57 protein-coding genes (1 of these 57 running past the window's edge) are annotated in these 54,815 nt (G+C 69.5%); 16 read left to right on the top strand and 41 right to left on the bottom strand.

Features of this window, described 5'->3' with window-relative positions:
* The 4 genes from JMV16_RS11575 to JMV16_RS11590 all read left to right on the top strand — a co-directional run.
* On the top strand, positions 1 to 212 hold a 212-nt coding region (locus tag JMV16_RS11575), incomplete at its 5' end, for a hypothetical protein (RefSeq protein ID WP_201494431.1).
* Positions 213 to 280: 68 nt separating this feature from the next.
* A complete protein-coding gene (locus JMV16_RS11580) occupies positions 281 to 1,822 on the top strand; it encodes a nitrous oxide reductase family maturation protein NosD (protein ID WP_201494432.1) in 1,542 nt (513 codons plus the stop codon).
* The gene (locus JMV16_RS11585) at positions 1,819 to 3,594 is read left to right on the top strand and encodes a type I secretion system permease/ATPase (RefSeq protein ID WP_201494433.1); all 1,776 of its coding nucleotides are present in this window, start codon (positions 1,819 to 1,821) and stop codon (positions 3,592 to 3,594) included. The genes JMV16_RS11580 and JMV16_RS11585 overlap by 4 nt, the downstream gene beginning before the upstream one ends.
* On the top strand, positions 3,591 to 4,937 hold the full coding sequence (locus JMV16_RS11590) for an HlyD family type I secretion periplasmic adaptor subunit (RefSeq protein ID WP_201494434.1): 1,347 nt from the start codon (positions 3,591 to 3,593) through the stop codon (positions 4,935 to 4,937). The genes JMV16_RS11585 and JMV16_RS11590 overlap by 4 nt, the downstream gene beginning before the upstream one ends.
* Before the next feature lie 55 nt (positions 4,938 to 4,992).
* Here the strand turns inward: JMV16_RS11590 and JMV16_RS11595 are convergent, their stop codons facing one another.
* Complete coding sequence (locus tag JMV16_RS11595) at positions 4,993 to 6,207, bottom strand: nucleotidyltransferase family protein (RefSeq protein ID WP_201494435.1); 1,215 nt, start codon at positions 6,205 to 6,207, stop codon at positions 4,993 to 4,995.
* Between the two features lie 163 nt (positions 6,208 to 6,370).
* On the opposite strand from JMV16_RS11595, the gene JMV16_RS11600 reads away from it, so the two are divergent.
* The 4 genes from JMV16_RS11600 to JMV16_RS11615 all read left to right on the top strand — a co-directional run bounded on the left by JMV16_RS11600 (position 6,371) and on the right by JMV16_RS11615 (position 9,896).
* Entirely contained in the window at positions 6,371 to 6,652 is a 282-nt protein-coding gene (locus JMV16_RS11600; RefSeq protein ID WP_201494436.1) for a PqqD family protein, read from the top strand.
* 61 nt (positions 6,653 to 6,713) lie between these two features.
* Positions 6,714 to 7,637 carry a hypothetical protein gene (locus JMV16_RS11605; protein WP_201494437.1) on the top strand — a complete coding sequence of 308 codons (924 nt, stop codon included), beginning with the start codon at positions 6,714 to 6,716 and terminating at the stop codon, positions 7,635 to 7,637.
* A 16-nt stretch (positions 7,638 to 7,653) separates the two neighbouring features.
* On the top strand, positions 7,654 to 8,154 hold the full coding sequence (locus tag JMV16_RS11610; protein WP_201494438.1) for a lasso peptide biosynthesis B2 protein: 501 nt from the start codon (positions 7,654 to 7,656) through the stop codon (positions 8,152 to 8,154).
* Positions 8,151 to 9,896, top strand: a complete 1,746-nt coding sequence (locus JMV16_RS11615) for an ABC transporter ATP-binding protein (protein WP_201494439.1) — start codon at positions 8,151 to 8,153, stop codon at positions 9,894 to 9,896. Before JMV16_RS11610 ends, JMV16_RS11615 begins: the two co-directional genes overlap by 4 nt.
* Here the strand turns inward: JMV16_RS11615 and JMV16_RS11620 are convergent.
* From JMV16_RS11620 to JMV16_RS11690, 15 genes are all read right to left on the bottom strand, one after another.
* A complete protein-coding gene (locus JMV16_RS11620; protein WP_201494440.1) occupies positions 9,842 to 11,782 on the bottom strand; it encodes a polysaccharide biosynthesis protein in 1,941 nt (646 codons plus the stop codon). The two genes, JMV16_RS11615 and JMV16_RS11620, sit on opposite strands and share 55 nt — an antisense overlap.
* Entirely contained in the window at positions 11,782 to 12,375 is a 594-nt protein-coding gene (locus JMV16_RS11625; protein ID WP_201494441.1) for a sugar transferase, read from the bottom strand. The genes JMV16_RS11620 and JMV16_RS11625 overlap by 1 nt, the downstream gene beginning before the upstream one ends.
* 8 nt (positions 12,376 to 12,383) lie before the next feature.
* Positions 12,384 to 12,956 (bottom strand): Uma2 family endonuclease, encoded by a 573-nt coding sequence (locus tag JMV16_RS11630; protein WP_201494442.1) that lies wholly within the window; start codon positions 12,954 to 12,956, stop codon positions 12,384 to 12,386.
* 25 nt (positions 12,957 to 12,981) lie between these two features.
* Entirely contained in the window at positions 12,982 to 14,154 is a 1,173-nt protein-coding gene (locus JMV16_RS11635; protein ID WP_201494443.1) for a DegT/DnrJ/EryC1/StrS family aminotransferase, read from the bottom strand.
* 7 nt (positions 14,155 to 14,161) lie between these two features.
* Complete coding sequence (locus JMV16_RS11640) at positions 14,162 to 14,863, bottom strand: class I SAM-dependent methyltransferase (protein WP_201494444.1); 702 nt, start codon at positions 14,861 to 14,863, stop codon at positions 14,162 to 14,164.
* Positions 14,860 to 15,879, bottom strand: coding sequence for a glycosyltransferase family 2 protein (locus JMV16_RS11645; RefSeq protein WP_201494445.1), 1,020 nt, complete (start codon positions 15,877 to 15,879; stop codon positions 14,860 to 14,862). Before JMV16_RS11645 ends, JMV16_RS11640 begins: the two co-directional genes overlap by 4 nt.
* A complete protein-coding gene (locus JMV16_RS11650; RefSeq protein ID WP_201494446.1) occupies positions 15,879 to 16,652 on the bottom strand; it encodes a class I SAM-dependent DNA methyltransferase in 774 nt (257 codons plus the stop codon). The genes JMV16_RS11645 and JMV16_RS11650 overlap by 1 nt, the downstream gene beginning before the upstream one ends.
* Complete coding sequence (locus JMV16_RS11655) at positions 16,649 to 17,758, bottom strand: DegT/DnrJ/EryC1/StrS family aminotransferase (protein ID WP_201494447.1); 1,110 nt, start codon at positions 17,756 to 17,758, stop codon at positions 16,649 to 16,651. Before JMV16_RS11655 ends, JMV16_RS11650 begins: the two co-directional genes overlap by 4 nt.
* Positions 17,755 to 18,201, bottom strand: coding sequence for a hypothetical protein (locus JMV16_RS24235; RefSeq protein WP_236580476.1), 447 nt, complete (start codon positions 18,199 to 18,201; stop codon positions 17,755 to 17,757). The genes JMV16_RS11655 and JMV16_RS24235 overlap by 4 nt, the downstream gene beginning before the upstream one ends.
* A gap of 87 nt (positions 18,202 to 18,288) precedes the next feature.
* Positions 18,289 to 19,200 (bottom strand): glycosyltransferase, encoded by a 912-nt coding sequence (locus tag JMV16_RS11665; RefSeq protein WP_201494448.1) that lies wholly within the window; start codon positions 19,198 to 19,200, stop codon positions 18,289 to 18,291.
* An 18-nt stretch (positions 19,201 to 19,218) separates the two neighbouring features.
* Positions 19,219 to 19,947, bottom strand: a complete 729-nt coding sequence (locus tag JMV16_RS11670; protein WP_201494449.1) for a class I SAM-dependent methyltransferase — start codon at positions 19,945 to 19,947, stop codon at positions 19,219 to 19,221.
* Positions 19,944 to 21,200, bottom strand: coding sequence for a flippase (locus JMV16_RS11675; protein WP_201494450.1), 1,257 nt, complete (start codon positions 21,198 to 21,200; stop codon positions 19,944 to 19,946). Before JMV16_RS11675 ends, JMV16_RS11670 begins: the two co-directional genes overlap by 4 nt.
* Before the next feature lie 301 nt (positions 21,201 to 21,501).
* Positions 21,502 to 21,705, bottom strand: a complete 204-nt coding sequence (locus JMV16_RS11680) for a hypothetical protein (protein ID WP_201494451.1) — start codon at positions 21,703 to 21,705, stop codon at positions 21,502 to 21,504.
* Positions 21,706 to 21,818: 113 nt separating this feature from the next.
* Positions 21,819 to 23,021, bottom strand: a complete 1,203-nt coding sequence (locus JMV16_RS11685; RefSeq protein WP_201494452.1) for a glycosyltransferase — start codon at positions 23,019 to 23,021, stop codon at positions 21,819 to 21,821.
* Positions 23,018 to 23,770, bottom strand: a complete 753-nt coding sequence (locus tag JMV16_RS11690; protein WP_201494453.1) for an FkbM family methyltransferase — start codon at positions 23,768 to 23,770, stop codon at positions 23,018 to 23,020. Before JMV16_RS11690 ends, JMV16_RS11685 begins: the two co-directional genes overlap by 4 nt.
* Before the next feature lie 47 nt (positions 23,771 to 23,817).
* Here JMV16_RS11690 and JMV16_RS11695 point away from each other — a divergent pair, with 47 nt between their 5' ends.
* The gene (locus JMV16_RS11695; RefSeq protein ID WP_201494454.1) at positions 23,818 to 24,585 is read left to right on the top strand and encodes a glycosyltransferase family 2 protein; all 768 of its coding nucleotides are present in this window, start codon (positions 23,818 to 23,820) and stop codon (positions 24,583 to 24,585) included.
* Here the strand turns inward: JMV16_RS11695 and JMV16_RS11700 are convergent.
* The 3 genes from JMV16_RS11700 to JMV16_RS11710 are packed head-to-tail and all read right to left on the bottom strand — an operon-like array spanning position 24,582 to position 27,390.
* Positions 24,582 to 25,658 (bottom strand): glycosyltransferase, encoded by a 1,077-nt coding sequence (locus tag JMV16_RS11700; RefSeq protein ID WP_201494455.1) that lies wholly within the window; start codon positions 25,656 to 25,658, stop codon positions 24,582 to 24,584. The genes JMV16_RS11695 and JMV16_RS11700 overlap by 4 nt on opposite strands.
* Positions 25,658 to 26,647 carry a glycosyltransferase gene (locus JMV16_RS11705; protein WP_201494456.1) on the bottom strand — a complete coding sequence of 330 codons (990 nt, stop codon included), beginning with the start codon at positions 26,645 to 26,647 and terminating at the stop codon, positions 25,658 to 25,660. The genes JMV16_RS11700 and JMV16_RS11705 overlap by 1 nt, the downstream gene beginning before the upstream one ends.
* Positions 26,644 to 27,390, bottom strand: coding sequence for a methyltransferase domain-containing protein (locus JMV16_RS11710; protein WP_201494457.1), 747 nt, complete (start codon positions 27,388 to 27,390; stop codon positions 26,644 to 26,646). Before JMV16_RS11710 ends, JMV16_RS11705 begins: the two co-directional genes overlap by 4 nt.
* Before the next feature lie 85 nt (positions 27,391 to 27,475).
* Here JMV16_RS11710 and lysS point away from each other — a divergent pair, with 85 nt between their 5' ends.
* Both lysS and JMV16_RS11720 read left to right on the top strand, forming a co-directional pair.
* A complete protein-coding gene (gene lysS / locus JMV16_RS11715) occupies positions 27,476 to 28,978 on the top strand; it encodes a lysine--tRNA ligase (RefSeq protein WP_201494458.1) in 1,503 nt (500 codons plus the stop codon).
* A gap of 31 nt (positions 28,979 to 29,009) precedes the next feature.
* A complete protein-coding gene (locus JMV16_RS11720; protein ID WP_201494459.1) occupies positions 29,010 to 29,558 on the top strand; it encodes a pyridoxamine 5'-phosphate oxidase family protein in 549 nt (182 codons plus the stop codon).
* Positions 29,559 to 29,594: 36 nt separating this feature from the next.
* Here JMV16_RS11720 and JMV16_RS11725 read toward each other — a convergent pair whose 3' ends face one another.
* From JMV16_RS11725 to JMV16_RS11745, 5 genes are all read right to left on the bottom strand, one after another.
* Complete coding sequence (locus tag JMV16_RS11725) at positions 29,595 to 30,383, bottom strand: enoyl-CoA hydratase (RefSeq protein ID WP_201494460.1); 789 nt, start codon at positions 30,381 to 30,383, stop codon at positions 29,595 to 29,597.
* A 62-nt stretch (positions 30,384 to 30,445) separates the two neighbouring features.
* Positions 30,446 to 31,567 (bottom strand): DUF3108 domain-containing protein, encoded by a 1,122-nt coding sequence (locus tag JMV16_RS11730; RefSeq protein ID WP_201494461.1) that lies wholly within the window; start codon positions 31,565 to 31,567, stop codon positions 30,446 to 30,448.
* The gene (locus JMV16_RS11735; RefSeq protein WP_201494462.1) at positions 31,551 to 32,012 is read right to left on the bottom strand and encodes a DUF3429 domain-containing protein; all 462 of its coding nucleotides are present in this window, start codon (positions 32,010 to 32,012) and stop codon (positions 31,551 to 31,553) included. Before JMV16_RS11735 ends, JMV16_RS11730 begins: the two co-directional genes overlap by 17 nt.
* Positions 32,013 to 32,055: 43 nt before the next feature.
* Entirely contained in the window at positions 32,056 to 32,784 is a 729-nt protein-coding gene (locus tag JMV16_RS11740) for a DsbC family protein (protein ID WP_201494463.1), read from the bottom strand.
* A gap of 24 nt (positions 32,785 to 32,808) precedes the next feature.
* Entirely contained in the window at positions 32,809 to 33,915 is a 1,107-nt protein-coding gene (locus JMV16_RS11745) for an FAD-dependent monooxygenase (RefSeq protein ID WP_201494464.1), read from the bottom strand.
* A gap of 66 nt (positions 33,916 to 33,981) precedes the next feature.
* Between JMV16_RS11745 and JMV16_RS11750 the strand changes: the two genes are divergently transcribed.
* A complete protein-coding gene (locus JMV16_RS11750; RefSeq protein ID WP_201494465.1) occupies positions 33,982 to 34,848 on the top strand; it encodes an MOSC domain-containing protein in 867 nt (288 codons plus the stop codon).
* A 237-nt stretch (positions 34,849 to 35,085) separates the two neighbouring features.
* The gene (locus JMV16_RS11755; RefSeq protein ID WP_201494466.1) at positions 35,086 to 36,027 is read left to right on the top strand and encodes a PEP-CTERM sorting domain-containing protein; all 942 of its coding nucleotides are present in this window, start codon (positions 35,086 to 35,088) and stop codon (positions 36,025 to 36,027) included.
* 18 nt (positions 36,028 to 36,045) lie between these two features.
* Here the strand turns inward: JMV16_RS11755 and JMV16_RS11760 are convergent, their stop codons facing one another.
* Positions 36,046 to 36,921, bottom strand: coding sequence for a pirin family protein (locus JMV16_RS11760; protein ID WP_201494467.1), 876 nt, complete (start codon positions 36,919 to 36,921; stop codon positions 36,046 to 36,048).
* Between the two features lie 52 nt (positions 36,922 to 36,973).
* Here JMV16_RS11760 and ychF point away from each other — a divergent pair, with 52 nt between their 5' ends.
* Entirely contained in the window at positions 36,974 to 38,068 is a 1,095-nt protein-coding gene (ychF, locus tag JMV16_RS11765; protein WP_201494468.1) for a redox-regulated ATPase YchF, read from the top strand.
* Positions 38,069 to 38,107: 39 nt separating this feature from the next.
* Here the strand turns inward: ychF and JMV16_RS11770 are convergent, their stop codons facing one another.
* The 4 genes from JMV16_RS11770 to JMV16_RS11785 all read right to left on the bottom strand — a co-directional run bounded on the left by JMV16_RS11770 (position 38,108) and on the right by JMV16_RS11785 (position 43,570).
* A complete protein-coding gene (locus JMV16_RS11770; RefSeq protein WP_201494469.1) occupies positions 38,108 to 38,827 on the bottom strand; it encodes a discoidin domain-containing protein in 720 nt (239 codons plus the stop codon).
* Between the two features lie 171 nt (positions 38,828 to 38,998).
* Entirely contained in the window at positions 38,999 to 39,142 is a 144-nt protein-coding gene (locus JMV16_RS11775; RefSeq protein ID WP_201494470.1) for a hypothetical protein, read from the bottom strand.
* Between the two features lie 39 nt (positions 39,143 to 39,181).
* Complete coding sequence (locus tag JMV16_RS11780; protein WP_201494471.1) at positions 39,182 to 42,844, bottom strand: PAS domain-containing hybrid sensor histidine kinase/response regulator; 3,663 nt, start codon at positions 42,842 to 42,844, stop codon at positions 39,182 to 39,184.
* Between the two features lie 183 nt (positions 42,845 to 43,027).
* On the bottom strand, positions 43,028 to 43,570 hold the full coding sequence (locus JMV16_RS11785; protein ID WP_201494472.1) for a VOC family protein: 543 nt from the start codon (positions 43,568 to 43,570) through the stop codon (positions 43,028 to 43,030).
* A gap of 169 nt (positions 43,571 to 43,739) precedes the next feature.
* Here JMV16_RS11785 and rpoH point away from each other — a divergent pair, with 169 nt between their 5' ends.
* A complete protein-coding gene (gene rpoH, locus JMV16_RS11790) occupies positions 43,740 to 44,669 on the top strand; it encodes an RNA polymerase sigma factor RpoH (protein WP_201494473.1) in 930 nt (309 codons plus the stop codon).
* Between the two features lie 15 nt (positions 44,670 to 44,684).
* On the opposite strand, the gene JMV16_RS11795 is transcribed toward rpoH, so the two are convergent.
* From JMV16_RS11795 to JMV16_RS11815, 5 genes are read right to left on the bottom strand one after another with little or no spacing between them, the layout of a single operon-like run.
* Positions 44,685 to 45,293 (bottom strand): SCO family protein, encoded by a 609-nt coding sequence (locus JMV16_RS11795; RefSeq protein WP_201494474.1) that lies wholly within the window; start codon positions 45,291 to 45,293, stop codon positions 44,685 to 44,687.
* Positions 45,269 to 46,186, bottom strand: coding sequence for a heme o synthase (gene cyoE, locus JMV16_RS11800; protein WP_201494475.1), 918 nt, complete (start codon positions 46,184 to 46,186; stop codon positions 45,269 to 45,271). Before cyoE ends, JMV16_RS11795 begins: the two co-directional genes overlap by 25 nt.
* 13 nt (positions 46,187 to 46,199) lie before the next feature.
* The gene (locus JMV16_RS11805; protein ID WP_201494476.1) at positions 46,200 to 47,333 is read right to left on the bottom strand and encodes a COX15/CtaA family protein; all 1,134 of its coding nucleotides are present in this window, start codon (positions 47,331 to 47,333) and stop codon (positions 46,200 to 46,202) included.
* On the bottom strand, positions 47,330 to 48,046 hold the full coding sequence (locus JMV16_RS11810) for an SCO family protein (RefSeq protein ID WP_201494477.1): 717 nt from the start codon (positions 48,044 to 48,046) through the stop codon (positions 47,330 to 47,332). Before JMV16_RS11810 ends, JMV16_RS11805 begins: the two co-directional genes overlap by 4 nt.
* Positions 47,997 to 48,707: an SURF1 family protein gene (locus JMV16_RS11815; RefSeq protein ID WP_236580477.1), complete on the bottom strand. Its 711-nt coding sequence runs from the start codon at positions 48,705 to 48,707 to the stop codon at positions 47,997 to 47,999. Before JMV16_RS11815 ends, JMV16_RS11810 begins: the two co-directional genes overlap by 50 nt.
* Before the next feature lie 45 nt (positions 48,708 to 48,752).
* Here JMV16_RS11815 and JMV16_RS11820 point away from each other — a divergent pair, with 45 nt between their 5' ends.
* Positions 48,753 to 48,974, top strand: a complete 222-nt coding sequence (locus JMV16_RS11820; protein WP_201494479.1) for a twin transmembrane helix small protein — start codon at positions 48,753 to 48,755, stop codon at positions 48,972 to 48,974.
* Positions 48,975 to 49,022: 48 nt separating this feature from the next.
* Here the strand turns inward: JMV16_RS11820 and JMV16_RS11825 are convergent, their stop codons facing one another.
* The 7 genes from JMV16_RS11825 to JMV16_RS11855 all read right to left on the bottom strand — a co-directional run.
* Positions 49,023 to 49,907: a cytochrome c oxidase subunit 3 gene (locus tag JMV16_RS11825; protein WP_201494480.1), complete on the bottom strand. Its 885-nt coding sequence runs from the start codon at positions 49,905 to 49,907 to the stop codon at positions 49,023 to 49,025.
* A gap of 46 nt (positions 49,908 to 49,953) precedes the next feature.
* Positions 49,954 to 50,181 carry a DUF2970 domain-containing protein gene (locus tag JMV16_RS11830; RefSeq protein ID WP_201494481.1) on the bottom strand — a complete coding sequence of 76 codons (228 nt, stop codon included), beginning with the start codon at positions 50,179 to 50,181 and terminating at the stop codon, positions 49,954 to 49,956.
* Positions 50,178 to 50,777 (bottom strand): cytochrome c oxidase assembly protein, encoded by a 600-nt coding sequence (locus tag JMV16_RS11835; protein ID WP_201494482.1) that lies wholly within the window; start codon positions 50,775 to 50,777, stop codon positions 50,178 to 50,180. The genes JMV16_RS11830 and JMV16_RS11835 overlap by 4 nt, the downstream gene beginning before the upstream one ends.
* 5 nt (positions 50,778 to 50,782) lie before the next feature.
* Positions 50,783 to 50,920 carry a hypothetical protein gene (locus JMV16_RS11840; protein ID WP_201494507.1) on the bottom strand — a complete coding sequence of 46 codons (138 nt, stop codon included), beginning with the start codon at positions 50,918 to 50,920 and terminating at the stop codon, positions 50,783 to 50,785.
* Positions 50,917 to 52,551 (bottom strand): cytochrome c oxidase subunit I, encoded by a 1,635-nt coding sequence (gene ctaD / locus JMV16_RS11845; RefSeq protein WP_201494483.1) that lies wholly within the window; start codon positions 52,549 to 52,551, stop codon positions 50,917 to 50,919. The genes JMV16_RS11840 and ctaD overlap by 4 nt, the downstream gene beginning before the upstream one ends.
* Before the next feature lie 30 nt (positions 52,552 to 52,581).
* Positions 52,582 to 53,763 carry a cytochrome c oxidase subunit II gene (coxB, locus tag JMV16_RS11850; RefSeq protein WP_201494504.1) on the bottom strand — a complete coding sequence of 394 codons (1,182 nt, stop codon included), beginning with the start codon at positions 53,761 to 53,763 and terminating at the stop codon, positions 52,582 to 52,584.
* Between the two features lie 309 nt (positions 53,764 to 54,072).
* Positions 54,073 to 54,815 carry the 3' portion of a biotin synthase gene (locus JMV16_RS11855; RefSeq protein ID WP_201494484.1) on the bottom strand. The gene runs 196 nt beyond the window's last position, so the window shows 743 of its 939 coding nt (coding positions 197-939); its start codon lies beyond the right edge, outside the window; its stop codon occupies positions 54,073 to 54,075.

The following is a 54,815-nucleotide window of genomic DNA, read 5'->3' on the forward strand; positions in this document are numbered from 1 at the left end:
TTGACATTACCGCCGGCTCCGACTTCGACCGCGCCTCGCTGCCCGACCTGGGCCTGGCCGGAACCGGCAACACGCTGTTCCTCGATCTCGGTGACGCCTCCAACACCATCGACCTGTCGGGCTGGACCGCGCTGGGTCATGTGGGGGCGAGCTACGTCGCATTCGGCCAGGGCGACGCCCTGCTGGTGGTAGCCGGGCTGGCGCAACCGTGATGCCGCCGAAGCGGCGTCCGCGCACAGGGCCCCTTGCGCGTACCATCGATGGCCACCCCCAGCCCACCATGACCGGCTCCGCCGACTGCCCCCTGCCGACGCGGCGCCGTTTGGGCACAGCCCTGGGGGCGATGATCCTGACCCGCAGCGGCCCTTCGAGGGCCGGAACGCTGACCCCCGCCGACGTCGGCGCACACGGCGACGGTGTCACCAACGACACCGAAGCGCTGCAGCGCCTGTTCGACCGCGCCCAGGCCGGCGGCCTGGAGGTTCGGCTGACGCCCGGCACCTATCTCGTTTCGCGCTACCTGCTGGTGCGTCGCGGGCTGCGCAGCATCGTGGGCGGTGGCGGTGTCATCCGGTGCGCGCCGGGGGGCCTGAATACGGGGCTGCTGCTCGCCGGGCCCTCGTTCGGCGACTTCGCCCCGGTCGAGAACTGCCGCATCGAGGGCGTCGAGATCGATGCCAGCGGGCGCGAGGGCGTCGTCAATGCAATCTTCGCGGCCAATGCGCGGCGCTGCCGCTTCATCGCCAACCGAATAACCGGCATGCGCAATGGCACCGGCATCCTGGTGCATGGCTATACCGCCGGCGGTTCGCCCGTCGAGGACGTGACTGTCGAAGACAACGAAATCGAGGGCATCACCGGCGAACACGGCGTTGCCTGGTGGGGCATCCGCGCCACCGCCGAACTGGCGCTGCCCGAAGGCATCGACAACCAGGACGTCATGTGGCGTCGCAACTTCCGCGCCGCCGATGTAGCGCTGCCTACGCAACGCTGCACCATCGCCCGCAACAAGGTGCGCGGGGGCTATTACGGCATCTGCCTGCTGGGCGCGCGCAACTGCAGCGTGACCGGCAACCTGCTGCGCGACAACGTCCGCAACATCACGCTGCAGGACCACAGTCGCAGCAACACGGTCAGACTCAACCAGTGTCTGGAATCGCAGAGCAGCAGCATCCACCTGGCTTTCGGCGCAAGCGACAACCTGGTGCAGGACAACCGCATCGAGACGGCGCGCGCCCAGGGCGAGGCGCTCCTTCAGGCCTATCTCGGCGTCGAGCGCAACCGCTTCGTCGGCAACAAGGTGCGCTCCTCGGGCATGCCCAAGTACCTGGCCTATTGCGCCATCCACGCCATCGACAACAGCTTCGAAGGCAATCACCTGCGCGGTCGGGCATCGCGCGCCATTGCAGGCCTGGAGTCGGCCTGGGACTCGTCCTTCGACCACCCCGCACACCATGCGCGCGCCGCCGGCGTGGTCATCCGCGACATCGCCCGTCGCGACAGCGCGGGCAATGCCTTCAGCGGACAGGTGATCGAAGCCGAGAGCGCGGTGCCGGCGCTGTACCTGGGGCAGATCGGCCCGCCGGCCACGGCGCTGCGCGGCACGCGGCTGCTGAACAACCAGGTTCGCCCCAGCGCGAAGGAGCGCTACTTGGAACTGGTGGAGCAGAGCCCGTCGGCGCTCACGGGCATCGAGGCCGCGGGCAATGGGTTTCCGCCTTCGGCCGGTCCGGCGCAGTTCGCGCTGGCCCGGGGCTCGGCGCACTTCGCGCGCCACAGCGGCAATGGCGCACTCGACGACCTGATCGGCAGCCGGCCATGACGCAAGCAGCCGGCCCACAGCCCCGCAGGGGCGCAAACGGCACAACCGCCGCGCTGGCCCATCTGCTGCGGCGGCCGCTTGCCTGGGTGGCGCTGCTCTCCGTGGCGCTGAACGTGCTGTTGCTGGCGCCCACGCTGTACATGCTGCAGGTGTTCGACCGCGTGATCCCGGCGGCATCCGGCAGCACGCTGGCGGCGCTGCTCGTCGGCGCTTCGATGGCGCTGCTTCTGGGCCTTGCACTCGACGTGCTGCGGGCGCGACTGCTGGGCGTGAGCGGCAGGCTGGCCGGCGCGGTGCTGGCGCCCGCCGTCACGCGCCGGCTGGTGGTGCAGGTGGCGCGCCCGGGCGGGCAGGCCGATGGGCAGACATTGCGCGACGTGGCCGCCGTCCAAACCCTGTTCGGCACGGGGGGCGTCGCTGCCCTCTTCGACACCCCGTGGGTGCTCATCTACGTGGGACTGATCGCGGCCATCGATGCCCGCATGGGCGTCGCTGCGGCGGTCTTCGCGCTGCTGATGCTGGCGCTGGCCGGGCTCAGCCATGGCCTGCTGCGCCGCGGTGCCCAGGATGTGCAGTCGCGCGCGGGCGCGGCAACCCAGCACCTGCAGGGCGCGATGAGGGTGGCCGAGTCGCTGGTGGCCATGGGCATGGTCGACGCCATGCTGGCACGCTGGCGGGGGCTGTCCGATGCCGCGCTGCAGCCGCAGCGCGCGCTCGAGCGACGCGCCGCCCTGCTGGCCGCGCTGGCCCGGCTGCTGCGCCAACTGGTGCAGGTCGGCATGCTGGCGGTGGGCGCCTGGCTGGTGATCTCCGGTTCCGGCAGCGCCGGCCTGATGATTGGCGCCACCGTCCTGCTCGGCCGCGCGCTGGCGCCGCTGGAGCAGGTTGTGAGTGGCTGGCGCACGCTCTCGGAAGGCGCGGCTTCATGGCAGCGCCTCGGGCAACTGCTGGACGGGGAAGCCGCACCGGCCGCCGCCCTCTCGCTACCCCGCCCCGCTGGCCGTCTGAGCGCAGTCGGCCTGAGCCTGCGCGCGCCCACGGGCGCTCGAATGATCCTCGACGAGGTTTCGCTCGAACTCGCCGCCGGTGAATGCCTGGCAATCGTTGGCCCCAGCGGCGCGGGCAAGTCCAGCCTGCTGCGCGTGCTGGCCGGCATCTGGGCGCCCGACGGTGGCCAGGTGCAACTCGACGGAGCGTCACTGACACAGTGGCCGGAGGGCGAGCTCGGGCGCTGGCTGGGCTACCTGGCCCAGGACATCCAGCTGTTCGACGGCAGCGTTGCCGACAACATCGCGCGGTTGCAGGTGCCCGAAGCCGCATCGGTCATCCAGGCGGCGCGCCGCGCGGGCGCCCATGAGGCGGTGCTGGCGCTTCCCGAGGGCTACGACACCCGGGTCGGCAACGGCGCGGTCTCGCCCGGGCAACGCCAGCGCATCGGCCTTGCCCGTGCGCTGTACGGCGATCCGTGTCTGGTGCTGCTCGACGAGCCCAATGCCAATCTCGACGGCAGCGGCGAAGTCTCGCTGGGCGAGGCGCTGCAGGCGCTGCGGGGCCAGGTCACCGTGGTGGTCGTCACCCACCGCAAGAACCTGCTGCGACTGGCCGACAAGATCCTGGTGCTTGAAGGCGGCCGCGTCCAGCACTTCGGCGCCCGCGACACCGTGCTGCAGGCTCTCATCGTGCCACCGCCGGCGGCCGACGCCGGCTCGGCCCGTGTCACCTCGCTGCGGCGACCGGCCACCAGCCCCGCGCCGGGAGCGCGGCCCCGATGAGCGGCGCGGCCACCTCGGCGCTGCAGCGCGATCCGGCGGTCGCCGCGGGATTGCAGGAGGCGCGGGCGATCACGCGCGCAAGCGCGCTGCTGGTGCTGCTGGCCCTGGTGCCGGCCTTGCTGTGGTTGATGCTGGCGCCGCTCACCGCGGCCGTTGTGGCACCCGGCCTGGTCAAGGTGGACACCAGTCGCCAGCCGATCCAGCACCTGCAGGGTGGCGTGGCGACGCAGGTAAGGGTACGAGAAGGCCAGGCGGTGCGCGCCGGCGAGACCCTCATCGTATTGGGCGACGTCGGCGTGGACGCCGAGCGCGCAAGGCTGCTGGCGCGCCTGAACGGGGTCAGCGCCAGCCTGGCCCGGCTGGACGCCGAGCGGCGCAGCGTCGCCACGCTCGACTTCCCGGCCGAACTGATCGATGCGGCGCGGGCCTCGGCCGAGCTCAGGGCGCGGCTGGCTGACGAGCGCGCCCTGTTCGCCAGCCACCGGCGCTCGCTTGACGAGCAGGTGGTGCTGCTGCGCACGCAGCAGGACCGGCTGGCCCAGGAAATCGCCGCGCTCAAGGCTCAGATCGCCAGCAGCGAGCAGGCACTGGCCGCGCAGCGCGCCGAGCTCGAATCCAACCGCAACATGCAGCGCGACGGCTTTGTATCCGGCAACCGCATCGTCCAGCTCGAATCCGGCGTGGCCGAATACGCTGCCGGGCTGGAAGCCCGCCGCGGCGAACTGGCGCGGGCGCAACAGCGTTCGATCGAGAACGAGCTGCGCCAGCGCGTGCTGCTCGACGAATTCCAGCAGCGCGCAGGCGACCAGCATGCGAGCCTGGGTCTGCAATTGCAGGAACTGCAGCAGGAGTACCGCAAGGCGCTGGACGCGTCCGAGCGCCAGAGCATCACGGCACCGGTGGCGGGCGTGCTGATGGGCCTGCGCATACAGACGCCCGGGAGCCTGGTGCCGGCGCGCGAACTGATTGCCGAGATTGTTCCGGATACGCCCCGCCTGGTCGTCGAAGTCAGCGTGGGCGCGCAGGACATCGGTCGCGTGGCCGTGGGCCAGCCGGCCGAAGTGCATTTCACCGCCTTCCGTTCGCCCGGCACGCCGCCGCTGCGCGCGCAGGTGATCTACGTCGCGCCCGACAGGCTGCCCGATGCACCCAACCGCGGCGCAGCCTATACCGTGCATGTCGCCGCCGATTCCGAGGCCCTGGCAGCAGCCCGCCGCGATGGGGTCGACCCCAAGGCCGGCATGGCGGCGCAAGTGTTCCTGCGCGGCGAGACACGCAGCCCGCTGGCCTACCTGGTGGAGCCGGTACTCGACATCCTGCGGCGATCAGCCCGCGAACGTTGAGGCCCCCGCGCAGGCAGTCGGGCCCGCGGCGCCCAAGACGCCGGGAGCCGCCGCATCAGCCGGGGCGCAAGCGCCTTTTCATGAACAGCAGGGGCCGCAGCAGGTAGTACAGCGCAAACCACCGGTCGGGCACCGGACAGGCCAGCATGTCGTGCGGCGACAGCGCCCGACGCCAGACCTGCGTGGCCAGCGCTGCCGGCGAACCCGACAGCAGCAGCGAACGCGTGAAGTCGCGAACCAGCCAGGCCAGCGAAACGCGGGCGCCTGACTCGTGATAGCCAATGGGCACCTGTAGCGTCTGTTGCACGAGGCCCGCCAGCAGTGGCAGCGATCCTGCTCTACGCAGGCGGGCCCGGACCGCCGGGTCCGGCGCCCACGCGAAGAGCGCCTCGCAGAGCGCACAGCCCAGCAGCAACTGGCGTTCGCAGCGAAGCTCGCGAGCCCGCGCCAGAACCTGCGCCCAATCCCAAGGCTGCGCCAGCAGGCGCGGCAGATCGGCCAACCACTTCAGCCGGCACCAGCCATGGCGGCCACCGTGTTCGCAAAGGTAGAGCAGTTGGTCGGTGTCGTCCAACACACCAAGCCGGTGCCCGTCGCGCCCGACGTGGCTGGCCCGGGTCAGCATGTCCTGCGGGCCTAGCGCGAAACGGTCCGGCGTGTCGGTCAGGCGCCAGTGCAGTTCGAGCACGCCCAGATCCGCGCTGACCAGACGCTCCTCATGAAAGTAGTCCATCAGGAAGCGCAGGTGGCGCGGTCCGCGTTGCGCCATGCGCCAGTGGCCGTCGCCCGGCTCGGCGCAGAAGCCGCGCGACAGCAATAGTTGGCGTGCGCGCCCCAGGTCGGCGGCAGGCACCCAGACATCGAGGTCGTTGACATGGCGCTGCGCAGGATCGGCGTAGCAGCGCTCGGCCAGGCTCAGACCCTTGAGCGGCATCCAGGCGATGCCAGCCTGGTCGAACCAACGGGCCAGCAGGATGTGGGCGCGACGCGCGCCCAGGTACCTGACAGCGTTGCCGCGTGCCACCTCCGCCAGGGATGGCATCAGGCCCGCCGGCAGATCCCGCGCAGGCAGTCGCGCCAGTACCGCGTGGACCAGCGGCCCGATGCGGTGGCGCTCGATCACCAGTTCCAGGAAGGAGCGCACGTCCAGGCGCCGCAGCAGCGCGGCGATGGAAGCGAGATCGTTCTCACCGACCTCAGCCCGGCAGCACAGGCAGGCCAGTTCGAACTCCGGGGTCGGCCCTTGCGGCTTGTGAGGCGAATGCTTCATGTCGATGTGGCGCTGAACGAGGCCAATACTACGGCCTGCCGAAGTTGCCCTCGGGGGGCCAGGCGCCGGTGCTCGGGGCCAGCCGCAACGAATCGCTATGATCGATAAAGGCCCGCGACCCGCTTGCCGACAACCCGTTTCCGACCGTCCCCGCCCCTCCGCCATGTCCGACTTGAACCCGCAGACACAGATCGCCCGCGCCGCCAACCTGCTGGCCACCGAAGTCGACGGCGAGACGGTTCTGATGCATGTCGAGCAAGGCCAATACTATGGCCTGGCGCGCAGCGCCCACGTCATCTGGGAGTTGCTGGCCGAGCCCCAGAGCTTCGAGCAGCTGTGCGCGGCGCTGCAGCGGCGCTATGCCGGCGCACCCGAGACCATCGCTGCCGACACACGGCGCTTCGTCGAGCAGATGGCGGCCGAAGCCCTGGTGACGCTGGACTGAGGTCGACGGGCATTGGCGCATCCCGCCCACCGTCACATCGCCGCCGGATGAAGCCGCGCCCATGAGCGGCCACCTCTTTGCCGCCCAGGCCTTCGGCCTGGCTTTCCGCAGCAACCGCCACCTGGCCGAGATGCAGCCGGCCGCTACCGCCGCTGCGGCTGCGGACGATTTCGTTGCCATCGACTGGCTGGAGCCCGCCGCGGACGCGTCCTGTGCCAACCCGCCCCATGCCCTGGTCGCCGCCGGTGACGGCAGCTACCGCCTGCAGGTGCCCGCGGTGGCGGCCTATCGCATCTGGCCCACCCGCATCGAGGTTCATCCGGCGGCGGGTGCCGGCGAGCGCGAGGTGCGCCTCTTCCTGCTCGGCTCGGCCGTCGGCGCCCTGCTCCAGCTGCGCGGCCTGACCGTGCTGCATGGCTCCGCGGTGGCCCTGCCCGGCGGCGGTGCCGCGGTCATCTGCGGCGCCTCGACGGCTGGCAAGTCCACCCTGGCAGCGGCGCTGGCGCAGCGCGGCCACGCCCTGCTTGCCGACGACGTCACCGCGGTGCAGCTCGACGCCGAGGGCCGCGCCTGGTGCCTGCCCGGCCTGGCCCGCACCAAGCTCTGGCGCGATGCGCTCGACCGCCTGGGCCTGGCCGACCGTGTCGACGAGAGCACGCGGCTGCGGCCCGACATCGACAAGCATGCGCTGGGCCTGGCCACCGGCACGCAGCCGCTGCCGCTGCGCCGCTTTTACGAGCTGCAGGCGGTGGAAGAGGGCGGGCTGCGCTTCGAGCCCATCGCCGGCATGGCCAAGCTCACGGCACTGCTCAACCACGTCTACCGCCCCGACCACCTGCCAAGCCTGGGCCTGCACCCGGCGCTGCTGCGCCAAGCGGCGGCCCTGGCCAGCCAGCTGGCCTGCGGGCGCATCGTGCGTCCGCGGGGGCACGCCACCCTCGACGCCATCGTCGCAGGCCTGCAGCGGCAATGGGCCGAGGCCTGAGCGGCGCGGCCACGCCATGCAGCACCTGCGCCGCTTTCTCGGCCTGACGCGCCGCCGCCAGGCCCTGCTCGTCGAGTGCGGCTGGGCGCTGCTGGGCGCCGCCTGGCAGGTGAGGCGCTGGCCCTTTTCCCGCCTGGCGGACAGCCTGGGCCACACTGGCGCCGCCACCGCGGCGCCCAAGAGCCCCCATGCTGGAGCCGACCCCGAGGCCGCCGCCGCCGCCGAGGCGGTGGGCGGGGCGCTGGCGGCCTGGGCCCGGGTCTGGCCCTGGACGCCGACCTGCCTGATGCTGGCCGTGGCCGCCTGCCGCCTGCTGCGGCGGCGCGGCCTGGCCGGCGAAATCGTCTTCGGCGTGCGCGGCGTGGGCCTGGCGCCCGCGGCTCCGCCCGCCACACTGGGTGCCCACGCCTGGCTGCACTGCGCCGGCCGTGTCGTCACCGGCGAGGCCGAGTCGCGCGCCTTCCGGCCCATCGCGGCGATACGCTTCGGCCCCGGGCCGGCGGCGCGCTCGCCGTGAGCACGGCCGCCACGCCGCGGGGCTTCGCCACCGGCCTGCACGCCTTCTTGCGCGATCTGCTGGCCAGCGTCGGCGCCGGCCGCATGGCGCGGGCGCTGCTGCTGCTGCTGCTGGGCACGCTGTCCGAGGGCCTGGGCCTGCTGATGCTGGTGCCGCTACTGCAGCTGATCGACGGCCAGGCCGCGACGCCGGCCCTGCAATGGCTGCTGCGCCAGGGCCTGCGGCCCGAGCTGGGCCCCATGCTGGGCCTCTTTGCGGCCCTGATGCTGATGCGCGCAGCGCTGGCGAGGCAGCGCGACATGGCCTTGCTGGCGCTGCGCCTGGACTACCTGGAGGCACTGCGAGCGCGGCTGGAGGCGGCATTGGCACTGGCCTCCTGGCCCTTTCTGGTGCGCCTGCGCCACGCCGACGTGATGCACCTGATGTTCGACCAGATGGCGCGCGTCACCCAGGGCAGCTTCTACCTCATGCAGGGCCTGTCGGGCCTGGGGCTGGGCATCGCCAGCCTGGCTGTCGTGCTGCTGGTGGCACCGCCCTGGATCCTGGTCCTGGTGCTGCCCTTCGTGCTGCTGCTGTGGCTGTTGCGCCGCCGGCTGGCCCGCGCCGCGGCCCTGGGCACCCGCTTCGGCCTGGGCCAGCGCGAATTCATGGCCGGCGCACGCGATTTCCTTGCCGGGCTCAAGCTGGTCAAGGCCCACGGCATCGAGGCACGCCACCTCGTTGAACTGGGGCGCCGCGCCGACGCGCTGCGCGACCTCCAATTCGGCTTCGCCCGCCACCAGGCCAACACCCGCGCCTGGTTCGAGGGCGGCAGTGCCCTGGTGCTGGCGGCCCTGCTCTACGGCGCCTCACGCTGGGGCGGCATGGCGCTGCCCGAGCTGATCCTGCTGGTCTTCGTCTTCACCCGCCTGCTGCCGCTGCTGCGCGATGCCCAGCTGCAGTTGCAGCAGCTCGCGCACATGCTGCCCGCCTACGACGAGATCAACGACTGGATCGGACGCTGCCATGCCGCCGCCGAGCCGCCGGGGGCGGCACAGACACCGCCGATGGCGCTGCGCCACCGGCTGACACTCGAAGGGGTGAGCCTGCGCTACAGGGACGCGGCCACGCCGGCCCTGGCCCATGCGGACCTCGAACTCCTTGCCGGCACGGTGACGGTGCTGACCGGCACCTCGGGTTCGGGCAAGACGACGCTGGCCGACATCGCCCTCGGCCTGCTGGCGCCGGATGGCGGCCGCGTGCATGTGGACGGCATGGTGCTGGCCGGCGAGGCCATCCGGCGGCGCTGGCGCGCCTCGGTGGCCTATGTCGCCCAGGACACCTATCTGTTTCCGGCCTCGATCCGCGACAACCTGTGCTGGCTCTCGGGGCCGCGCACCGATGCGGAGCTGTGGGCGGCGCTGGAGCTGGCCGACGCGGCCCCCTTCGTGCGCGCGCTGGCCGATGGCCTTGGCCACCCCCTGGGCGAACGCGGCGAGGGCCTGTCGGGCGGACAGCGCCAGCGCCTGGCGCTGGCGCGCGCCCTGCTCTGCCGGCCCCAGCTGCTGGTGCTGGACGAGGCCACCAGCCAGCTCGACCCCGCCAGCGAGGAACGCGTGCTCCAGGGCCTGGCCACGCTGCGCGGCGGCATGACGCTGCTGGCCATCGCCCACCGGCCGGCGGCCAGCCGCCATGCCGACCGCATCGTTCAGCTCGAGGGCGGCCGCATCGTCGCTGACAGCGCGGCGGCGCCGGTGGCCTGAGCAGCCTGAGTGGCGCCACTGGCACCCAGGAACTCCGGCACCAGCCCGCGCAGGCGCTCGCGCACCAGGCCGTCATCGGCGGTGGAAGCCCGGCTCAGCCAGCCGGCCAGAGCGCCCACGTCCAGCGCCTGGCGCCCCAGCCGCGCCACGCGCAGCCGCGGCACGGCGGTGGGCAGGGTGTCGTCGGCATCGGCCAGCAATTCCTCGTACAGCTTCTCGCCCGGGCGCAGGCCCGAGAAGACAATGGGGATCTCCTCGGGCGTATGGCCGGCCAGGCGGATGAGGTCGCGCGCCAGGTCGATGATCTTCACCGGCTCGCCCATGTCCAGCACCAGCACCTGGCCGCTCTCGCCAATGGCCGCCGCCTGCAGCACCAGACGCGCTGCCTCGGGGATGGTCATGAAGTAGCGGATGATCTCCGGGTGGGTCACGGTCACCGGGCCGCCCTTGGCGATCTGCTCCTTGAACTTGGGGATCACGCTGCCGCTCGAACCCAGCACATTGCCGAAGCGCACCGCCATGAAGCGCGTGTCAGCGTGCTCGGCGGCCAGCGCGCTGATCACCATCTCGGCGGCGCGCTTGGTGGCGCCCATCACATTGGTCGGGTTCACCGCCTTGTCGGTGCTGATGAGCACGAAGCGCTCGGCGCCGCATTCGGCTGCCGCCAGCGCCGCGTGGTAGGTGCCCAGGGTGTTGTTGCGCAGCGCCGCCGCGGCGTTGAGGTCTTCCATCAGCGGCACATGCTTGTAGGCGGCGGCATGAAAGACGGTGTGCGGCCGCCAGCGCGCGAAGGTGTGGCGCAGGTGGTCCAGGTCCTTGACGTCGCCGATGAGGCGCACGAGCTCCAGTGCCGGAAAGGACTCGGTCAGCTCCTGCTCGATGGTGTAGAGATTGAACTCGCTCAGCTCGTACAGCAGCAGCCGCGCCGGGCCAACGGCCGCCACCTGGCGGCACAGCTCGCTGCCTATGCTGCCGCCGGCGCCGGTGATGAGCACGGTCTTGCGGCGCAGCGTGGCGGCGATGCCGGCTTCGTCCAGCAACACCGGCTCGCGGCCGAGCAGATCATCGGGCTCGATGTCGCGCAGGCGCTCGATGCGTGTTTGTCCGGTGCGCAACTCGTCGGCGCTGGGCACGGTGAGCACCGGCAGGCCGGTGCTGGCGGCCAGCTCCAGCGCGCGCCGGCGCTGGGCACGCGTGGCGCTGGGCAGGGCCACCACGAGATGGCTTGCGCCGCTGCGCCGGGCATGGTCGGCCAGCGCATCCAGCGGGCCCAGCACGGCCACGTCGCCGATGCGCGCGCCCTGCTTGGCGGGGTCGTCGTCGAACAGGCCCAGCACCACCCAGCCCCGCTGGTGCAGGCCGGCCAGCAGCATGCGCGCCGCATCACCGGCGCCCAGCACAAGGGCGCGGCGGATCTCGCCGTGCGCGCCGGCGATGCGCGAGCGCGCGTGCTCGTAGGTCATGCGGTAGACGATGCGCACCAGGGCCAGGCCCATCAGCGCCACCACCGGGTGCAGGGCCAGCACGGCGCGCGGCACCTTCACCAGGCCCAGGCCCATCACCACCGCCGCGCCCACGCTGCCGGCCAGGGCGCAGGCCAGGGTCAGGCGCTTGATCTCGCCGAAGCCCGAGAAGCGCCACATGCTCTGCGGCACCTTGAACAGCAGGCTGGCCAGCGCATAGGCCACGGCCAGACCCAGCAGCACCCAGCCGTCGTAGCCGGGTCGGGCGCTGATCCAGCGCTCGAAGCCGAGGCGGAAGAGGTAGGTGACGTTCCAGCAGGCCGCCACCACGGCGGCGTCGATGGCCAGGGAGAGCGGCTGGCGATGCGGGCGGATGCGCGCCAGCAGGCGGTCGACGCGGCGCCAGAAGGCGATGCCGTCCATCAGGCCTGGCGCAGCAACGCGCGCAGCGTGCGCCACAGCACGCCCAGGTCGGTGGCGAGCGAGGCGCGCTCGGCGTAGTCGGCTGCGCGCCGCAGCTTCACCGGCAGGATGACCTCGATGTACTGGCGTTCGGGGTCGGCGGCCTGCGCCAGCAGCACGGCCTCGTCGATGAACTCCAGCGACGCGGGGTCGGTGATGCCCGGGCGCACGGCCAGGGCCCGTTCGCGCAGGCCCGGCGGGTAGTGGGCCACGTAGCGCGGCACCTCGGGCCGCGGGCCGACCAGGCTCATGCGGCCGATCAGCACGTCGATCAACTGCGGCAGCTCGTCCAGCCGCGTGCGGCGCAGGTAGGCGCCGACGCGGGTGATGCGCGGGTCGGCGCCCACGGTGAGCGGCAGGCCGCCGGCATCGGCAACCATGGTGCGGAACTTGTGGATGCGAAAGGGCACGCCGTGGCGGCCGACGCGCTCCTGGCGGAAGAACACCGGGCCCGGCGAATCGAGCCTGATCCAGGCCGCCACCGCCAGCAGCAGCGGCGCCAGCAGCAGCAGGGCCAGGGCGGCGCCCAGCAGGTCGAACAGGCGCTTGGCCACGCGCTGGATCAGGCCGCGGCCGGCGGCGGGTCGACGCCGTCGAAGACCTCGGCCAGCGCGATGCGGGCGCCAACGCTGGCGGCCTCGAGCGTGTCGCCGTCGCTCATGTCGTGCAGCACCCACTGGCTCTGTTCGTTGCGGCGGAAGCCCTCGACGCGGCGCGTGTCGGGGTCGACCAGGATGTATTCGCGCAGCGCTTCGATGCGGCGGTAGAGGGCAAATTTCTTGCTGCGGTTGTAGGCCTGGGTGCTGGGCGACAGCACCTCGATCACCAGTAACGGCGCGCGGAAGATCATCTCGGTGGACAGGTCGGCGCGGTCGCAGGTGACGAAGAGGTCAGGGTAGAGCACGGTGTCTTCGGCGATCTGCACCTTCATGCCCTCGGTGAAGACCTGGCAGAACGATCCGTCAAGCGCCTCGGCCAGGCGGCGGTTGAGGTTGGACACCACCCGCCCATGCACCCGCCGCGCGCCCACCATCGCGAAGATCTCGCCACGGTGGAATTCGTGGCGCTCGGGCTGTTCGTTCTCCCAGGCCAGGTAGTCCGCCAGCGTCATCCTCGGCACAAGCACGGCACTCATGGTCACACCTTCCGCGGCAAGGCGGTCATTCTGCGCCCAGCGCCGCACGTACAGCCGCCACCACGCGCGCCACGTCGGCATCGCTCATGCGGGTGTAGATGGGCAGGCTCAGCATGGCCTCGTAGGCGCGCTGGCTGTGCGGAAAGCGCTCGGCGCGCAGCGCATAGCGCTCGCGCCAATAGGGGTGCAGGTGCAGCGGGATGTAGTGGACGCTGCAGCCGATGCCGGCGCCGAACAGGCGCTCGATGAAGCGGTCACGCGCGATGCCGGCATCGTCGGCCAGGCGCAGCACATACAGGTGCCAGGCGTGGGTGTCACCCTCCGCGGGGCCCGGCGGCGTGATCAGCGGCAGGCCGGCGAAGGCGGCGTCGTACTGCGCGGCAATCTCGGCGCGGCGGCGCTGGAAGGGGTAGGCGCGCCGGAGCTGGTGGATGCCCAGCGCGGCGGCAATGTCGGTCAGGTTGTACTTGAAGCCCGGCGCCACCACCTCGTAGTACCAGCTTGGCACGGTGGCGGTGAAGCGGTCGAAGGCGTCGCGGTTCATGCCGTGCAGGCGCATCGTGCGCGCCCGTCTGGCCAGCGCGGCGTCGCGCGTCACCAGCATGCCGCCCTCGCCGGTGGTAATGGTCTTGTTGGCGTAGAAGCTGAACACCGTGGCCGCGCTCGCCAGCGTGCCGACGAGCCGGCCGCCGCAGGTGGTGGGCAGGGCATGGGCCGCGTCTTCCACCACCTTGAGGCCGTGCCTGGCAGCGATGGCCAGGATCGCCGGCATGTCGGCCGCCAGGCCGGCGTAGTGCACCGGCAGGATGGCCTTGGTACGCGGCGTGATCGCCGCCTCGACCGCGGCGGGGTCTAGGTTGAGCGTGGCGGGGTCTATGTCGACCAGCACCACGTCGGCGCCCAGGTAGCGCACCACCTCGGCGGTGGCGGTAAAGGTGTGGGTGGTGGTGATGACCTCGTCGCCCGGGCCAATGCCCAGCGCTTCCAGCGCCAGGTGCAGGCCGGCGGTGGCGCTGTTGACGGCCACGCAGTGCAGGCTGGCATCGCCCAGGAAGGCGGCGAAATCGGCCTCGAAGCGGCGCGCCTTGGGGCCGGTGGTGACCCAGCCCGAACGCAGCGTGTCGACGACCTCGGCGATCTCGTCCTCGCCGATCTCGGGCAGGGCAAAGGGCAGGAAGGGAGTTCCGGTATCGGCCATGCGGGAATTATGTTCGGCCCGGCTTGGCCAGCCACGCCAGCAGGTGCGTGCGCAGAAACGGCAAGGTGTTGAAAAGCGGGATCAGCGCCGGATGCCAGCGGCCCAGCGCCCGCGCCAGCGGCGGTGCCAGCGTCACGCGGCGGCAGCTGGCTTGCGCCTGCGGGAACAGCGCCTGCACGCGCGCCAGCGACACGCCGCGCACGTCGGGGTTGCGGGGGTTGTTCACGGTGAAGTCGTACCAGAGCACGGCGCCGCCGGGCTTCAGCCATTGCCACATCTGCGCGGCAAGGCGCTGCTGGAAGGCGTCGTCCAGCAGCGAGCTGAAGACGGTGGACTGCAGCACGATGTCGAAGCTGCCGGGCGCCAAGGCCTGGGCCAGGGCGTCGCCCTCGAGCACGGCGGTGGCCGCGGGCAGGCGCTGGCGGGCGGCGGCCGCGCGGGCGGGCAGCAACTCGTTGCCCACCAGGTTTTCGGGCTGGAAACCCAGCTGCAGCAGCTCCAGCAGGTTGTCGCCGTGGCCGCAGCCCACTTCCAGCACGCGCAAGCCGGCCACGGGCCCGGGCGCATGCCGGCGCAGCAGGTCGATCAGCGCCCGCTGCCGGCCCTGGCGCTCCTGCCACACGGCCGCCTGCAGCGGGTGGTAGCGATCACCCGGCGCCCTGCGCCCGTAGCGTTCGGCCACGGCGCGGGTCTCGTCGTGCGCGCTCATCGCGTCAGCCGCGTCGCCCCGGCGCCGGGGGCGTGGCCGGTGATGCTGAAATCCCACAGCCCGCGCGCAAAGCCAAGGCCGTAGCCGAAGTGCATGCAGGCCGTGGCCCAGGCGATGCCGGCCCATTGCAGCGGGGCCTGCCAGGGCTTGTCCAGCGCCGCCGCGCCAGCCAGCGCGGCCAGGGCGTAGGCCGCCGTCAGCCCGCCGGCCACGCGCCAGGCCAGCGGCCAGATCAAGCCCGCGGCCAGCAGCGACGCCAACAACGCGACGAAGGCAAAGGGCACCAGGTGCCGCGGCGAAGCCGGCAGCCGGTGCTTGCGGATCACCGCCACCTTCCAGTAGCCGTACTGCCAGAACTGGCGGAACAGCGCCAGGAACGAGCCGCGCGGCGTGTACCAGGAACGGATGCTGGCGCTCTGCCACACGCGGCCACCGCCGCGCACGATGCGCAGTGCCAGCTCATCGTCCTGGTTGCGCACCAGGGCCTCATCGAAGCCGCCCAGGCGCAGCAGTTCGGCGCGCCACCAGGCACCCAGGTAGACGGTGTCGACCTCGCCTTCCAGATCGGGCCGCCTCGAGGCCGCACCACCCGAGCCGAAGGGGCTGGAAAAGGCCCGCGCGATGGCGCGCTGGCGCCCGCCCTCGCCCACCGGCAGCCAGGCGCCGCCCACGCAGGCGGCGCCCGTGCGCTGCAGCGTGGCCACGCAGGCGGCGACGTAGTCTTCGGCGTAAACCGTGTGGACGTCCATGCGCACGACGATCTCGCCCTCGGCGCACTCGATGGCGCGGTTCAGCGCCGCCGAGGTGATGCGCGCCGGGTTGGCGATGACCACCAGCCGCGGCTCGAGCGCCGCGCGCCGGTCCAGCAGCAGACGCGTGTCGTCGTCGCTGGCGCCGTCGGCCACCACCAGCTGCAGCGTGCAATCGGCCGGCAGGCGCTGCGCCAGCGCCGAATCGAGGAAGTCGGCAATGTGCGCCGCCTCGTTGCGGCAGGGCACGATGACCGAGACACGCATCAGCAGGCGCGGGCGCTGACGCTGGCGTACCAGCTGCGGTCGTCAGGCAGGCGGTCGTCCATCCAGGCGCGGGCATCGACGCGCTCGAAGCCGGTCTGGGCGAACAGCGCGTCCAATTCGGGCAGGAAGAGGTAGCGCATGGGGTGGACTTCGTGCAGGCGCTTCTCGGCACCGCCTTCGCGGGCGCGGATGTGGACGTCGAAGCGCACGTCCACGCGGTTGTCGTTGACATGCACCGCGGGCGTGGTCTCGCGCCTCACCTCGATGCGCGCGTCGGCCACTGTCTTCACCACCTGCCGCGGCCGATCACTCAGCACAGCCGGGCCGTACCAGAAGTCGAACACGAAGAGCCCGCCCTCGCGCAGGTGCGTGCGCGCCGTGCGCAGCCCGGCCAGCAGATCCTGGTTGGTGGTCTGGTAGGACATGACATGGAACAGCGAGATCACCGCGTCGAACTCGCACCCGGCGCGGTAGCTGCGCAGGTCGCCCTGCGCGAAGGCCAGCCGCGCCTGCAGCTCCGGCGCCAGGCCGGCGCGGCGGGCCTGCGCACGCGCCACCATCTCCGGGCTCAGGTCCACGCCCTGCACCCGCAGGCCCAGCCGCGCCAGCGCCAACGCATGGCCGCCGGTGCCACAGCCCAGCTCCAGCACCTCGCGCGTGCCCGCGGGCAGCAGGCCGGCCACATGGGCGGCCTCGGCGGCGTAATCCTTGTCGCCGTACAGCAGGTCGTAGTACGCGGCGTAGAGATCGAAAGTGTGTGCAGCCATGCTCATGCCATCAGGTCCTTGACGGCCGCGGCCACGGTGGCCATCTGCGCCGGTGTGAGCGCCATGCCGCTGGGGATGTAGAAGCCGCGCCGGCCCAGACGCTCGGCCACGGGCAGCTGCTCGCCATGGAACAAGCCCATGCGCAGGAACACTGGCTGCTCGTGCATGGGCCAGAAGAAGGGCCGGCAGCCGACGCCGCGCGCAGCCAGGCGGCGCATGGCCTCGTCGGCGTCGAAGGGCACTTCGTCGGCCAGCACCAGGCCGTAGACCCAGTAGATGCTGTCGGCGTCGGCCGTGCGCGCCAGCGGCAGCTGCAGGCCCGGCGTGCCGGCCAGCAGCGCGGTGTAGCGCGCACCCATGGCGCGCTTGCGGGCGACGAACTCGTCAAGCCGCTCCAGCTGCGCGCAGCCCAGCGCGGCCTGCAGATTGCTCATGCGCAGGTTCCAGCCCAGCTCTTCGTGTACGAAGCGCCGCGGCGGCGCGAAGGCCAGGTTGCGCAGGCGGCGGCAGCGCGCGGCCAGCGCGTCGTCGTCCATCACCAGCATGCCGCCCTCGCCGGTGGTGATGTGCTTGTTCGGGTAGAAGCTGAAGGTGCTGATGTCACCGAAGCTGCCGCAGGGCCTGCCCTGCCAGGTCTGGCCGTGCATCTCGGCCGCGTCTTCGATGAGCTTCAGGCCGTGGCGCTGCGCCAGGGCCAGCAGCGGCCCCATGTCGCAGGGCAGGCCGTACAGGTGTACCACCATGAGGGCCTTGGTGCGCGGCGTGATGCGCGCGGCCACCTGGTCGACGACCATGTTCCAGGTCTCGGCGTCGCAGTCCACCACCACCGGCGTGGCGCCGGCGCGCACGATGGCCGTGGCGCAGGAGATGATGGTGAAGCTGGGCAGGATGACCTCGTCGCCGGGCCCCAGGTCCAGAGCCGCCACGGCGGCATCCAGCGCCAGCGAGCCGTTGCACACCGCCACCGCATGCTTGCGGCCCACGCGGGCGGCGAACTCGCGCTCGAAGCGTTCGACGAAAGGGCCTTCGCTGCTGATCCAGCCGCTGTCTATGCACTCGGCGAGGTACTTCTTCTCGTTGCCGTCCAGCAGCGGCTCGTTGACCGGAATCATGCGCCGCCCCCTTCCCGCAGCCTGATGTTCTGCGGCGGCACGGCGGCGAAACGGGTCTTGTCCTGTTCGCCGACGTAGGGGCCCTGCTTCACCTCGATGATCTCACTGGCCTCCAGCATCTCGAAGCCGTGACCGCCGAAGGCCAGCAGAATGACATCGCCTGCTTCCAGCACGCTGCTTTCGATGTAGGCCTGCGCCTCGGTGTAAAAATCCACGCGCACGCGGCCACTGCGAATGAACAGCACTTCCTTGGTGAAGCGCACCTCGCGCGCCACCGGGTTATGCACATGCGGCGGGATGACGTAGTGGGCCGGGCGGTTCATGTAGCCCAATTGCTGAGAATAGTCGTTGGCCGTGAGGAAAGTGATGCCTTCGGTGCGGTAGTTGCGGCGCAGGATGAGGGCCAGCTCTTCGCCGGCGGGGGCGCAGATACGTTCAATCATGGGCAGGTCTCAGCTTGGGAACCGAAGGCAACATGGAAGCGGCAGCAATCATGCCAGTCAGCTTGATATGAATAACCTTGAAGGCCATCACGGATTAATAACGTCGCGGACTGCCGCCAACCAGCGACGCCAGAACGGCGCGTGCTGGCGACGGAAGTACTGTGCAATGGCGTCGCGCGCCCGCGTCGATTCAACAAGCGGCATTGGACGAACTTCGACGGGATCCGGAGTAAGCTGAGTGTCGTAAGCGGCCGAACTGGCGGCATGAGTACCACTGCCGTCATTGCCGATGTTATGCACCAGTGTGCGCCCAGGATATAGCGTCAGCATGTCGTCGAGAAAACAGGAAGCGTGCCAGCGAATCGCCCAGGAATCGTTCCTTCCGGCTATCTGCTGTTCCAGCATATGGAAGAAGAAGCCCACGCCGCCAAGTTCGAACTGCCGCACCAGATTGCGCCGCAGAAGCGCATCCCGCAACTGTGCTCCATCTGGGTTGAAGTGCGCCCAGGCTCGCCGCCACGTTGCCCAGCCCCAGCAATCGGCACCGCGCAAGAAGAAGCTCTCAGGTAGGGTTGCATCGACCGGGTAGCAGTAGCCGTGGATGCACGCGACGCGCTCTTCGGTCGCGTAGCATTCAAGCCCGTCGTTCATATAGCGCAAGAAGTGGGGCGAGACGACGAGGTCGTCCTCAACTACGACGACGCGCTCGTGATGCGACAGCAGCTCGCTAACGCCGGAAATGATTGATTTGGCAAGCCCTAAATTCTCGTCTCGACGCACGATGCGAACGGACTTGAAGCCGTCGATCTGGTCCAGCAGTTCGCGAACCTGCTGCACTGCGTGCATTTTGTCGTCTGTGCGAGCCGCATCGGAATAGACAATCAGGTCGGAGTCGCCGGCCAATTCGTTCGCCGCCAGCGCATCCAGCGTCCGCTTTGTGTGCTCAGGGCGCGCATAGGCAAACAGGGCGATCGGAGCACAAGTTCTTGGTTCGGTCATGCAATGTGCTTCCAATGCTCAAATTTCCAGGCAGTTGCCGGGCCTGTAGAAGACCGTTGAGCATTTCTTGTAGGCAAGGCCGGGCGCCACGCCCGAGAAGTCGAGCCTTCGGAACGAAGCGCTCACCAAAGCATCAATACCGGGTCGATAGACAGGTCGCTCAGAGTCGTCGAGAACCAGGCAGCCCCCGGGCGACAGTGCTTCGACGGCATTCAAGATGCAGTTCACGCGATCTCGACCGTCCACGACAATCAGGTCATACTTGACCGCACTGCGCATCGCGGCGCGGCAATACTCGCCGCCGCGCACGAGTGGCAATTCGATGATCTGCACATTGGATGGCGTCTGGGAGCGCATGCGTTCAGCCCATGTCGGATCATGCTCAACAGCCTCTACCGTCTTCACTCGTGTTGCATAGAAGAGCGTCGAGTTGCCACATCCAAACTCGAAGATCCGCATTGTCGAACGCAGCCGCCCGCCAATGAAGTCCACGAACGGCAGCGTCATCCATGGGATGGCCCGCCCCTCATGATCGACCGGACTCTTGCTTAAAAACGAGAGCACCCAGCCGCTATCGAGAAGGTAGCCCGATCGACCCATGGCCAACAACTGCCTGACCAGTCGGGCCTTTGCCAGGAACTGCAGGCGCGACGCCTGCCGATCAGCCCAAGTCGACGTGTTGGCCTCAATGGGAGGCTCGATGGACGAGTCGATAATCTCGCCGGGTGCATTGAGGGGCATCGTCATGCCTTGATAAAGGTGATGGCTTCAATCTGAAGCTTGAGGCCGCGCCGGTCCAACACGACGTTGATGAGCAATGCGGCGATCGCTTGCGACACGATCGCTGCGACGCAAGCACCAAACACACCAAGCACGGGCAGCAGCGTAACGTTAATGGCGACGACAGCCACGCCAGCAGCCAGCGTGCCCCACAGTCGGACAGCGAAACGGCGTTCGTTGACCAGCCAAAGGCTGTGCGCGATGCCGAGAAAGCAGAACACGTTTGATGTCACGTGTAGCGCCAGAACACCGGCGGCCGATGCGTAAGCCTGACCGAACAAGGCCGGAACAACCCATTGGGCGGTCACAATCGTAAACAGGGCAATGAGTACGCCGGCGAAGAAGAAGGCACGAAAGATCAGCACGACACTGCGCTCGTAGCGCGCAAAATCTTCCAGTCGCTGGCGAGCAAGAAAGGGGGCCAGGCTTATCGACAGCACCGTGGGCACCATCTGCCAGAAGTTGGAGAGCGTGGTCGCGGCCGCATAAATTCCGAGTTCGTGCGTACCCAACATTTGCTTGATCATGACTTGGTCGATTCGCATGTAGAGCATGACTGCGCAGCCGCTCAGCACGAAAGGCCACGCTTCGGCGAGCAGGGTCTTGCTGTCCTTCAGCGTGGCGCCCCAAGGGTGGTCTGTACGGAAGCGCCGGTAGGTCAACGCCAAGGTGCCAGCCGTTAGTGCAGCTTCGACCAGGACTGCGGCGGCAAAGGCAACCAGAGGCGCTTCCGCCAGGATCAGAGCAATCCTCAAGCCAGCGGTCGCAAGCGTCGCCACAAGCTTGGCGATCACGGTGCGTCGACTCTGCGTTTGGCTTTGAAGCCATAGATCAACCACATCGCCAGCCTGAAAGAGCAGTGTGCCGCCGACAATGGCGACCAGCGCTGTAAGCTCGCGGTCGCGACTGAAGGCGGCCATGCCACCTATCGCAAGCAGCCAGACCAGCAGTCCGAATGCCACACGCAGCGCCAACATGGACCCGAGTGTTCGCGGCGCGTCGTGCGGCTGCTGCGCGATGTTGCGCACTACGATCGCGTCAGCGCTGAGCGTGGCAAAGGGCAGAAAAAGCGCCACATACGAAAGTACATAGGCCAAGGTGCCGTAGTTCGCGGGGCCGAGGTACCGGGCACCCCAGGCGCCAACCAACAGCCCGAGCAGGGCGCGGACCAATCTCTCGGCGGTCAGCCAAGCCGAGTTGGCTGCAACCAAACGCAACACGGAACTGTGCCGAAAGTGGCTCCAGCCACTCATCAAGATATGTGGCTTTCGCACCTCCTCACCTGTCGCAGTCATAGACGAAACACATCGGCACCTGTTGCCTCGGAAACTACGTTGCGACGCAAAGATTGAGGAAGTGGGAATCGATTTGTTGTTGCATTTATCAAGAGGACATTATTCACCCGTCCGGATCGCCCGCTTCCACCGACCGAGTCGAGAAACCACGGACTGATTCTAGTGCGGTGCGCCGCTCTGTCCTGCACCTATCCCGCGGCTGCCACCAAGGCCGCATTGGCGCGAGTCACCAAGGCCAGAAAGCCTTGGCACTGGCGGTCCAGACGAAGGGTTGGCAATCAATGTTGTTGTAGGCGACGTAGAGGTCGATGGCCAGTTCCAACGCCTGGACGCTGGTGAAGCTGCCGCGCCGGATGCGCGGGTGGGTGATGTCGCGGAAGCTGCGCTCGACCATGTCCAGCCACGAGGTGCTGGTGGGCGCGAAGTGCATGATGAAGCGCGGATTGCGGGCCCGTGAGCGTCATCGAACCAACGACCAAGCACCGGGCGCCAGCCTCAACCAACGCTTGAGCGCCCTGCCCTGTTGCAGCGGTGCTTCCTTGCTCAAGCTGGATAGCCGCTGCTGACAAATTGCAAGAACGGTGCCGCCTTTCCTTCAAGCTGAAATTCCTGCTCAAAACACAGGCGAGCATTGGCGCTGAGGCGCGCATGATTGTCCAAACAATACCTGACCGCCTCCCGCATCTCCAAGCCGCTGGACGGGTCATGAATCGTGACCCCAAAGCCGTAGCGCTCGTTCAACGCCACCATGGAAGGCAAGTCGTTCATGATCATCGGCGTCCCGTGCTTGAGATGGAATGCCAGCTTGCCTGACGCCTTGGCCATCAAGGTCAGGTTTGCATCGACCGGCCGATAGAACGCCAGCCCGATGGTCGCCGCGGCGAAAACCCGATCTATCGTGTCGAACGGCACGGGCTTGAGAGACAGGAAGAGATTCCTGCGATTGCGCTCGCGCAACTGCACAAGGTAGGGATCGGCCGGATCCCGCTCGGTACGCTCGTGGAAGACCAATGCGCAGCCGAGATCAACCTCGCTGAACGCCGCTGCAATCTCTTTCGAATAGACGATATCCTCGACCACGCCGGCATGCACGATCAGGAACGGAAATTCGTCTGCAGGCAACGCCAGCACTTCCCTGAAGTAGTTCGAATCGCTCTTCTCGACGGTGGCGCTGGTGGGCGCGTTCGGCACGAAGAACGGCCTCGGATGGACGCAGCCCAGGGCCCTGGACAAGGCATCGAAGCGCTCGCGGTCCTGGACGACGCAGCACACCGACTTGGCGTACGCCCCGCGGAACAAGCGGCGCAGCAGCCAGCTGCGCACCGCGCGGCGCTCACCCAGGTCCAGTTCGAGCGAAAGATGGACGATCGGTCCGCCGTCGCGGCGGGCGGCATGCGCGGCGAGCAACGCCCCCATCGCGTCCACGCCGACGTGGATGTCGGGCTTGCCGCCCGGCGCGGGGTGCCATGCACGCAGGAATCGCGCGAACTCGATCAGCCTGGCCAGCACGCGCGGACGGCGCAGGAGCCTGGGTGCGAGATCGACATAGTGAATGCGGATGCCCTCCCCGAGGTCACCGGTGTCCGCGAACGCGGTGCGGCGTGAGTAGACGTCGACCTCGTAGCCGGCACGCGCCAGCATCTGTGCGAGGCCGATCACCGTCGGCGCGACGCCGATCCATCCGTCGAAGAAGAAGATGTTGCAGCGGCGCGCTCGCGGAGCAACGGACTTGCCTTGGTCGCTCATCTGGGTGCGATGCCCTTGCGCACGAAGAACCCGTCCAGCTGCAGCGTCTGCCCCGTGCGTTCGTCCAACAGCCCCGGCAGGACGGCAAACAGCTCGAATCCCAACGATCCGATCATGGCGCGCATCTCGTCGAACAAGCGCTGATCGGCGTACAGCGGCACCAGCGAAAGCTCGACCTGGATCGCGGCAATCCGGTGCAGCAGGCCCGCCGCACCTGCCAGCACGGGTTCCTCATAGCCCTGGGTGTCGATCTTGAGCAGCACGCGTGACGACCCGTCGAGGTACTCGCCGGCGACGCCATCCAGCCGGCGCAACGGCACTCGTTCGCTGGAAACATAGGCCGACTCAGGTGCCACGCGCTCATGCCTCGATAGCATGTCCAGAATCGAGCTGCTGACCGAGTTCCCGGCGACGTGGATCTCGATGTCGCCCTCCGTCGCGCCTAGCGCCATCCGTGGCGCTGCCTGCCAGTGGCCCCAGCGCTGCGCCGCCTGCTCGAGAGCGCGGTGCGGGGCGGCCAGGGGCTCGAAGGACACAATGCGCCCCCGATAGCCGTCACGCCGCAGTTCGGCGCCGTACTGTCCGGCATTCGCACCGACGTCCAGCACAAGGTTGATGCCCAGGTGTTCCAGCATGCGAACCAACTGCAGGCTTTGGGCGCTGTACAGGCTGCGACGCCGGATCTCGATGCCCCCCTTGCGCAGCAGCGACCGTGCGCACCTCACAGGAAATTTCACTATGTCCAGCATCGACCCGCCCACCTCGAACTGACTCGACTGTATCGTCAATGCCGCCGATGGACGTCCCTGCAGTGCCCCTGATTGATCACCCCGCCTTGCAAGGCGCGGCCGTGACCGTCGTGACCGTCTGCCGCAATCCAGGCCCGCTGCTCGCCGGAGTCGTGGACAGCGTAGCCGCGCTCGAACGAACTGATGTGGTGCATGTCGTGATCGACGGAGCCTCCACTGACGGCACGGTCGAGTACCTGCGGTCCGAGTCCCATCGCCTGGCGTGCTGGCGCAGCGAGCCGGACAGTGGCATCTATGACGCCATGAACAAGGGCTGGGCCGTGGCAGGTCCGCGCTCGTACGTGCTGTTCCTTGGCGCTGATGATCGCCTCCTCGCGCTGCCCAGCGCCGACGAACTTTCCGCCGCCAGGGCGCGCGGTGACCTGCTGATCTATGGCGATGTCGTCGCACACCGAACGCCGTTCGTTTCCAACTTCACAGCCGAGCTTCGGTTTCGCAACACGCTGCATCATCAGGCCCTGCTGGTCAGCAAGCTCGCGCACCCGGCACCGCCGTTCGACCCCCGCTACCGCGTCTATGGCGACTGGGACTTCAACCTCCGCCTGTGGAAGCAGGGCGCGCGGGCCTGCTATCTCTCGTCGCTCAGAAGCTACGCCAGTCCCGGCGGTGTCAGCTCCACGCGGCCCCTGGGGGAAGCCTTCGCGATCGCCAGCAAGCACGCCGGACTCAGGGCCGGGCTGGTGGTCTGCTATCGGGTCATGAAGGGCAAGCTGCGCGACCTGCTGCAAGGCAAGGCCCGCTATCGCCGGAACTAGAGGCGCCGGCCCGAAACACGTTCGAAGCAGCGCAGCATCGCGTCGACCCCGTGCCGCCACTCGTAGCGCTCGATCACGCGCGCTCGCCCGGCCGCGCCCAGCCGCGCTCGCAGCGCTGCAGAATCGACCATTTGAACCAAGGCTCGCGTCAAGGCCGCCGCGTCTTCGCGCGACACGACGAGACCCGTCTGGCCTTCGGCCACGACCTCGGGCAGCCCGCCGGCGTCGCTGACGATGACCGGCAGAGCGCAGGCCGACGCCTCCAGCACCGCGACGCCGAAGCTCTCGCTGTCCAGGCGGCTCACGGCGACGAAGATGTCGAAACGGCTCAGCCAGGCCGGCACGTCCGCATGCGGCACGGCGCCGACAAAGCGCACACGTTCGGCGATGCCCAGGTGCGCGGCCAGCGCTTCCAGTTCTCCGCGCTGGCCGCCGCCGCCCACGATGATCAGCGAGAGATCCTTGCGCACGCTCTGTCGCACCAGCGCCGCGAAGGCCTGCAGCAGCACGTCGATGCCGTACTTGGGTTCCAGCGTCTTGACGGTCCCGATCACGATGCCTTCGTGCGCTTGGGGTCGTGGCGCAAAGCGCACGCTGTCGACGCCGAAGGGCGTGATGGCGACCTCGCCGATGTCGGGTACCAGCATGCGCACCTGGCGCGCCATGGCTTCGCTGGTGGAGGCCACCGCGTCGGCACAGCGCAGGTTGCGGCGCAGCCACCAGCCTTGCAACCAGCCCTGGCGCGGAAAGTCGTAGACGTCGCTGCCCCACACGGAGAGCAGCCAAGGGCGGTAGCCTGCCAACGCCGCCGTGCTGCCGTAGCCGCTGGCGTAATGCACTGCCAGCAGGTCGGGGCGCTCGGCGCGCAGCAGGCGGCGCAACGCCGGCACGTTGAGAAAGTAGCCTGCCGGGCCGCGGTGCGGCAATTGCAGCGTTCGCACACCGGCAGGCGCGCGCCAGTCGACGGCCTCGTGCTGTGTCACCAGCAGCAGTTCGATGCCGCGCGCCGGCAGCGCCTCGACCCAGCGTTGGGTATGGATGACCGAAGCCGGCGCGAGCATGACGACCTTCATCAGGCCCGCCCAGCCATCACGGCCTCGAAATCCGACCGCGTCACGCGGTCCATGGCCCGCGCTCGCGATAACAGCCGGCACAGGAATGAAGGCACGCCGGCCGCCGGTACAGCACCGCTGCGCCATAACAGCACCGCCACGTAAGGCAGGTAGGCCGCGCTCCACAGACACCAGCGCGCGAGTCCGAAACGCAGCCGCATGTGGATAAAGCGGTTCAGGTAGTAGATGAAGACCCGAGCCGCGGCGCGCCCGCCAGCCGCGCTGTCGAAAGATGCGCTCACCTTGTGCTGCACCACCGCAGCCGTCACGCAGACGCTCGCCAAGCCGTGTTCTCGCATCCACAAGGCCAGCTCGAAGTCCTCTTCGCCGAAGAAGAAGCGTTCACTGAAGCCTCCGCGCGCACGGAAGGCTGCCACGGACACAGCGAAGCAACAACCGGTGAAGAAGCTGCAGCGGATCTCGCCGCGGGCCGCGCCCTGAGCACGCGGCCGACCGGCAAGGTGGTAGCGCCGCAGACCCAAGGGCGACACCTCGCCGCCGCAGTTCCAGATGTGGTCCGTGCCGTACACGGTCAGCATGGGCAAAGTGGCAAAGCAGCCTGGATCGGCCGCCAGGCGACCGACGATGAGGTCGAGTGCGTCGGCCTCGACCACGGTGTCGTTGTTCAGAAAGACAACATGCTCGCTACCCGCAGCGCTGGCTGCGCGCAAGCCCAGATTGCAGCCGGCGGCAAAGCCGAGGTTTTCGCCCGCAGCGACCAAGAGAACGCGTGTTCCTGGCACCGGTGCGCGGCCCGATCGCGCCGCGCACCGCTCGAACGCGATGCCGCGGGACGCCAAGCCGGCAGCGATGCGAGCCAGCGAGTCGTCCGCAGAGCCGTTGTCCACGACGATTGCCAGCGCATCGTTCGCGCCGTCGAAGATCGAATACAAGCAGGCCAGCGTGTCCTCGGCGCCGTTCCAGTTGACGATGACGACGGCGTAGCTCATCGTGCCGGCCGCGTCGCAACCATGAAGTAGCCGAGTGGAAAGTGTGCCGCGGTGCGCGCCGCCAGGCGCTCGCCCCACGGCGTGCGACCGAACATAGCCACCGCGCCCTGGAGCCCGGCCGCCAGAGTCGCCCCCACAGCCGGCACCTGGGCCAGATGCTTGCCCAGCAGATCGGCCATCACCTCCAGGCTGCCGCCTACAGCCACGAGCGTCACGACATCGAGCCCGGATTGCCGAGCGAAGCGCCGCAGCCCGAACTCGGTGTAGCGGGCATAGTCGTGCGGCGCCTCGTGAATGCCGTAGAGGAACGGTGTGTTGACGAAGGCGTGCCCTCCGGGGGCCAGCACACGCGCCATCTCGTTCCACAAGGCTTGCGGCGCGCTCAGGTGTTCCAGCACGTCCGAAAGCACGATCGTGTCGAAAGCCGCGTCTGCAAAGGGCAGCGGACCGTTCAGGTCCACGGCCCGGTCCAGGTAAGGGCTTGCATGCACCGATTGCGGCCAGTCCGCGCAAGTCACATCGCTCGCCAGCGGGCCGTACAGGCCATACAGCGGCGCCTTGCCGCAGCCCAGATCAACGAGCCGGCCGCGCGCATGGCGCGGCAGGTATTCGGCGTAGAGCTCTGCGGTGCGGTCGGCGATCAGCCGCGACCCGGCGCCAAGTTCGGAGATGTCGCGAGATCCCGCCCAACGCTTGCCGAGCCGCACGTACTTGCTCGGAGTCCATTGGTCAGATTGATTCACAGTTCCTCATTCTCGCGCACGCGCCGAGATCGCCCGGGGAACCCCAGGCCAGCTTCGTAGAATCAGCCGTCCCTCTGGAGAGCTTATGACGACTGTCGACGAGAACCAGCTCATCACCGAGCGCCGCGAGAAGCTGCAGGCGCTGCGGGCCGATGCCGAGGCCAAGGGCATCGCCGCCTTCCCCAACGACTTCAAGCCACGCCACCACGCCGCCGACCTGCATCACCAGCACGGCCAGGTGCCCAACGAAGAGCTGGAACCGCAGGCGCTGCCGGTGGCGGTGGCCGGCCGCATGATGCTCAAGCGCGTGATGGGCAAGGCCTGCTTCGCGACGCTGCAGGACGGCAGCGGGCGCATCCAGCTCTACATCACGCGCGATGCCGTCGGCGAGGAGGCGCTGGCCGCTTTCAAGCACTGGGACCTGGGCGACATCATCGGCTGCGAGGGCACGCTCTTCCGCACCAAGAGCGGCGAACTGTCGATCAAGGCCAGCCGCCTGCGCATGCTCACCAAGAGCCTGCGCCCGCTGCCCGACAAGTTCCACGGCATGGCCGACCAGGAACAGAAGTACCGCCAGCGCTATGTCGACCTCATCTCCGACGACGAGGCGCGCGCCCGCTTCGTGGTGCGCAGCAAGGCCGTCAGCTCGATCCGCAGCTTCATGGTCGAGCACGCCTTCCTCGAGGTCGAGACGCCCATGCTGCACCCGATCCCGGGCGGCGCCAACGCCAAGCCCTTCGTCACCCATCACAACGCGCTCGACCAGCAGATGTTCCTGCGCATCGCGCCCGAGCTCTACCTCAAGCGCCTGCTGGTGGGCGGCTTTGAGCGCGTTTTCGAGATCAACCGCAATTTCCGCAACGAGGGGATCAGCGTCCGCCACAACCCCGAGTTCACGATGATGGAGTTCTACGCGGCCTACTGGACGCACCATGATCTGATGGACTTCACCGAAGCCGTGCTGCGCCACGCGGCGCGTGCCGCCACCGGCTCGGCCGCGGTCAGCTACGCCGGGCGCCCGGTGGCACTCGACCAGCCCTTCGCGCGGCTGTCGGTACGCGACGCGCTGGTGGCCCACGCCGGACTCAGCGCCGCCGAGGCCGCGGACGCCGAGGTGCTGCGCGCACGCCTGCGTGCTGAAGGAGAGGAAGCGCCGGCGCACTGGCGCCTGCCCGAGCTTCAGTTCGGCCTCTTCGAGGCGGTGGTGGAAGAGCAGCTCTGGCAGCCCACCTTCATCATCGACTATCCCGTCGAGGTGAGCCCGCTGGCGCGCGCCAGCGACAGCAACCCCGCCATCACCGAGCGCTTCGAGCTCTTCGTCACCGGGCGCGAGCTGGCCAATGGCTTTTCGGAGCTGAACGACGCCGAGGACCAGGCCGCGCGCCTGCAGGCCCAGGTGGCCAACAAGGCCGCCGGCGACGACGAGGCCATGTACTACGACGCCGATTTCATCCGCGCGCTCGAATACGGCATGCCGCCGGCGGGCGGCTGCGGCATCGGCATCGACCGCCTGATCATGCTGCTGACCGACAGCCCCAGCATCCGCGACGTGATCCTCTTCCCCGCGCTGCGGCGCGAATCGGTGTGAGCCTGGCGTGGCCGCCGAAAGAACCGAAGCCATGAGCGCCAGGCTGGACGACCTCGAAGCCATCGAGGCCGCCATCTGGCGCGAGCTGGAATCGGCCGCGCGCATCCGCAACCACCCCTGGCGCGTGGGCGTGCTGGCCACCATCGACGGCGACGCCGCCGACGCCCGCAGCGTGGTGCTGCGCGACCTGCACACCGCCACGCGCACGCTGCTGATCTACCTCGACCCGCGCAGCCCCAAGGCGCGCCAGATCGCCGCCCACCCGCTGGGCACGCTGGTGATGTGGTCGGCCACCATGGGCTGGCAGTTGCGCCTGCGCGCACACCTCACGGTGCAGGCCTCGGGCCTGGAGGTCTCTTCGCGCTGGGCGCGCATGAAGATGACGCCGGGCGCGCAGGACTACCTCTCGCCGCTGCCGCCCGGCAGCCCCATCGCCCATCCCAACCCCGAGCGCGGCAGCCGCGAGCACTTTGCCGTCATGTCGGTCAAGGTGCTGGCGGTGGACTGGACCGAGGTCCACGCCCAGGGCCACCGCCGCGCCCAGTTCGACGAGCTGGGCCGGCGCTGGGTTTCGATCTAGGCGGGGCCGGCGCGAGCCCTGGCCCCGCCGCCGCGCTCAGCGGTGCTTGAAGGACGGCTTGCGCTTTTCCAGGAAGGCGGCCATGCCTTCACGCTGGTCTTCGGTGCCGAAGAGGGCCTGGAACAGGCGGCGCTCGTAGCTCACGCCGTCCGACAGCCCGCTCTCGTAGGCGCGGTTGACGCATTCCTTGGCCAGCGCCGCGCTGGGCCCGCCGAGGGCATTGATGGCCTCGGCCGCGGCCAGGGCCTCATCCAGCAGCTTGTCGGCCGCCACCACGCGCGACACCAGGCCGGCGCGTTCGGCCTCGGCAGCGTCCATCATGCGCGCGGTGAGGATCATGTCCATCGCCTTGCTCTTGCTCACCGCCCGCGGCAGGCGCTGGGTGCCGCCGGCGCCGGGAATGACGCCGAGCTTGATTTCGGGCTGGCCGAACCTGGCCGTGTCGGCGGCGATGATGAAGTCGCACATCATCGCCAGCTCGCAGCCGCCGCCGAGGGCGAAGCCGGCCACCGCGGCGATCACCGGCTTGCGCACCTGGCGCACCGTCTCCCAGTTGCGGCTGATGTAGTTGCCGTTGAAGGCCTCCATGAAGCTGAAGCCGGCCATGGCGGCGATGTCGGCGCCGGCCGCGAAGGCCTTCTCGCTGCCGGTGACGACGATGCAACCTATGGCCGGGTCGGCGTCGAAGGCCAGCAGCGCGGCGCCGAGCTGGTCCATCAGTGCGTCGTTCAGTGCATTGAGCTGCTTGGGCCGGTTGAGCGTGACGAGGCCGGTGCGGCGCGCGCCTTCGCCACGGATATCGGTCAGGACCAGGGCTTCGGACATGGGGGTCTCCTTGCGGTTTGCGCGGCACTATAAGGGCCGCAATCGGGGCAGCCGTTGCGGGTTCAACGCCCGCGTGCGGCCTGCTCGGGCAGGCGCTCGATGAGCAGGTCGATGTGGGTCTCGGCGTCCTGGCGGATGAGGATGCGCACCGGCAGGTATTGCAGGCTGGGCGCAACCCAGAACTCGGCCGTGAGGTCGCTGCCGGCCTTGGCCTCGCGGCGCGGCTTGACGTGCAGCGTGGCCACCGGGCCGGCCGGCGTGTACAGCGTCTCGCCGCCCAGCACGTCGTAGATCCAGGGCTCGACCTTGCCCGGCAGCGCCAGCGGCAGCTCGATGCTGCGCCCCACCTGCAGCAGCTGCGGCTGGGTCGTGAACAGCCAGGTCATCTGCACGAACTGGCTGCCGCTGTCCTGCACGCCGGGCGGGCGCGGCACTTCGCGGCCGTTGGCCAGGTACACGCGGTCGGCGTCGAGCAGGATCACGCGGCGCTGCTCGGGCCGCAAGACGATGCGCGTGATTTCCTCGTAGCGCTGCGGGCGCAGGCCTTGCTCGGTGATCTCGCCCTCGCTGCTGACGCGGCGCGTCATCAGCGGCGCGAAAGAGGGCCCGACGTCGACATCCATGAAGACCTGGTAGCGCGTGCCATCGCGCAGCCACTCGACCCGCGCCTGGCCTTCGATGGGCCCGCGGAAGCTGCCGGTGAGGCGGTAGCTCAGCCGCGTCGACGGCGGCCAGACCACGGCGACCTCGGACGACGCGGCGGCGGCCGAGGCCGCGGCCACCGGCGCAGCGGCGGCGGCCGAGGCCGGCACCTCGGGCGGCGGCGGCGCGATCTCGGCCAGCGGCGGCAGCGCCTCGGGCGGCGGCAGCTCCAACGCAGCCGCCAATACCGGCACCTCTGCCAATGCCTGCGCCGAGGCCGCGGACTGGGGCACCGGCGGCGCGCGCAGGCGGCGCGGCGGCGGTGGGGGGTTGGCGGCGGCCGGCGGCGGCTGGGTCGGCGCCAGCTCGCGCACGAAGGCCACTTCGATGCGCCGGCGCGGCGCCGCGCCCTCGCCCCATGGCGTGGGCAGGGCGCTGTCGGCCAGCCACAGGTGGGCCAACGTCACCGCCAGGCCCAGCGCCAGCAGGCCGGCGCGGCGGCGTGAGCCGGCGGTGGCCGCCTTGTCAGGCGCCAGCCGCACCGATGAAGCAGGACAGCGCCGCCAGCATGCTGAGCCTGAAGCGCAGCGTCAGCCAGTGCGCGGCCCCGTGCAAGGGGTAGAGGCGGCGGTCGACGCCGTAGCAGGCCAGCAGGGCCAGGGCGGCGATCACCAGGCCGCTGGCCGGCGGCATCATCACCGCGGCCCAGGCCAGCAGCGAGGGCACGACGCCCCAGGCGATGAGGGTGTGCGGCGGCGGCTGGTGGCGCATCGCCATGCCCCAGTGGATGCCGCCCAGGAAGCTGATCACCACGGCGGCATAGCTGGACAGCGCCAGCGCCACATAGGGATGGACCTCGGGGTAGACCAGCCACATCAGCGCCGCGCCCAGCACGAAGGGCGCGAGCCCGGCATAGCCCAGGCGCAGCGCGAAGCGGTCGGGATCGGATTCGGCAGGGGCGGAAGAGGAAGCGGGAACGGTGGTCATGCCGCGATTGTCGGCCCGCCAGCCGCCCCGCGCCGTCGCCGCCCTACTTGCGCGCCAGCAGCTGCTCGAGCTGATCGGCCGGAATGGCGCCCGGCTTGCGCGTGCCATCGACGAAGAAGACCGCCGGCGTGCCGTTGACGCGGTGCTTGCGCGCGAACTCGATGTTGCGCGTGATGGCGGCCGAATCGCAGGCGCTCTCGGCCACGCGCGCCGGCGTCTTGCCGTCCAGCATCCAGGCGCGCCAGGTCTGCGACGGCTCCTTGGCGCACCAGATGTCGCGCACCTTGGCGGTGGAATCGGGGCCCAGGATGGGCAGCAGGAAGGTGTAGATGGTGACGTCCTTCAACGCCGCCAGGTCGCGCTCGAAGCGCTTGCAATAGCCGCAGTTGGGGTCGACGAAGACCGCCATCTTGCGGGAGCCATTGCCCTGGCGGATGACCATCGAGTCCTTCACCGGCAGCTTGTCGAACTCGACCGCGGTGAGCCGGTCGATGCGCGCCTCGGTGAGGTCGGTGCGCGTCTTGGTTTCGATCAGCGAGCCGCTGACGAAGATGTACTCGCCCTTCTCGTCGCTGTACATGATCTCGGCGCCGCCGTAGCGCACCTCGTAGAGGCCGGGAATGGGCGTCTTGCTGACCTCGTCGATCTTGGGCAACGAGGGCAGGCGCTCGGCCAGCGCCTTGCGGATCGCTGCCTCCTGCGCCAGCAGCGGGCCGCACAACAACATCAGGGTGGCCAGGGCGGCGGGCTTCAGCAGGCGAAGTCGGGGCATGGGGGGCTTTCGGTGGAGTGTCGATCAGCCGCCGATGGCGCCTGAAGAGAGCAGCCGCTTCACGGGCGGCAGCAGATTGACCAGAGTCAGGCCGCGGTTGCGAAGTTCCTTCACCAGCGGCTGCTGGCTGGCGAAAAGGTGGAGCAGGCCATCGGTGACACGGGCCATGGCCAGCGTGGGCGCGAGGCGGGCGCGCGCATAGCGGGCCAGCAGGCGGGCGTCCGACAGCGGCCTCCAGGCCTCCCGAGCGGCGATCACCTCGGCCAGCGTGGCCACGTCGGCCAGGCCCAGGTTGAGCCCCTGGCCGGCCAGCGGATGCACGAGGTGGGCGGCGTCGCCCACCAGCACCCAGCCGGGGCCGTGCAGCGCCTCGGCCTGGGCCAGCACCAGCGGCCATTGGGCGCGCGGGCTCACCAGCTCCAGCCCGCCGGCCGCGCCCTCGGTGGCGTCGGACAGGGCCTGGACGAAATCGGCCTCGGGCAGCGCCATCAGCTCGTCGGCGCGGGCATCGGGCACCGACCACACCAGGCCCAGGCCGTGGCCGGCGCGCGGCCGGTCCAGCGGCAGCAGGGCCACGATGTCGGGGCTGCGGAACCATTGCCGCGCCAGGCCGCCATGGCCCTGGCGGGCGACGAAGCGCGCCGCAATGCCGCGCTGGCCATAGGCCTGGCGCGGCATGTGTACGCCCAGGCGCTGGCGCGTCGCGGAGTCACGGCCCTCGGCCAGGATCTGCAGCGCGGCCGGCACCTCCGCGGTGACAACGCGGACATGGGGCGCGAAGCGCACCGCCGCCTGCAGCGCGGTCTCGAGTTCGGCGGCGTCGACGATCCAGGCCAGCTCGGCCACGCCCTGCTTCCAGGCCGAGAAGTCGAGCACGGCGCCAGCGACATCGCCTGCGACATGCATGTCGTGTACCGGCGTGCGCGCATCGGCGGGGATGGCGTCCCAGACCTTGAGCCCGGCCAGCAGGCGCACCGAGGCGGCATTGAGCGCATAGGCACGCACATCGGGCTGGCCGGCCGGCGCCGTGCCACCGAGCAGCGCCACATGGTGGCCCTGGCGGGAGAGCGCCAGCGCCGCGGCCATGCCCACGGCCCCGGCACCGCGGACGAGGATGTCGGCTGGCGTCATGGCGGCGATTGTAGGGAGATGCCCCGGGCACAATCGGCGCCCCTGCCGCACAGCCCACCCCGTGCCATGAACGACATCACCGGCCGCGTCGCTTCCCTCCATATTCATCCGGTCAAGTCCTGTGCCGGTATCGAGGTCGGGCAGGCGCTGCTGGCCGAGACCGGGCTGGACCTCGACCGCGCCTGGATGGTGGTCGACACCGGCGGCCGCATGCTCACCCAGCGCGAGCTGCCGCGCCTGGCCCTGGTGCAGCCGGCCTTCAAGGGCGGCGAGGTGGTGCTGCGCGCGCCCGGCATGCTGGCCCTGCACCTGCGGGTGGACACTGTCGAGGCGGCGACCCGGGCCCAGGTCTGGGACGACATCGTCAAAGCCTATGACATGGGCGCGCTGGCGGCGCAGTGGTTCAGCGACTACCTCGGCCGCCCGGCCCGCCTGGTGCGATTCGACCCCGAGGAGCGGCGCCTGTCCGACCCGCACTGGGCCGGCGAGATCGCGGCCGAGAACGCCTTTGCCGACGGTTTTCCGCTGCTGGTGGCCGGCGCGGCCTCGCTGGCCGAGTTGAACCGGCGCCTGGCCGAGCGCGGCCAGGATGCGGTGACGATGGCCCGCTTCCGGCCCAACCTGGTGCTGGACGGCCTGCCGCCCTTCGACGAAGACCATCTGGCCGAGATCGAGATCGCGGTCGAGAGCGAGGGCGGCCCGGTGCGGCTGCGCCTGGTCAAACCCTGCGTGCGCTGCAGCATCCCGAACGTCGACCCCGCCACCGGGGTGCAGGGCCAGGAACCGGGCGCCACGCTGGCCGGCTTCCGCGCCGACGCGCGCATGGGCGGCGGCATCACCTTCGGCATGAACGCCGTCGTCGTGCAGGGATTCGCTCGCGCGCTGCGCGTGGGTCAGGCCGTGCGTGGCCGCTACGCCTTCGGCGCCGCCTAGCCCCACGGACAGCCGCCAGCGGCTGTCGACTTTCTTGACAGCGCTCACGCAGGCGCCGCCGGCGCCTGCGTGAACAAATGCGCCCGCTGTTACGCAAGCGCCCGTCCCGCAAGCCGATGAAGTTACAGCCGCTTACGCTGGCATGCCTTCTGCATTAGGGATTGCGTTTTCCTCGATAGATTGATCTCACCCGAGATGAGTTCGAGGCCCCAGCTGCCAACAAGACCGAACACCATGATGACCAAGACCCTCCTGAGCACCGCCGTCCTCGCCCTGGCCAGCCTGCCCGCCGCGGCAGCCACGGTGTCGCTGACCAATACCTATGCGCTGAGCAGCCTGCTGGCGGCCCCCAGCAGCAACTTCGCGCCCCAGGGCATGGGCTACGACGCCGCCGCCAACGAACTGCTCTTCATCCAGCAGAGCACGAACACGATCTACCGCACCGACCTCAGCGGCCAGATCGTCGGTTCGCGCACCCTCGGCGCCCTGCCCACCGGGTCGTACGCCGCTGGCAGCGCCCACCACACGGTGTCGGTGGCGGCCGATGCCAACAACTACTACTTCACCGACTACACCTGCAACAGCAGCTGCCGCGACCTGTACAGCATCGGCAAGACCAGCGGCGCCGCGGTGGCGCTGTCCGCCGAGGTCGCGGGCTACGGCGGCTACCCCATCGACGTGCGCAATGGCATGCTCTACCGCACCACGGCCTCCAACACCTACGGCTTCGGCAACCTGGGCCAGATCCGCGTCTCGTCCATCGCCGCCCCCGATGTCACGCTGACGACGCTGGCCCTGGGTGGCAGCCTGGGCATCGCCGATTTCGCCGTCGACCTCGACCACGGTGCGATCTGGTCGCTCGACTACCCGTCGAACAACTACCAGCCAGCCACCAGCACGCTGCCGGCCACCCTGCGCCGCTTCGACCTGGCCACCGGCGTGCTGCAGGAGAGCTATGCGCTGGGCATGGACAGCGTCAGCGGTGGCTTGACCTATGCCAACAACACGCTGTACCACTACGACTGGGCGTCCGGCGGCAGCACGCTGCGCACCTATTCGATCAGCGGCCTGGCCAGCCTGAACAGCAACAACGTGCCGGAGCCGGGCACGCCGGCGCTGCTGCTGGCGGCGCTGGCCGGCCTGGCCGCCCTGCGCGCTTCGCGCCGCCGCCAGGCCTGATCGGCCGGGGTCGCAGCCTCAGCGCGGCCGGGTTGGCGGCAGCGGGATGAGATCGGTCTCGCCCGCCAGCGCCGCAAAGCGCTGTGCCTCCCAGTCGTCGGCCGCCTGCACCAGGCGCTCGCGGCGCGAGGAGACGAAGTTCCAGTAGATATGGCGGTGGCCCAGCGGCTCCCCGCCTATCAGCACCACGCGCGCCGCGCCGCTGGCGGCCAGCATGGGCTCGTCGCCCGGCGCCAGCAGCTGCATGCGCTGCGGCGCCAGGGCACTGCCGTCCAGTTCGACGGCGCCTTCGATGACGTAGAGGGCACGCTCAGGTGCCAACGGGAGCGGAAAGGCGTCGCCCACGGCCAGCGTGATGTCGAGGTAGAGCGTCTCGGAGCGCACCGCCACCGGCGAAGTCGCCCCAAAGGCCGCGCCCACCAGCACGCGCACCTGGGCGCCACCCACCTCCAGCGCCGGAATCGCCGCCGCCGGCGTGTGGGCGAAAGACGGCGCCATCTCCTCGTCGGCCTCGGGCAGCGCCGCCCACAGCTGCAGGCCGTGGCTGCGCCTTGGCCGGCCGCGCAAATCATCGGGCGTGCGCTCTGAATGCACGATGCCGCTGCCGGCCGTCATCCAGTTGACGGCGCCCGGCTCGATGCGCTGGCGCGCGCCGGTGGAGTCGTGGTGCTGCAGCGCGCCCTCGAAGAGATAGCTCAACGTGGCCAGGCCGATGTGCGGGTGCGGGCGCACATCGTGGTCGTCCTCGGGCCGCGCCGTGAGCGGGCCGAAATGGTCGAAGAAGAGGAAGGGCCCGACGGCCTGGCGCGCCGCAGCAGGCAGCAGGCGGCGCACGGTGAAACCACCGCCGAGATCCTTGGTGTGGGGCGTGAGGACGAGAGGCGAAGGGCTCATCGGCGCAGTGTAGGAAAATCGCCGCTTCCCTGCGTTCCTTCAGAAAGCCTCCATGAGCCTCAAGTGCGGCATCGTCGGCCTGCCCAATGTCGGCAAGTCCACACTCTTCAACGCGCTCACCAAGGCCGGCATCGCCGCCGAGAACTACCCGTTCTGCACCATCGAGCCCAATGTCGGCGTGGTCGAGCTGCCCGACCCTCGCCTGGCTGCGCTGAGCGTGATCGTCCAGCCCGAGCGCGTGGTGCCGGCCATCGTCGAGTTCGTCGACATCGCCGGCCTCGTGGCCGGGGCCAGCAAGGGCGAGGGCCTGGGCAACCAGTTCCTGAGCCACATCCGCGAGACCGACGCCATCGTCAACGTGGTGCGCTGCTTCGAGGACGAGAACGTCATCCACGTCGCCGGCAAGGTGGACCCCATCGCCGACATCGAGGTCATACAGACCGAGCTGTGCCTGGCCGACCTTTCCACGGTGGAAAAAAGCCTGCACCGCTACGTGAAGGCGGCGCGCTCAGGCAATGACAAGGAGGCGGCGGCACTGGTGAAGGTGCTCGAGAAATGCCAGGCCGCGCTGGACCAGGCGCTGCCGGTGCGTGGCATTGACTTCAGCAAGGAAGAGCAGGTCATCCTCAAGCCGCTGTGCCTGATCACCGCCAAGCCGGCGATGTTTGTCGGCAACGTCAGCGAGACGGGTTTCGAGAACAACCCCTTCCTCGACCGCCTGCGCGACTACGCCGCCAAGCAGAAGGCGCCGGTGGTGGCCATCTGCGCCAAGACCGAGGCCGAGCTGGCCGACATGGCCGACGAGGACAAGGCGCTCTTCCTGCACGAGATGGGGCAGGACGAGCCGGGGCTGAACCGCCTGATCCGCGCCGCCTTCACGCTGCTGGGCCTGCAGACCTATTTCACCGCCGGCGTCAAGGAAGTGCGCGCCTGGACCATCCACATCGGCGACACCGCGCCGCAGGCGGCCGGCGTCATCCACACCGATTTCGAGCGCGGCTTCATCCGCGCCCAGACCATCGCCTACGAGGATTTCATCGCCTTCAAGGGCGAACAAGGCGCCAAGGACCACGGCAAGATGCGCGCCGAGGGCAAGGAATACGTCGTCAAGGACGGCGACGTGATGAACTTCCTGTTCAACGTCTGATTCGCGGCGCTGGCGCGCCGTGCCGAAGGCGCCGGGAAGTTAAGCGGCGCGGCCGTGCGCCTTGCGACGGCGCGCCACGCCCATGCCGGCCAGGGCCACCAGCACCAGGCTTGCCGCGCCAGGCTCAGGAACGCTCGCCGCCAGGCTGCCGGGGGCGCCGTCGAACACCACCTCGCCCAGCGCCAGCCAACGGCCTTCCGGGCCATTGTTCAGCGTCAGTTCGACGTAGCGGCCGCTGGCCGGGCTGGTCAGCACCTGGAAGACGCCGTCGCTGTCATTGGCACCCGGCACGCGCTCTGCGGCCGACAGGCTGCGCGTTTGCGTGCCGCCGAAGTTGACGCCGTCGTCGGAAAACCGCATGCCGACCGAACCCGGCATGTAGACAGCCGCCGCAGGGTAGTACTTGAAGTAGGTCGTCACGCTGCTGAGGATGTGGCTGCTGCCCAGATCGAAGGTGATGACCGGCGATGAGCCGTCCCACATCACGTAGGGCGCCCAGGCGCCGTAGCCGGCCGACACCGACGCGCTCAGCACGCCGTCGGTCAGGTCGCCCTTGCCACCCGACAGCAGGCCGGCGCCGCCCACGAGCGAGCGACTGCCGGTCAGGGTGCCGGCAGGGCTGGCGGTATAGCCGTTGTCGAAGTAGGCACCGTGCAGATCGGCGCCATCGAGCATGGTGTAGGACTGGACCACGATGTTGGCTTGCGCCCCCATCGACAGGACGGCGGCCGCAAGGCCGGTGAGCAAGGGTCGCAGCATGGGGTTCTCGGTCAAGGGGCCAGGAGTCTGGGCACCCTGCCCGCTCGATAACCCATTCTGTCGGCCGGGATATTCACCGTCACCCCGCAGGCCCGGGGGGGGTGAGCGCCGATTCAAGCCAAAAGGCGGCAGGAATTGGCGCCGGCCGCGCTCGCGAAGCGGCCTCGCCGCTCAGGCGTCCAGACGTTGCACGATCTGCGCTACCAAGGCGCGCAGCGCCACGTCCAGCGCCTGGCCCTGGCGCGCCAGTTCTTCTGCATCGTCCGCGCCCGCCAACCGGGCTTCCAACTCGCGCGCCGCCAGGGCCATCGCCACCGCGCCTATGACCGAGCTGGCACCGCACAGCGAGTGCAGCTACGCCTTCCAGCGCGCGGCCTCTGACGCATCAGGCACGGCCCGCAGCTCGGGCAGGCCGTCGCCATAGGTCTGGGCATAGCGCGCCAGCACGCGCTCCAGCGTCTCGAGCTGGCCGCCGACATGGCGCAGTGCCTGGCCGCAGTCAAAGCCTTTGATGTCGGCCAGGCGCTGCAGCAGGGCGGGCCGCTCGGGCGCGCCGCCGGCCGTACCACCGGCGGGCAGCGCCGGCGCCGCGTCGCCCGGCAGCGGCAGCCAGCGCCTGAGCGTCGCGTACAACTGGGGCGGGTCCACCGGCTTGGCGACGTGGTCGTTCATGCCTGCGGCCAGGCAGGCGGCGCGATCCTCGGCAAAGGCATTGGCCGTCATCGCGACGATGGGCGTGGCGCGGCCGGCGCGGGCGCGGATCTCGCGCGTGGCCGAGAGGCCGTCCATCACCGGCATCTGCATGTCCATCAGCACCAGGTCATAGGGCCGGGCCAGCACCTGCTCAACTGCCACACGGCCGTTCTCGGCCGTCTCCACCACCAGGCCGACGCTGCGCAGCAGGTCGGCCGCGACCTCGCGGTTGACCGGGTTGTCCTCGGCCAGCAGCACGCGCTGGCCCTGGTGCTGCTGGCGCAACAGCCTTTCGGCGTCGCCCCGGGCGCCAGCGGCCGTGGCCTTGGGCATGCCCGGTGCGCGCAGCACGCGCACCAGGGTGTCGTGCAGGCTGGACAGGGTTACCGGCTTGGCCAGCGCGGCATCGAAGCCGGCGGCGCGCGCCTGCTCCCATATCGTGGGGTCATCGACGGCCGTCACCAGCACCGCCGGCGGCATGCCCTCGCCCAGCCGCTGGCGCAGCAGCTGCAGCGTGGCGATGCCATCGGGCGGGTCCATGCGCCAGTCGAGCAGGAAGACGTCATAGGGATGGCCGGCCTTCATTTCGGCGGCCACGCGCTGCACCGCAGCCATGCCGTCGGGCAGGGCGTCGACCGCCAGGCCGAGCAGGCGCAGGCCATCGCCCAGCACCTCCAGCGACTCGGGCAGGTCGTCCACCAGCAACGCGCGCAGGCCGGCAAGCGCCACCGGCGCGGCGCGCTCGCCGGCCTCTTGCGGCAGGCCGAACCAGGCGTCGAACCAAAAGCAGCTGCCCTCGCCCGGCGCGCTGGTGACACCGATCTCGCCACCCATCAGGCCGGCCAGGTGGCGGCTGAGCGCCAGGCCCAGGCCGGTGCCGCCGTGGCGGCGCGTGATCGAGCTGTCGGCCTGCTCGAAGGGCGAGAACAGCCGCGAGCGCTGCTCTTCGCTCAGGCCCGGGCCGGTGTCGCGCACTTCGAACTGCACCTGCAGGCGGCCGGCCTCGCGGCGCTGCAGATTGCATCTGAGGCGCACCCAGCCCTGCTCGGTGAACTTGACGGCATTGCCCAGCAGGTTCACCAGCAGCTGGGTCAGGCGGGTCGGGTCGCCGCTGAGGCGCGGCGGTACGTGGTCGGTGTCGAGCACCAGCTCCAGCCCCTTTTCGCGAGCGCGCTCGCTCACCATCTGGAAGGCATGGGTCAGCACCTGGTCGAGGCCGAAATCGACCTCCTCCAGCACCATGCGGCCGGCCTCGACCTTGGAGAGGTCGAGGATGTCGTTGATGATCTGCAGAAGGTGGCGCGCGGCGTCGCCGATCTTGGCCAGGCGGTCGGCCTGCACCGGGTCGGTGGTGTCGCGCGCCATCATGTGGGTGAGGCCGATGACGGCGTTCATCGGCGTGCGGATCTCGTGGCTCATATTGGCCAGGAAGGCGCTCTTGGCGCGGTTGGCCGCCTTGGCCTCGTCGCGCGCCGCGGCCAGCTCGGCCGTGCGCTGCTCGACGCGCTGCTCCAGCGTGGCCGCCAGTTCGCGCAGCTCGCGCTCGGCCCGCTTGCGCGCCGAGATGTCGACCAGGGTCGACAGGATCACCGGCTCGCCGTCCATCGTCAGCACCTGGGCCGCGATCTCGGCCTCGAAGGTCTCGCCGTTGCGCTTGTGGAAGACCTGCTCCCAGCCCGTCAGCTTGCCCAGCTGCTGCAGGCTGGCGACGAAGCGCGCCGCGTCCTCGGCCTGGGGCCACATGAAGCGCGCCGACTGGCCGATGATGCTGGCGCGGGTCTCGCCGGTCATCGCCAGCCAGCTCGGATTGACGTCGAGCACGGCGCCGCCCTGCAGCCGCGTCAGCGCGATGGCCGCCGGGTTGTTGGCAAAGGCCGTGGCGAACAAGTCTTGCGACAGGCGCAGGCGTTCCTGCTGGCGCCGGGTCTCCGACACGTCGGTGAGCATGTAGACGTGGTGGGGCCGGCCATCGACCTGGAAGGCGGCGCCGGCGCACACGCAGTCGACAATCTCGCCGGTGCTGCGGCGCAGCTTCAGCTCGACGCCTCGCACCGTGCCCCGCGCCGCCATGCCGGCCAGCAGGGCCTCGCGCTGGCCGAGGTCGACCCACAGGCCCAGGGCCGCGGCACTGTGGCCGATCAGGGCATCGCGGCCCAGGCCCACCAGCACCTCGAAGGCCGGGTTGGCCAGGCGTATCGCGTGGTCGGCGCCGGTCAGCACGACGGCGTCGGAGAGGCCGTCGAACATGGCGCGGAAGGTGGCCTCGCTCACCCCCAGCGCCGCCGCCACCCGTTCACGTTCGGACGCGCTGGCGTCCAGCAGCGCCCGCGCCGCCGTGATCTCGACGATGGCCGGCTGCACGGCCACCGCTGCGCCCGGCGCCTGTTCGGCCAGGTTGGCCACCGCAGCGGCCAGGCGCCGGCTGGCGCGTCCGCCCACCCAAAGCCCCATCAGGATGGCGGCCAGCAGGCCCAGGCCCACCATCGCGGCAGCGCCAAGCAGGGGGGCCTGACGGCTGGCGGCGGCCACATCCACCTCCACCGTCCAGGGCACCAGGCTCAGCGCGTTGACGAAGTGCGCCCCACTGGGGCCTGACACCGCCGAACCCGCCGCTGCGGCACTCGCGGCCACGGCCGGCCGCCGGGCCAGGACCTGGCGCTGGCCGTCGCGCAGCGTGAGGGTCCAGCCCTCTTCCAGCCGCAGACCATCGAACTGCGCCTGCAGGCGCAGCGCCGGCACCACCGTCAGCAGGGCCCTGGTGGTCGGCGCGCCCGGCCCGCCCGGTTGCGCGGCGGGCGGCAGCGGCACCGCCACCGCCACCAGGCGCAACTTGGCAACGGGGCCCATGAAGCTGTCGCCCACTGCGGGCTGGCCGCTGGCCAGCGCCAGCGGCAAGGCGGCGCGCCCGCTCACGCGCGGCAGCGGCGGCAAGGCCTTGCCCCAGGGCTGGCCGCTGTGCAGCAGCATGCGGCCGGCCGCGTCACCCAGGATCAGCGCGCTGCCGTGGGTGTACTCGAAGCCCTGGGCCACACGGTGGAACTCCGCCAGCCGCACGTCGCCCTCGAGCAGCGGCGAGGCCGCCAGCACCGAGAGGGTGTCGATGCGGCCGCGCAGGGTCTGCTCCACCGCGTCGGCCACCTGTCGTGCCAGGCGCATTGCCGCCTCGTCCTCGGCCTGGCGGATATGGGCCACGCCAACCGCACCCATGCCAACGGCCAGCACCACCAGGGGCAGCATGCCGACCCAGATCAGGCGCCGCAGATAGACGCGCATCGCCAGGCCGTGGGGCTGGGTGGGGGCTGGCGCGATCGGTGACTCGGCCATGAGGGCGATGAAGGCTGCGGATGAACGACGCCGAGGCGGCCTGCATCGAGGCCGCCCGGCGCAGCGGTAAGTCCGAGTCTAGGCCGACCGGGAAACGCCCGGCGCCCAGAGCAACCAGCCGGGCGAGGTCCATCTTCCACGCGGCACCCACCACGCGGGGACTCGCGGGGCAGCAGGGCGCTCTCAGCCCAGGGCCTGGAACTCCTTGTCGTGCATCCAGGCCGCATGCCGCGGTGCGCGCCGGGTCTGGCTCCACTCCTCGAGCATCTGCCACTTCACATCGTCCAGCGCGCGGTACATCGGGGGCGTGCCCACGTCGGCCGCCAGTTCCAGGCGATGGCCGTTGGGGTCGAAGAAATAGATGCTCTTGAAGAGGGTGTGATCGGTGATGCCGACGACTTCGACGCCGGCGGCTTCCAGCCTGGCCTTGGTTTCCTCCAGCGTCTGCACGCTGTCGACCTTGAAGGCGATGTGCTGTACCCAGTCGGGGGTGTTGGTGTCCCGGCCCATCGCAGGCGCATTGGGCAGTTCGAAGAAAGCCAGCACATTGCCCTGGCCGGCGTCCAGGAACACATGCATATAGGGGTCGGGCGCCTTCGTGGACGGCACCTGGTCTTCGGCGATGGCCAGCACGAAGTCCATGTTCAGGTGCTTGACGTACCACTCGACGGTTTCCTTGGCGTCACGGCAGCGGTAGGCGACGTGGTGTATGCGTTGGATCTTCATGCTCCTGCGTCCTCAGTGATTCAGCCTGCAAGGGTGCCCCACCGACCATACGGCGCCGGCCGCGCCCTCCCCGGTGTGGGGGATCTGGCACAGGCGATATCAGCACTCAACGATGGAGAGTGCTAATATTTGTGGAACTCGAGGGGCCCCCGGCCACTCACATGCTGCCATGAACACCACTGCCACCGCCTCCCTCACGCTGCGCGACCCCTGGGCGCTGGTGCCCTCGCTGGGCAATCTGGACGCCTACATCTCGGCCGTCAACCGCCTGCCCATGCTCACCCAGGCCGAGGAAACCCAGCTCGGCCGCGCCTGGCGCGCCGAAGGCGACGTGCAGGCGGCCGGGCGGCTGGTGCTGTCGCACCTGCGCCTGGTGGTCTCGGTCTCGCGCCAGTACCTCGGCTACGGCCTGCCCCAGGGTGACCTCATCCAGGAAGGCAATATCGGCCTGATGAAGGCCGTGAAGCGATTCGACCCCGAGCAGGGCGTGCGCCTGGTGAGCTATGCGCTGCACTGGATCAAGGCCGAGATCCACGAGTACATCCTCAAGAACTGGCGCATGGTCAAGGTGGCCACCACCAAGGCCCAGCGCAAGCTCTTTTTCAACCTGCGCTCGATGAAGCAGGGCCTGAAGCAGGACCAGGGCGAGAACCACGAGGCCGACACCTACCGCAACACGCTCACGCCGGTCGAGGTGGAGACGGTGGCGCGCGAACTGCACGTCAAGCCCGAAGAAGTGATCGAGATGGAAACCCGCCTGTCGGGCGGCGACGTGGCGCTCGAGCCGCAGACCGACGACGGCGAGGAAAGCTACGCCCCCATCGCGTATCTCGCCGACGACAGCAGCGAGCCGACGCGTCGCCTCGAGGCCGTACACCGCGACTGGCTGGCCGGCGACGGCATCAGCACGGCGCTGAACGTGCTGGACGCGCGCAGCCGCCGCGTCGTCGAGGAGCGCTGGCTCAAGGTCAACGACGATTCATCCGGCGGCATGACGCTGCACGAGTTGGCCGCCGAATACGGCGTCAGCGCCGAGCGCATCCGCCAGATCGAAGTGGCGGCGCTGAAGAAGATGCGCAAGGCGCTGGAAGTCGCCTGAGGGCGACGCCGCGGCTCAGCCCTTCAGGAGCAGCTGAAGGTCGGACTTCAAGGTGTCCGACCCCATGCCGTAGCGCGTGAACAGGCGCACGCGGCCCGTCGCGTCGAAGACATAGCTGCCGGCCGTGTGGTCCATCGTGTAGCTGCCTGCGGCCTGGCCCGGCACCTTGGCGAAGAAGACCTTGAAGGCCTTGGCCGCCGCCGCCGTTTCTTCCGCGCTGCCGCGCAGCGCGACGAAATCGGGGCTGAAGGCGCCCACATAGGCCTTCAACACCTCGGGCGTGTCGCGCTCGGGGTCGACGGAGATGAAGATACCCTGCACGCGGGCGCCATCGGCGCCCAATTCCTTCTTGATCTGAGCCAGCTCCATCATCGTCGTCGGGCAGACGTCGGGACATTGCGTGTAGCCAAAGAAGACCACCGCCAGGCTGCCCTTGAAATCGGCCAGGCGGCGGCGCTTGCCGTCGACATCGGGCAGGTCGAAATCGCGTGCGTACTCGGCGCCGGTGATGTCGATGGACTTGAAGGCCGGCGGCGGCGGCGCGCTGCGTTCGCAGCCCGTCAGGGCCACAGCCATTGGGGCGGCCAGGCCCAGGGCAATCAGCCGACGACGAGCGCTATCCATGGCATCAGGTAGTGGTCAAGCAAGAGCGCGGCAAAGAGCAGCGAGAGGTGCCAGATCGAGAAACGGAAGGTGGCGCGCGCCAGCGCGTCGCTGTAGTCGCGCCACAGCTGCCAGGCATAGAGAATGAAGAGCCCGCCCAGCACCAGGGCCGCGGCCAGGTAGATGGCGCCGCTCATGCGGAAGACAAAGGGCAGCAGCGTGGCCGCGAACAGCACGATGGTGTAGAGCAGCACCTGCAGCCGCGTGAACTCGGAGCCATGCGTGATGGGCAGCATGGGCAGGCCGGCACGGCGGTAGTCCTCGGCGCGGTACAGCGCCAGGGCCCAGAAGTGCGGCGGCGTCCAGAGGAAGATGATGAGGCAGAGGATCAGCGCCTCGTGGCCGACCTCGCCGCGCATGGCGGCAAAGCCCAGCACCGGAGGCATTGCGCCCGAGGCGCCGCCGATGACGATGTTCTGCGGCGTCAGCGGCTTGAGCACCACGGTGTAGACCACCGCATAGCCGACGAAGGTGGCAAAGGTGAGCCACATCGTCAGCGCATTGACCCAGAAGTACAGCACAGCGCTGCCGGCAGCGCACAGCACGGCCGAAAACAGCAGGGTCTGGCCAGAAGGCAGTTCGCCCTTGGCCGAAGGCCGCCAGGCGGTGCGCGCCATGCGGCGGTCGATCTGCTGCTCGACCAGGCAGTTGAAGGCCGCCGCGGCGCTGGCCACCAGCCAGATGCCCACGGTGGCGGCGCCGGCCAGGCGCCAGTCGGGCAGGCCAGGCTGGGCCAGCAGCATGCCGATGAGGGCGCAGAAGACGATCAGCTGGATCACGCGCGGCTTGGTCAGCGCGTAAAACTGCGACCAGCGCGTGGCGGCTGAACGGGGGGCGGCAAGGGTCTGGGACATGGGGCGGTCGATTCTAGGCAGCCACCGGCAGCGGCTGAGGGCGTGCAGGGGCAGGGGCAACGCCCGCGCGTGCGATAAGCAGCGCCAGCAGCAGCGCCATCGCGGCGGCGCCGGCCGAATGGCCCAGCGCCGCCACCAGCGGCCAGCCGAGCACGACGTTGGACAGCCCGCTGGCCCACTGCAGCAGCAGCAGCGCGCCCAGGCCGGCGCCAAAGCGCCCGGCCCCGCCCCGGCGCCACAGCGCCCAGGCCAGCCAAGCCAGCACGGCGCTGGCGATGACGGCGAACAGCCGGTGCGCCATCTGGATGGCCACCAGGGCCTCGAAGGGCAGCGCGCCGCCGTGGCCGGCCAGGCCCAGCTCGCGCCGCAGCGTGAAGCCGTGGCCGAAATCCATCGTCGGCCAGGCCTGGCCATTGCAGAGCGGAAAGCCCTCGCAGGCCAGCACGGCGTAATTGGTGCTGACCCAGCCACCCAAAGCCACCTGGACAGCCAGCACGGCCATGGCCATCAACGCGCCGCGCCGCAGCACCGCCGGCAGCGCCAGCGGCTGGCGGCCGTAGGCCGCGTGCTGGAAGGCCAGCAACACCAGCAGCGCCAGCCCGCCCAGCAGGTGCAGGGTGACAATGGCCGGATAGAGCTTGAGCGTGACCGTCCAGCGCCCGAACAGGCCTTGCACGATGACCCAGGCCAGGGTCAGCGTCGGCCACCAGGGCGTGTGCGGCAGGCGCTGTCGCTCGCGCCAGCTCACCGCGGCCAGCACCAGGATCAGCGCGCCCACAGTGGCCGCGAGGTAGCGGTGGATCATCTCGATCCAGGCCTTGTGCCAGGTCACCGGGCCGTCGGGCAGGGCCGCCTGCGCGGCGTGGATCTGCTCGCGCGCACCCAGCGGGCTGGCCTCGCCATAGCAGCCCGGCCAGTCGGGGCAGCCGAGGCCTGAATCGGTAAGCCGCGTAAAGGCGCCAAAGACCACCAGGTCGAAGGTCAGGAAGAGGGTCAGCGCGGTCAGGGCCGCCAGCCGCCGCGGCGTGTCACGCTGACGCAGCCAGACCCAGGCCAGCGGCAGCAGCGCGACGAGCGCCGCACCGAGCAGCAGGCGCAGCGCGGGGGCGTAGTCGACCGCGGCAACGCTGGCGGCGGCCGTGTTCATCGGCCCGGTAAGTCCCACGAGGCCGCGGCGCGCAGCAGGCGGTCGAGATCTCGCTTGACCCGCGCCGGCTCGGCCGCCACCGGCCAGCGCATCATCCATTCGCCATGCGGGTCGACGAGGTAGAGGTGGTCCTGCAGCGCCTGGCCCGGCGCTGGCGCCAGCCAGGCGGCCAGCGCCGCGGGGTCGGCGCGCAGCGCGGTGAGCGCCGGCTTGGCCTCGATGGCGGCGCGCAGTGCGGGCGCGACCGCGCCGCCGTCAATGACGAACCAGAGCTTGTCGATGCGCTCGCGCTCGCGGCCCAGCATCTCGCGCAGCTGGCGCTGCATCAGGAGGCGGGCCTCGCAGCCGGTATCGCAGGCCGAGGGGCCGACAGTGACCAGCAGCCACTGGCCGCGCAACGAGCGCGCCGCCACCGGCGCGCCGTCCAGTGTGGTGAGCGCCAGCGCCGGCGGCAGGCCGCGCGTAGGCTGGATCAGCGTGCCATAGCTGGTGAGGCTTTGCGGCCGCACGACGTAGTACATGAAGTAGGAGGCCACCACTGGCGCGGCGCACACGGCCAGCACCAGCAGCATGCGCAGCCGGCCCTGGCGCGTGCGCCGCGCCTGGGCCTCGGGGCTGGCCAGATCGGGCACGTCCAGGCGGTGGACGGTAAAGGCCAGCGGCTCAGCGTCGGCCTTGGCTGCGGCGGGGTCGGATGTGTTGGAACCAGACATAGAGGCCCAGGGTCAGCGTACAGAGCGCAAACCACTGCACGGCATAGCCGTAGTGCTTGTGGACATCGGCGGCCGGCTGCGGCCATTGCCGCAACAGGCCATCGGCCGGGGGGGAATCGCCATCTTCCTGCACCACGGCCAGCGGGCGCAGCGGCAGATCGGCTTCGCGCGCATAGGCGGCGAGGTCGAGATTCTGACGGATCGCGCCCGAGGCCGCCGCGCCCAGCTCATAGGCCTGCGAAAGCCGGGGGGCGATGCGGCCGATGACGGCCACCTCACCGGCCGGCGACGGCGGGGCCGCGATGCGCGTGCGGTCAGCCCCGTCGCGCGGCAGCCAGCCGCGCTGCACCAGCACCGCGCTGCCGTCGGGCAGCTGCAGCGGCGTCACGGCGTAGAAGCCGGCGCGGCCGTTCAGGGGCCGGTTGTCGAGGTAGACAGTGCGTGCGGACAGCCAGCGGCCCTGCAGGCGCACCAGGCGGTGCTGCAGGCGATCCGCGTCTTCGGCACTGCGGGGCAGTTCGGCCGGCGCCAGGGCAGGCAGCGCGCGCTGGCGCAGCAGGGCATCCTGCAGCGCCAGCTTCTGCGCCGCGCGGTCGAGCTGCCACAGCCCCAGCCGCGCCGTGGCCAGCACCAACGCCAGCGCGGCGAGCAGCGGGATCAAGCGGCGCAGGGTCATCTCGGGGACCGCGGCGGATAATTGCCGCCCATGAAGATCGTGATGGTGTTGATGCTGGTGGCGGTGCTGGCGGCGTTGGCCAGCGCCGGTTTCTTCATGCTGCGCAAGAGCGACGGCGGCGACCCGCGAGGCCGCCGCATGGCGCGTGCGCTCACGCTGCGCATTGCGCTGTCGGTGGCGCTCTTCCTCTTCATCCTGCTCGGCTGGTTCATGGGCTGGGTGCATCCGAGCGGCATTCCCGCCGGCCGCTGAAACAAACAACGCCGCGCAAGGCGGCGTTGTCGCGGCGGCTGGCGAGGCTTATAGCCAGTAGACCAGGAAATACAGGCCCAGCCAGACCACGTCGACGAAGTGCCAGTACCAGGCCGCGCCCTCGAAGCCGAAATGGCGCTCGGGCGTGAAGTGGCCCTTCATCAGGCGGATGGTGATGAAGGTGAGCATCAGCATGCCCACGAAGACGTGGAAGCCATGGAAGCCCGTGAGCATGAAGAAGGTGGAGCCGAAGATGCCCGAGCTGAGCTTGAGATTCAGCTCGACATAGGCGTGGTGGTATTCATAGGCCTGCACGCCGACGAAGGTGGCGCCCAGCGCGACCGTGATCCACATCCAGAAAATCGTCTTGGCGCGCTGGTTGGCGATGAGCGCGTGATGGGCAATGGTCAGCGTCACGCCCGAGGTCAGCAGCAGCGCGGTGTTGATGGTGGGCAGCGGCCAGGGGCCGACGGTGGTGAAGGGCTCCACCGTGCCGGCCGGCGAGGCCGTGATGCCGCCGCCGGCGCTGGGCCAGATGGCCTTGAAGTCGGGCCACAGCAGCTGGTGGTCGAGGTTGCCCAGCATCGGCAGCGCGTGGACGCGGGCCCAGTAGAGGGCGCCGAAGAAGGCGGCGAAAAACATCACCTCGCTGAAGATGAACCAGCTCATGCTCCAGCGGAACGAGACATCGACGCGGTCGGAGTACAGCCCGCCCTCGCTCTCGCCGATGGCCTGGCGGAACCACTGGAACAGCACCGTCAGCCAGACCGCCATGCCGGCCATCAGCACATAGGCCGCCCAGCCGGCGCCGTTGACCCAGCGCGAGGCGCCGTAGATCACCAGCAGCAGGCCGAAGGACACCATCACCGGATGGCGCGAAGGCGATGGAATGTAGTAGTGCGGCGCGCTGCCCGCGTGGGTGTTGGCTGACATGGGGGTGACCCTCCTCGATCCCGGAAAACGAATTGGTTTGGACTGTTCAGGTGGCAACGCCGCTGGCGACCACCCAGCGCACCAGCACCACGATGGCGGCGACGAAAAGCACCGCGGCGAGGATGCCGGCAATGATCAGGTGCAGCGGGTTGAGCTTGCCCACATCCTGCTCCCAGTCAGCACGCCGGCGCACGCCGAAGAAGGACCAGGCCACGGCACGCACCGTCTGCAGCAGCGAAGCGGGGCGCTGGGCGGCCTGCTTGAGATCGCTCATGCCCCCGCTCCCTTGGGCGCCGCCGGCACCTTGCCGCCGACCTCGAAGAAGGTGTAGGACAGGGTGATGGTGGTGACGTCGCGCGGCAGCTTGGGGTCGATCACGAAGACCACCGGCCACTGCTTGCTCTCGCCCGGCGCCAGCGTCCACTCGTTGAAGCAGAAGCACTGGACCTTGTTGAAATGGGCGCCGGACTGCATGGGCGCATAGCTCGGAATGGCCTGGGCGACCATGGCCCGGTTCTGCGGATTGCGGAACTCGTACATCACCGTGACCATCTCGCCCGGGTGGGCCGAGACCGAGCGCTGGCCGGGCTTGAACTCCCAGGGCCCGCGCGCATTGGCGTCGAACTCCACCGTGATGCTGCGCGTGAGGTCGACCTGGGTGTTGGCCTGCGCCTTGGCGGCGCCCGCGGCCCAGTTGCCCGAGGCGACGCGCTGCTCGGCGAGCGACAGCACATTGATGCCCAGCGCGTCGCAGATGGCGCGGTACATCGGCACCAGCGCATAGCCGAAGCCGAACATCACCGCGGTGATGACCAGCAGCTTGGCGAGCAGGCGCCGGTTGTCCAGCAGCAGCGCGGGCAGGGCGACCATGCGGCTCAGGGGCCCAGCCAGACAATCTTGGCGACGAAGCCCAGGCCGAAGAGCAGCGCCGCCAGGCCCAGGCCCAGCGCGAGCCGGACGTTGGCCTTGCGTTGTTGCTGCTCGCCGCCGCTCATGTCGGTGCCTGGCCTCAACCGATCACGCGCGTGGCGCTGGCGTCGAGCTTGGGCGGCGTCTCGAAGGTGTGCCAGGGCGCCGGCGACGGCACTTCCCACTCCAGGCCCTCGGCGCCTTCCCAGGGCTTCTGCGGCGCGGGCTCGCCCTTGCCCTGCATCGCCGGCAGCACGACGAAGAAGAAGAAGTAGACCTGCATCAGGCCGAAGCCGAAGGCGCCGACGGTGGCGAGGGCGTTGAAGTCGGCGAACTGCATCGGGTAGTCGGCATAGCGGCGCGGCATGCCGGCGAGGCCGAGGAAGTGCATCGGGAAGAAGGTGACGTTGAAGAAGATGATCGAGCCCCAGAAATGGATCTTGCCGCGGGTCTCGGAATACATCACGCCGGTCCACTTGGGCGCCCAGTAGTAGTAGCCGGCGAACATCGCGAACAGCGAGCCGGCCACCAGCACGTAGTGGAAGTGGGCCACCACGTAGTAGGTGTCCTGGATCTGGATGTCGATCGGCGCCATGGCGCAGATGAGGCCGGTGAAGCCGCCCATCGTGAACACGAAGAGGAAGCCCACGGCCCACAGCATGGGCGACTCGAAGGTCATGGAGCCGCGCCACATGGTGGCCAGCCAGTTGAAGATCTTCACGCCGGTGGGCACCGCGATCAGCATCGTCGCGTACATGAAGAAGAGCTGCCCCGTCACCGGCATGCCGGTGGTGTACATGTGGTGGGCCCAGACGATGAAGGACAGGATGGCGATCGACGAGGTCGCGTACACCATGCTGGTGTAGCCGAACAGACGCTTGCGCGCAAAGGCCGGGATGATGGCGCTGACGATGCCGAAGGCCGGCAGGATCATGATGTAGACCTCGGGATGACCGAAGAACCAGAAGATGTGCTGGTACATGATCGGGTCACCGCCGCCGGCGGGGTTGAAGAAGCTGGTGCCGAAGTGGCGGTCGGTCAGCGTCATCGTGATGGCACCGGCCAGCACCGGCATCACCGCGATCAGCAGGTAGGCGGTGATGAGCCAGGTCCAGGCGAACAGCGGCATCTTCATCAGCGTCATGCCGGGCGCGCGCATGTTGAGGATGGTGACGATGATGTTGATCGAGCCCATGATGGAACTGGCGCCCATGATGTGCATGGCAAAGATGCCGGCGTCCATGCTGGGGCCCATCTGCAGCGTCAGCGGCGCGTAGAGCGTCCAGCCCGCGGCGGGCGCGCCGCCGGGCATGAAGAAGCCTCCCACCAGCATCAGCGCGGCCGGAATCAGCAGCCAGAAGCTGAGGTTGTTCATGCGCGCGAAGGCCATGTCGGCGGCGCCGATCTGCAGCGGCAGCATCCAGTTCGCGAAGCCCACGAAGGCCGGCATGATGGCGCCGAAGACCATGATCAGGCCGTGCATCGTGGTGAGCTGGTTGAACAGCTCGGGGTTCACGAACTGCAGCCCGGGCTGGAACAGCTCGGCGCGTATGCCCAGGGCCAGCACGCCACCCACCATCAGCATCGTGAAGCTGAACAGCAGGTACATCGTGCCGATGTCCTTGTGGTTGGTGGCGAACAGCCAGCGTCGCCAGCCATGCGGATGGCCGTGGTCGTGGTCGTGGCCGTGGTCAGAGTGACCGGCGTGGCCGTGGGGGTCGAGGACTGCGCTCATGTCGTGATTCCTTGGGGCTTGGTCCAGCGATTACTTGCGGGCGGCAACGACCTGGGACGGCTGCACGGCCTGCCCGGTCTTGTTGCTCCAATGGTTCTTGGTGTAGGTGATGACGGCCGCGATCTCGGTGTCGGAGAGCGACTTCCAGGCCGGCATGGTGCCGTTGTTCTGGCCGTTGAGCAGCACCGCAATCTGCTTGCCGGCGTCGGCATCCTGCACCACGGCGGCGCCGTCCAGCGGCTTGATCGGGCCTGCGCCCTTGCCGTCGGGCCGGTGGCAGGCGGCGCAGTTGGCGGCATAGACCTTTTCGCCGCGGGCAACCAGATCCGCCAGCTGCCAGACCTTGGCCGGGTCGTCGGCCGCGGCGGCCATGGCCTTCTTCTGGCCCTCCACCCACTTGGCATAGTCGGCCTGGCTCAGCACCTTGACGTGGATCGGCATGTAGGCGTGCTCCTTGCCGCACAGCTCGGCGCACTGGCCGTAGAAATCACCCGTCTTCTCCGCACGGAACCAGGTGTCGCGCACGAAGCCGGGGATGGCGTCCTGCTTGACGCCCAGGGCCGGCACCATCCAGGCGTGGATGACGTCGTTGGCGGTGGTGATGATGCGCACCTTGCGGTCCACCGGCACCACCAGCGGGTTGTCCACCTTGAGCAGGTAGTCGTCGCCGGCCGGCTTGCCGGCGTCGGACATCAGGCGCTGGGCATTGTCCAGCGTCGACAGGAAGGCGATGCCCTCGCCCTCGCCCTTGAGGTAGTCGTAGCCCCACTTCCACTGGTATCCGGTGGCCTTGATGGTGAGGTCGGCATTGCTGGTGTCCTTCATCGCCACCACGGTGCGCGTGGCCATCGCGCCCATCGCGATGACGATGACGAAGGGCACGACGGTCCAGGCGATCTCCACCGCCACGCTCTCGTGGAAGTTGGCCGCCTTGTGGCCGATGGACTTGCGGTGCTTGAGGATGGAATAGAACATCACGCCGAACACGGCGACGAAGATCACCACGCAGACGACGAGCATGAAGTTGTGCAGCCAGTGCTGCTGCTCGGCGATGCGGGTGACAGCCGGATGCAAGTCCAGCTGGCGCACGGCGGGGCCGCCGGGCAGGTCATTCACCGCCTGGGCAGCGCCAGCGGCGAGCCCGGCGCCGGTGGCAAACAAGGCCTGCAAGGCGCGGTTGACGAGGCGGTGTCGCGGGGCGAAGGTGTTCATCATCGTCGTCGTCATTTCAGTTCGAATCGTTCTCGGGCCAGACCGGCATGCTGCGCTGGATACGCCACCGGCCCCGGCAACCCCTGCAGCGCCCGCGGCGCGCAGCGCCATCGACCGGGGATTGGGGACAAGGGTTGCGGACATCCGGCAAACGTGTGATGAAAGAGGCGGAAACAGCGGCGGAAATACGCGTGAAGCGCAGCAGGTCGAAAGCCGGCAGCCCGACCGCAAAGCGGCGGATTCTAGCCCCGGGGTAAGTCTCATTTGAGGTCTCGGGGAAAGCCCTAGGCCAACCTCGGGCCCCGACTCTCAGGCCGGTTTGCGCCCGGCGCGCGCCATCGTGCGCAGGTCTTCCAGAGCCACCGCGGTCTCGGCCGCCACGCGCGGGCGCGGCGGGGGCCTGAAGGCATGGCCGTAGACGATCTCGAAGGCCAGCGAGACACGGCCGTCGGCACCGGCCCGCGCGTTGATGGCCGCGGCCAGGCGCTCGCGCCAGCGCGGCGTGCGCAGCCCCGGGTGGCGGCGCGCATCGGCATTGCCGCCCAGGCCGCGCAGCTCGGCCAGCAGCGCATCGGCCGAGGCCCAGGTCAGCGTGAGAATCTCCTGGTCCATCACCGGATCGGCAAAGCCGGCCTCGATCAGCATGTCGCCCAGGTCGTGCATGTCGACGAAGGGCGCGAAGGGCGGCGGCCAGCCGGCCTCGGCATAGACGGCAGCAAGCCCGCTGAGCGAGCCCGGCCCCAGCGTCGAGAACATCAGGAAGCCGTCGACCGCCAGCGCCTGCTGCCAGCGCCGCATCAACGCCTGAGGGTCGGCCTCCAGGTGCAGATGCATATTGGCCCACAGCAGCTCGGCCGCACCAGGGGCCGGCGCATCGCCCTCGACCAGCGCCGGCGCCGCACCGGCCCAGCGCCGCGGCGACCACCAGGGTTGCTGCAGCGCGGCGGCGCTGACGCGGTGGCGTTCGGTGTCGCTTTCCAGCCCCAGCCACTGCGCCTTGGGATAGGCCTGGCCCAGCACCGCCTGGCTGGCGCCGAGAAAGGCGCCCCAGT

The organism is Rubrivivax sp. A210, assembly GCF_904426505.1.
Taxonomy (GTDB): Bacteria; Pseudomonadota; Gammaproteobacteria; order Burkholderiales; family Burkholderiaceae_C; genus Rubrivivax.

Coding starts and splice junctions, on each gene's coding strand:
- JMV16_RS11685 (WP_201494452.1), bottom strand. CDS start 23,021: ATGAGCGACCAAGGCAAGTCCGTTGCTCCGCGAGCGCGCCGCTGCAAC.
- JMV16_RS11805 (WP_201494476.1), bottom strand. CDS start 47,333: ATGAACACGGCCGCCGCCAGCGTTGCCGCGGTCGACTACGCCCCCGCG.
- JMV16_RS11600 (WP_201494436.1), top strand. CDS start 6,371: ATGTCCGACTTGAACCCGCAGACACAGATCGCCCGCGCCGCCAACCTG.
- JMV16_RS11830 (WP_201494481.1), bottom strand. CDS start 50,181: ATGAGCGATCTCAAGCAGGCCGCCCAGCGCCCCGCTTCGCTGCTGCAG.
- JMV16_RS11740 (WP_201494463.1), bottom strand. CDS start 32,784: ATGCCCCGACTTCGCCTGCTGAAGCCCGCCGCCCTGGCCACCCTGATG.
- JMV16_RS11695 (WP_201494454.1), top strand. CDS start 23,818: ATGGACGTCCCTGCAGTGCCCCTGATTGATCACCCCGCCTTGCAAGGC.
- JMV16_RS11635 (WP_201494443.1), bottom strand. CDS start 14,154: ATGGCCGATACCGGAACTCCCTTCCTGCCCTTTGCCCTGCCCGAGATC.
- JMV16_RS24235 (WP_236580476.1), bottom strand. CDS start 18,201: ATGATTGAACGTATCTGCGCCCCCGCCGGCGAAGAGCTGGCCCTCATC.
- ychF (WP_201494468.1), top strand. CDS start 36,974: ATGAGCCTCAAGTGCGGCATCGTCGGCCTGCCCAATGTCGGCAAGTCC.
- JMV16_RS11725 (WP_201494460.1), bottom strand. CDS start 30,383: ATGTCCGAAGCCCTGGTCCTGACCGATATCCGTGGCGAAGGCGCGCGC.
- JMV16_RS11690 (WP_201494453.1), bottom strand. CDS start 23,770: ATGCTGGACATAGTGAAATTTCCTGTGAGGTGCGCACGGTCGCTGCTG.
- JMV16_RS11760 (WP_201494467.1), bottom strand. CDS start 36,921: ATGAGCCCTTCGCCTCTCGTCCTCACGCCCCACACCAAGGATCTCGGC.
- JMV16_RS11705 (WP_201494456.1), bottom strand. CDS start 26,647: ATGAGCTACGCCGTCGTCATCGTCAACTGGAACGGCGCCGAGGACACG.
- JMV16_RS11810 (WP_201494477.1), bottom strand. CDS start 48,046: ATGTCTGGTTCCAACACATCCGACCCCGCCGCAGCCAAGGCCGACGCT.
- JMV16_RS11655 (WP_201494447.1), bottom strand. CDS start 17,758: ATGATTCCGGTCAACGAGCCGCTGCTGGACGGCAACGAGAAGAAGTAC.
- JMV16_RS11650 (WP_201494446.1), bottom strand. CDS start 16,652: ATGAGCATGGCTGCACACACTTTCGATCTCTACGCCGCGTACTACGAC.
- JMV16_RS11700 (WP_201494455.1), bottom strand. CDS start 25,658: ATGAAGGTCGTCATGCTCGCGCCGGCTTCGGTCATCCATACCCAACGC.
- JMV16_RS11645 (WP_201494445.1), bottom strand. CDS start 15,879: ATGCGTGTCTCGGTCATCGTGCCCTGCCGCAACGAGGCGGCGCACATT.
- cyoE (WP_201494475.1), bottom strand. CDS start 46,186: ATGTCCCAGACCCTTGCCGCCCCCCGTTCAGCCGCCACGCGCTGGTCG.
- coxB (WP_201494504.1), bottom strand. CDS start 53,763: ATGAACACCTTCGCCCCGCGACACCGCCTCGTCAACCGCGCCTTGCAG.
- JMV16_RS11835 (WP_201494482.1), bottom strand. CDS start 50,777: ATGGTCGCCCTGCCCGCGCTGCTGCTGGACAACCGGCGCCTGCTCGCC.
- JMV16_RS11640 (WP_201494444.1), bottom strand. CDS start 14,863: ATGAGCGCGCACGACGAGACCCGCGCCGTGGCCGAACGCTACGGGCGC.
- JMV16_RS11670 (WP_201494449.1), bottom strand. CDS start 19,947: ATGACGATGCCCCTCAATGCACCCGGCGAGATTATCGACTCGTCCATC.
- JMV16_RS11590 (WP_201494434.1), top strand. CDS start 3,591: ATGAGCGGCGCGGCCACCTCGGCGCTGCAGCGCGATCCGGCGGTCGCC.
- lysS (WP_201494458.1), top strand. CDS start 27,476: ATGACGACTGTCGACGAGAACCAGCTCATCACCGAGCGCCGCGAGAAG.
- JMV16_RS11755 (WP_201494466.1), top strand. CDS start 35,086: ATGACCAAGACCCTCCTGAGCACCGCCGTCCTCGCCCTGGCCAGCCTG.
- JMV16_RS11735 (WP_201494462.1), bottom strand. CDS start 32,012: ATGACCACCGTTCCCGCTTCCTCTTCCGCCCCTGCCGAATCCGATCCC.
- JMV16_RS11745 (WP_201494464.1), bottom strand. CDS start 33,915: ATGACGCCAGCCGACATCCTCGTCCGCGGTGCCGGGGCCGTGGGCATG.
- JMV16_RS11665 (WP_201494448.1), bottom strand. CDS start 19,200: ATGACCGAACCAAGAACTTGTGCTCCGATCGCCCTGTTTGCCTATGCG.
- JMV16_RS11580 (WP_201494432.1), top strand. CDS start 281: ATGACCGGCTCCGCCGACTGCCCCCTGCCGACGCGGCGCCGTTTGGGC.
- JMV16_RS11605 (WP_201494437.1), top strand. CDS start 6,714: ATGAGCGGCCACCTCTTTGCCGCCCAGGCCTTCGGCCTGGCTTTCCGC.
- JMV16_RS11770 (WP_201494469.1), bottom strand. CDS start 38,827: ATGCTGCGACCCTTGCTCACCGGCCTTGCGGCCGCCGTCCTGTCGATG.
- JMV16_RS11720 (WP_201494459.1), top strand. CDS start 29,010: ATGAGCGCCAGGCTGGACGACCTCGAAGCCATCGAGGCCGCCATCTGG.
- JMV16_RS11820 (WP_201494479.1), top strand. CDS start 48,753: ATGAAGATCGTGATGGTGTTGATGCTGGTGGCGGTGCTGGCGGCGTTG.
- JMV16_RS11825 (WP_201494480.1), bottom strand. CDS start 49,907: ATGTCAGCCAACACCCACGCGGGCAGCGCGCCGCACTACTACATTCCA.
- ctaD (WP_201494483.1), bottom strand. CDS start 52,551: ATGAGCGCAGTCCTCGACCCCCACGGCCACGCCGGTCACTCTGACCAC.
- JMV16_RS11680 (WP_201494451.1), bottom strand. CDS start 21,705: ATGCACTTCGCGCCCACCAGCACCTCGTGGCTGGACATGGTCGAGCGC.
- JMV16_RS11780 (WP_201494471.1), bottom strand. CDS start 42,844: ATGGCCGAGTCACCGATCGCGCCAGCCCCCACCCAGCCCCACGGCCTG.
- JMV16_RS11595 (WP_201494435.1), bottom strand. CDS start 6,207: ATGAAGCATTCGCCTCACAAGCCGCAAGGGCCGACCCCGGAGTTCGAA.
- JMV16_RS11610 (WP_201494438.1), top strand. CDS start 7,654: ATGCAGCACCTGCGCCGCTTTCTCGGCCTGACGCGCCGCCGCCAGGCC.
- JMV16_RS11785 (WP_201494472.1), bottom strand. CDS start 43,570: ATGAAGATCCAACGCATACACCACGTCGCCTACCGCTGCCGTGACGCC.
- JMV16_RS11620 (WP_201494440.1), bottom strand. CDS start 11,782: ATGGACGGCATCGCCTTCTGGCGCCGCGTCGACCGCCTGCTGGCGCGC.
- JMV16_RS11750 (WP_201494465.1), top strand. CDS start 33,982: ATGAACGACATCACCGGCCGCGTCGCTTCCCTCCATATTCATCCGGTC.
- JMV16_RS11585 (WP_201494433.1), top strand. CDS start 1,819: ATGACGCAAGCAGCCGGCCCACAGCCCCGCAGGGGCGCAAACGGCACA.
- JMV16_RS11630 (WP_201494442.1), bottom strand. CDS start 12,956: ATGAGTGCCGTGCTTGTGCCGAGGATGACGCTGGCGGACTACCTGGCC.
- rpoH (WP_201494473.1), top strand. CDS start 43,740: ATGAACACCACTGCCACCGCCTCCCTCACGCTGCGCGACCCCTGGGCG.
- JMV16_RS11795 (WP_201494474.1), bottom strand. CDS start 45,293: ATGGATAGCGCTCGTCGTCGGCTGATTGCCCTGGGCCTGGCCGCCCCA.